Raw genomic sequence first — 54683 nt, forward strand, 5'->3', positions numbered from 1 at the left:
ACGTAAGCGTCTCCTCAGTACCCTCTGTTTTCACTGAAGGCTGATGTGCAGGATCGGTGGCCCATGCACGCTGCGATGGTGTGCATGAAGAACCGCTAATGCACATCAATGAACGATCAATACACCCCGAGCAAGCGCCGTCGGCGCGAGCACAGCCCAATGTTCAAGCGCGAGTTGGTCGCGCGCAGCTTGGTGCCCGGTGCGTCGGTGGCCGCCGTCGCGCTGGAAGCGGGCATCAACTCGAACCTGCTGTTCGCATGGCGCAGGATGCATCTGAGCACGCAAGAGCAGCCCCAGACGCCGGCACCGTCGAAGCCCTCGCCAATGCTGCTGCCCGTCACCATCGAAGCTGCGTCGATCGCGCCATGCTCTTCACCCACGGTGGTGGCGCCTCGCCAACCTGCCGGGACCATCGAGATCGATGTCGGCGGTGTGCGCGTCCGACTGCGTGGCGCGGTCGACGAGGCCAGCGTGCGCCATGTCCTGCAGACGCTGAAGGCGCTTGCGTGATCGGCCTTCCTACAAGCACCCGCGTCTGGATCGTCGCCGGCCATACCGACATGAGGAAGGGATTCAATGGCCTGTCTGCGATGGTGCAGACGGCGTTGGAGACCAACCCGTTCTGCGGCCACGTCTTCGTCTTCCGCGGCCGACGCGGCGACATGCTCAAGGTCCTGTGGTTCGATGGCCAGGGATTGCTGCTGCTGGCCAAGCGCCTGGAGCGCGGCCGATTCGTCTGGCCGCAGGCGCAAGGGGGCAAGATCTCGCTCACGCCGGCGCAGCTGTCGATGCTGCTCGAAGGCATCGACTGGCGCATGCCGACGCGCACCGATCAGCCCGCGCTCGCGGCTTGAACCGCGCTCAAGAATTCGTCTTCTGAACGCACGGGTCCCGGTCAACTCCGGGTAGGTCCGATGGCATAGTAGAGGGCGTGCCGAACACCGCCAACGCGCCCCACACCGTCGACTCGCTGCTGCGTGTCGTGCAGGCGCGTGATGCCGAAGTCGTCATGCTCAAGCTGCTCGTGGACAAGCTCAAGGTGCAGTTGCTGCGCCAGGTTCGCTCCCGCTTCGGCGCCTCCAGCGAACAGCTGGACGACCCGCAGATCGCGTTGATCGCAGACCTGTCGATGCACGAGCTTGCGCCGGTCGCGCAGACACCGAAGGTGCAAGCGGCCAACAGCGAAGGCTTCGACCGCAGCTTGCCCGCACACTTGCCTCGAGAGAACCATGTGTACCGGCCCGAGGCATCGGATGCCCGCCACGACGCCGTCGGCCAGGCCTGCGGCTGCAGTGCGTGCGGCGGCCGACTGCGTCAGATCGGCCAGAACGTCTCTGAACAACTGGAGTACGTGCCCTCGCGCTTCAAGGTGATCCGCCACGTGCGCCCCAAGCTCGCCTGCATGGCGTGCGAATCCATCTTCCAGGCAGCAGCGCCGAGCCGGCCCATCGCACGTGGCATCGCCGGTCCCGGGCTGCTGGCCCACGTGCTGGTGTCCAAGTACTGCGACCACCAACCGCTGTACCGCCAGAGCCGCATCTACGCCCGCGAGGGCGTCGTGATCGAACGCTCCACGATGGCTGGCTGGGTCGGCCAGAGCGAGAAGCTGCTGGACCCGTTGGTTGCAGCGCTCGGGCGCTACGTGCTGGCCGGCTCCAAGCTGCATGCCGACGACACGCCGGTGGCGGTGCTCTCGCCCGGGCGAGGCCGGACCAAGACCGGAAGGCTGTGGGTCTATGTGCGTGACGATCGGGCATCGGCGAGCACCGACGCGCCGGCGGCGTGGTTGCGTTACTCGCCCGACCGCAAGGGCGAACATCCCCAGGCGCACCTGAAGAACTTCAAGGGCGTGTTGCAGGCCGATGCGTATGCCGGCTTCGCCAAGCTCTATGCAAGCGGCAACGTCATCGAGGCTTCGTGCTGGGCGCACGCGCGCAGGCCGTTCTGGGATCTGCACGAGAGTCAGGGGCGTGCGCCAGGCTCGATTGCGGAACAAGCGCTCAGGCGCATTGGTGCGCTGTATGCGATCGAAGCCGGCATCCGTGGTCGCCCGCCGGCTGAGCGATGCAGGGAGCGCCAGGCGCGGGCCGGGCCGCTGCTCGAGGAACTATTCGCCTGGTTGCGAGGGATGCTCGCCCAGGTGTCGACCAAGTCGGAGCTCGCGCGCGCCATCGGCTACACGCTCACGCGGCTCGGGTCGTTGACGCGCTACCGTGACGATGGACGCATCGAGATCGACAACAACGCCGCCGAGCGCGCGTTGCGCGGTGTCGGCCTGGGCCGCAAGAATTACATGTTCATGGGCTCGGACGCCGGGGGCGAGCGCGCTGCGGCCATTTATAGCCTCGTGGAAACAGCCAAGTTGAACGGGATCGATCCACAGGCTTATCTGCGCGATGTGCTCGGGCGCATCGCGGACCATCCCATCAACCGCATCGACGAGTTGCTGCCGTGGAACATCGGTGCGCCGCAACACCTCGAGCAGCGGCTGGTCGCCTGAGGACCTCGTGCCCGGGCGACTACAACCTGACAACGCCAAGAGGACAACGCAGTGAACCCGCAAGGCACCGACCCCAAGCTGATCGATGCGCTTAATCGTGCGACCAGCCTGGAGCTGTTCCAACTGAGCGCCATCATCGAGCGCATGCTGGCCGATCCGCGACGCATCATCGCTGTGCGCACGAACATGAACCTCGGCCAGATGGTGCGCTTCCTCGACTGGCGCGACGGCCAGATGCGCAATGGCAAGGTGGTCGCCATGAAGGACACGCAGGTCACCTTGCACGAGGAAGGCACGCGGCGCGAATGGAAGCTGCCCTATGCGGCCGTCGAGCCGCCAAGTCCTGCCAGTGCAACTGCATCGACCCCTACGCGTCCCGCGCCGCTGAAGAGCATGCCTGCGCGAGGTGACTTCCGCTGCGGCGAGAAGGTCTCGTTCGACGACAAGTACCTCCAGCCTCAGGTGGGCATTGTCGTGCGCATCAACCAGCGCACTGCCACCGTCGACACCGGCAACGGGCACTCATGGCGCGTTCCCTTCCATATGCTGCGACAGGTCTTCGACATCTGATCGAACGGCAGAGGTCAAGGGGGGTGCTGAGCTGACGCTTACGAAAAGACTCAGGCTTTCGCGGGCGAGACATTTCACCTAGCTGCGCGAACAGTACAAATGAAAAAGCCCCGTTGCTATCAAGGCGATAGCAACGGGGCTTTCAATTGGTGCCGGAGAGATGAATCGAACACCCGACCTTCTCATTACGAATGAGCTGCTCTACCGACTGAGCTACACCGGCGAAGCCTCAGATTATAGCCACGAAATCAGGCCTTCTCAGCGTGGTACTGCGTCAAACGCTCAACTTCGTTTCGTGAACCCAACAGTACGCTCACGCGCTCGTGCAGCTTGGTGGGTTGCAGGTCAAGAATTCGCTGCTTGCCGTTGGTGGCGGCGCCGCCGGCTTGCTCCACCAGCCAGCTCATGGGGTTGGCCTCGTACATCAGGCGCAACTTGCCGGCCTTCTCGGGCTCGCGCTTGTCCCACGGGTACATGAAGACGCCGCCGCGCATCAGGATGCGGTGCACGTCGGCCACCATGCTGGCAATCCAGCGCATGTTGAAGTCCTTGCCGCGCGGGCCTTCCTTGCCGGCCAGGCACTCGTCGATGTAGCGCTTCACGGGCTCGTCCCAGTGGCGCATGTTGCTCATGTTGATGGCAAATTCCTTGGTGTCGGCCGGAATCTGGATGTCTTCCTGCGTCAGCACGAAGCTGCCTTGCTCGCGGTCGAGCGTGAACATGGCCACGCCGTTGCCCACGGTCAGCACCAGGGTGGTCTGCGGGCCGTAGATGCAGTAGCCGGCCGCCACCTGCTGGGTGCCGGGCTGCAGAAAGTCGTTTTCCTGCACGCCGGGGTGGTCGTCGGGCTTCTTCAGCACGCTGAAGATGGTGCCGATGCTCACGTTCACGTCGATGTTGCTGCTGCCGTCCAGCGGGTCGAACATGAGCAGGTATTCGCCCTGCGGGTAGCGGTTGGGCACCACGTGGATGGATTCCATCTCCTCGCTGGCCATGGCCGCCAGGTGGCCGCCCCATTCGTTGGCCTCGATGAGCACTTCGTTGGCAATGATGTCCAGCTTCTTCTGGATCTCGCCCTGCACGTTCTCGCTCTCGGCCGTGCCCAGCACGCCGCCCAGCGCGCCCTTGTTCACGGCCTGGCTGATGCTCTTGCAGGCGCGGGCCACCACTTCGAGCAGCAGGCGCAGCTGGCCCGGAATGAGGCCGTCGGCGCGTTGCTGTTCGACGAGGTAGCGGGTGAGGGAAATCTTTTGTTGAGCCATATGCTTTGTGTTCAGTCTCTTGCTTGGTTGCAGGCTTAGTTTCCGGCCAGGGCGCGGGTCACCACCTCATGGGTGTCCTTGCTCAGGTCGGGCTTGGCGGCCACGCGGGCGATGGCTTCGCGCGCGGCGCTGCGGTAGGGCTCGGCCAGCTTGCTCCAGCGGTCGAGCGCGCGCGCAAGGCGGGCGGCCACCTGGGGGTTGATGGCGTCGAGCTCGATCACGCGCTCGCTCCAGAACACGTAGCCGGCCGCGTCGGGGCGGTGGAACGCGCCCGGGTTGGCGCTGCAGTAGCTGAAGATCACGCTGCGCGCGCGGTTGGGGTTCTTCAGCGAGAAGTCGGGGTGCTTCATGAGCTGCTTCACCAGCGGCAGGATGTCGCCGCCGCGGTCGCTGGCGCCAGCCTGCAGCGAGAACCACTTGTCGATGACCAGCGCCTCGTCCTTGAAGATGGCGTGGAAACGCGCCAGCGCCTGCGCCGCCAGGGTGTGGCCCGACGACACGAGCGCGTTGAGCGCGTTGAAGCGGTCGGTCATGTTGCCCGCGTCCTTGAAGCGCTGCAGGGTCTTGCCCGGCCACACGGCGTCGCCGGAGGCGCGCGTCGCCAGGCACAGGAAGTTGAGCGCCATGCCGGCCAGCGCGCGGCGGCCCGACGACGTGGGGTCGGGGCTGTAGGCGCCGGTGTCCTTGTTGGCTTCGTACACCTGCTCCCAGTCGCTGAACAGGGCGGTGGCCAGCTGGGCGCGCATGGCTTCGCGCACCAGGTGCACGCGCTGCGGGTCGACCACGTCGAGCTGCTCGGCAATGTAGGTTTCCGACGGCAGGGTGAGCACCAGCTCCTTGAAGGCGGCGTCGAGCTGCGGGTTGCGCAGCACGCTGCGCATGGCCTCGATGTAGGCGTCGTTCAGCACCGGGGCGGCGTCGGCGGCCAGGGCGGCAATGCCCTGCAGCGCGGCGCGCAGGCCCAGGCGCTGGCCGGCTTCCCAGCGGTTGAACGGGTCGGGGTCGTTGGCCAGCAGGGTGAGCAGCTGGGCGTCGGTGTATTCGAAGTCGAGGATCACCGGCGCGCTGAAGCCGCGCAGGATGGAAGGCACGGGCTCGGCGTCCAGGCCCACGAAGGTGATCTGCTCGCCGGCACGCGACAGCACCAGGGTGCGGGTGCCGCGCGTGACGTCGCTCTCGCCTTCGATCTGCATCGGCAGTTCGCGGCCGCCGGCATCGAGCAGGCCGATGTTCAGCGGAATGACGAAGGGTTCCTTGGCCGGCTGGCCCGGAGTGGGCGGGCAGCTTTGCACCACGCTCAGGGTGTAGCTGCGGTTCTGCGCGTCGTACACGCCGTGCGCGGCCAGGCGGGGCGTGCCGGCCTGGCTGTACCAGCGCTTGAACTGGGGCAGCAGGCGGGCCAGTTCGGAGTCGGGGTTGGCGTCGGCAATGGCCTGGGCGAAGTCGTCGCAGGTCACGGCCTGGCCGTCGTGGCGTTCGAAGTAAAGCGTGATGCCCCTCTCGAAGCCCTTGCGCCCGACCAGCGTCTGCATCATGCGGACCACCTCGGCACCCTTTTCATAGATGGTGACGGTGTAGAAGTTGCTGATCTCGATGTAGCTGTCGGGCCGCACCGGGTGGGCCATGGGGCCGGCGTCTTCGGGGAACTGGGCGGTGCGCAGCACGCGCACGTCCTCGATGCGCTTCACGGCGCGCGCCGACGCGTCGGCGCACAGGTCCTGGCTGAATTCCTGGTCACGGAAGACGGTGAGGCCTTCCTTCAGCGACAGCTGGAACCAGTCGCGGCAGGTGACGCGGTCGCCGCTCCAGTTGTGAAAGTACTCGTGGCCGACCACGCTTTCGATGTTGCTGTAGTCGGCGTCGGTGGCGGTGGCCTGGTTGGCCAGAACGTACTTCGTGTTGAAGATGTTCAGGCCCTTGTTTTCCATGGCGCCCATGTTGAAGTCGCTGGTGGCCACGATCATGAAGCGGTCCAGGTCCAGCGGCAGGCCGAAGCGCGCCTCGTCCCACAGCACGGAGTTGATGAGCGAGTTCATCGCGTGCTCGGTCTTGTCGAGGTCACCGGCGCGCACGTACACCTGCAGCAGGTGGTCTTTGCCGCTGCGCGCCTTGATGCGCTGCTCGCGTGCCACCAGCTTGCCCGCCACCAGGGCGAACAGGTAGCTGGGTTTCTTGAAGGGGTCGACCCACTTGGCGAAGTGGCGGCCTTCGGGCAGCTCGCCCTGGTCGACCAGGTTGCCGTTGGACAGCAGCACCGGGTACGCGGCCTTGGCGGCGCGCAGCGTGACGGTGTACATGGCCATCACGTCCGGACGGTCCAGGAAGTAGGTGATGCGGCGGAAGCCCTCGGCCTCGCACTGCGTGAAGAAGGTGTCCTCGCTCACGAACAGGCCCATCAGCTTGGTGTTCTTGATGGGGCAGCAGGTGGTGAAGATCTCGAGCTCGAAGGCGTCGGGCAGGCTGTCGATGACGAGCTGGTCGCCTTCCATGCGGAAAGACGCGCCCTGGCCGTTGACCAGCACGCGCGCCAGGTTCAGCTCGTCGCCGTGCAGGCGCAGCGGCTGCACCGGCACCTCGGGGTTGCGGCGCATCTGCATGCGGTTGAGCACGCGGGTCTTGGCGGGGTCGAGGTCGAAGGTGAGGTCGACGGTGTCGATCCAGTACGCCGGGGCGGCATAGTCTTCGCGGCGAATGGCAATGGGTTGCCCTTGGGCACCGCGAACATCAGGCAACAGCATCGAGGGTCTCCAGAAAATTCGAATGGGCGAGTTCGTTGTAGTCACGAACCGCGGCAATCACATGGGGGCCGGCCAGCTCGGCGGCGGTATGGGTGCTGCACACGGCCACGGCACGCATGCCGCCGCGGCGCGCGGCTTCGATGCCGAAGGGCGCGTCTTCGAAGACGATGCAGCGCTCCGGCGCAATGCCGATGCGCCGCGCGGCTTCCAGGAAGATGGCGGGCGTGGGCTTGCCGCTGAAGCCCTCGTCCCCGCCCACGATGGCCAGCGGCAGCGGGTCCATCTTCAGGCGCGACATGGCGAACTCGATGTTGCCCTTGTCGCCGGCGGTGCCCACGGCCACCTTGAGCCCGCGCGCCACGGCCGCCTTGGCAAAGGCCGTGAAGCCCGCCACTTCGGTGAAGTTGTCGTGGAAGAGGGCGCGGTAGATCTCTTCCTTCTCGTGGACCATGGCCTGGCATTCCTCGTCGGACAGGTCGCGCTCGAACAGCTCGCGCATGCACTCGGTGCCGGTGCGGCCCGTGGTGCGCGCGAGGATGTCGCTCACGTCGAGCTTCAGTCCGTGGCGCGCCACGAACTCGACCCACGACCGCGCATGCCAGGGCATGGAGTCGATCATGGTGCCGTCCATGTCGAAGATGAGGGCTTCGACCTTGCCGTCGTTCAGGCTCGTCAGGCTCATGGGGGTTACACGCCTTGCTTCAGGGAGGCTTCGATGAACACGTCCAGGTCGCCGTCCAGCACCTTCTGGGTGGCCGAGACTTCGACGTTGGTGCGCAGGTCCTTGATGCGGCTGTTGTCCAGCACGTAGCTGCGGATCTGGTGGCCCCAGCCCACGTCGGTCTTGCTGTCCTCGAGCTTTTGCTGCTCTTCCTGGCGCTTGCGCATCTCGTGGTCGTACAGGCGCGAACGCAGGCGCTTCCACGCCACGTCGCGGTTGCTGTGCTGGCTTCGGCCGTCCTGGCACTGCACCACGATGCCGGTCGGAATGTGCGTGAGGCGCACGGCCGAGTCGGTCTTGTTGATGTGCTGGCCGCCCGCGCCGCTGGCACGGAAGGTGTCGGTGCGCACGTCGGAAGGGTTGATCTCGATCTCGATCGAGTCGTCGATTTCCGGGTACACGAAGATGCTGGCGAAGCTGGTGTGGCGCCCGCCCGACGAGTCGAACGGCGACTTGCGCACCAGGCGGTGCACGCCGGTCTCGGTGCGCAGCAGGCCGAAGGCGTAGTCGCCCTCGACCTTGATGGTCGCGCCCTTGATGCCGGCGGTGTCGCCGGGCGTCTCGTCTTCGATCTGCGTCTTGAAGCCCTTGCGCTCGGCGTACTTCAGGTACTGGCGCAGCAGCATGCTGGCCCAGTCGCAGGCCTCGGTGCCGCCGGCGCCGGCCTGGATGTCGACGAAGGCGTTCAGCGGGTCGGCCGGGTTGTTGAACATCCGGCGGAATTCGAGCTGCTTGATGTCGGCTTCGAGCGTGGCGGCGTCATCGGAAATGGCCTGCAGGCCGTCCATGTCGCCGTCTTCCTTCGACATTTCGAAGAGCTCGGTGTTGTCCGACAGCCCATTGGTGAGCTTGTCGAGCGTGACGACCACGTCGTCGAGCGACTTCTTCTCTTTGCCCAGTTCCTGGGCCTTCTTCGGGTCGTTCCAGACGTTGGGGTCTTCGAGCGATGCGTTGACTGTCCTCAGTCGTTCAGCTTTGGCATCGTAGTCAAAGATACCTCCGTAAATCGACCGTACGGACGCTCAGGTCCGCGAGCATTGCGCCGATTTGGTTGATCTGTTCTGCGTCCATGGGGTGTCCTGACTGTGTTCGGGGAAACCGGGCATTTTCTCACGGTCCGCAAACCCGTCCAGCAGCGCGCCTGTATTGCTCCTTCCCCTTCCGGGGGAAGGCTGGGATGGGGGCAAGCGGCATCTGTTCAGCGCATTGCTTCATCGAACGCCGCGTGCCCCCACCCCAGCCCTCCCCCGGGAGGGGAGGGAGAAGACCGAAATCAGAACGCGGGGACGAGCGAGCCCTTGAACTGGGTCTCGATGTAGCTCTTCACCTCCGCCGACTGGTAGGCCGCCACCAGGCGCTTGGCCCAGGGCTTGTCCTTGTCGGCGCGGCGCACGGCGATCAGGTTGGCGTAGGGGCCCTTGGGCGCTTCCTTGATCACGGCGTCCTTGGCGAGCGACAGGCCGGCCTTCTCGGCGTAGTCGTTGTTGATGGCCGCAATGGCCAGGTCGTCGAGCGAGCGCGGCAGCTGGGCGGCGTCCAGCGCCACCAGCTTCAGCTTCTTGGGGTTGGTCACCACGTCCAGCGGGGTGGCGGTGTTGTTCTTCACGGCCTCGGGTTTCAGCGTGATCAGGCCGGCCTGCTGCAGCAGCAACAGCGCGCGGTTGCCGTTGGACGGGTCGTTCTGGATGCCCACGGCGGCGCCGTCGGGCAGCTGGTCGATCGACTTGAGCTTGCGCGAGTAGAAGCCCAGCGGCGCGGTGATGGTCAGGCCCACGGGCACGATGTCGAAGCCGCGCGCCTTGTTCTGGTTGTCCAGGAAGGGCTGGTGCTGGAAGGCGTTGGCGTCCAGGTCGCCCGAGGCCAGCGCCGCGTTGGGCAACTGGTAGTCGTTGAACACCACGAGCTGGATGTTCAGGCCGTCCTTGGCGGCGACCTTCTTCACCACTTCGAAGATCTGCTCGGCGCTGCCGACGGACACGCCGACCTTGAGGGTGTTCTTGTCCTGTGCAAAGGCGGCATTGCCGCCGAAGAGGGCGGCGGCCAGGGTGGCGAGGATCAGGCTGCGGCGGCGCAAGAGGGTGTGCATGTTGTTGTCGCGAAATCAAAAATGAAGGCGCGAATGTGGCATCGTCCGGCCCCCAAGGGAACGAACCAATCGGCATATCGATATGGCTTGGCCTTGGACTGCAGGGGTTTCTTATCTCGTTTCCAATATAAGCAGCAGCCGATTTGTTCGTTCCCTTTCGGCTCTTTTCTTTTCATACTCGGCACCTTTTTGCGAACCTGCGCGCCCGGCTTCGATGCTGGCCGCGCCTTCTTTCCATGACCCACCCCACGCCTGATGCGGCCCGCGACAACGCGCAGCCGGTCATCCGTCTCCAATCGGTGCAGAAGTCCTTCGCCTTGCCCAGCGGCGAGGTGTTCGACGCCGTGCAGTCGCTGTCGCTCGACATCCAGCAGGGCGACGTGTTCGGCCTGATCGGCAAGAGCGGCGCCGGCAAGTCGACGTTGCTGCGCCTCATCAACCTGCTGGAGCGGCCCGATGCGGGCAAGGTCTTCGTCGGCGGGCGCGACCTCACCACGCTCTCGCGCCGCGAGCTGCGCGACACGCGCCAGAACATCGGCATGATCTTCCAGCAGTTCAACCTGCTGCAGAACGCCACGGTGTTCGGCAACGTGGCCTTCCCGCTGAAGATCCACGGCCACCATTCCAAGGCCGAGATCGACGCGCGGGTGCGCGAGTGCCTGGCCCTGGTGGGCCTGGCCGAGAAGATCGACACCTATCCGGCACAGCTGTCCGGCGGCCAGAAGCAGCGCGTGGCCATTGCGCGCGCGCTGGCGTCGCGCCCGCAGGTGCTGCTGTGCGACGAGCCCACCTCGGCGCTCGACTCCGAAACCACGCGCTCGCTGCTGGAAACGCTGCGCGACATCAACCAGAAGATCGGCGTGACCATCGTCATCGTGACGCACGAGCTGTCGGTGGTCGAGGTGCTGTGCCGCAACGTGGCCATCCTCGAGAAGGGCCGGCTGGTGGAGCAGTTCGCGGTCGAGGACGCGCCCAAGGCCGAGCGCAAGACCGCGCTGGGCCGCGAAATCGACGAACTGGTGCGCCGCCGGGAGCGTGAGTCGCGCGAGTCGCGCGAATTGCGCGAGGCCGGCAACGGCGCCGCCACCCTGCGCGTTGCGCCGGACCTCAACGCCCAGGAGCCCGCTCATGTTTGAAAACATCGCCCCCATCCTTCCCGAGCTGTGGGTGGCCACGGGCCAGACCTTCATGATGCTGGCCATCGGCCTCACGGCCGCGGTGCTCATCGGCGGGCCGCTGGGCATCCTGCTGTTCCTGCTGGGCCCCGGCCAGTCGCTGGAGAACAAGCCGGCGTTCCTGGTGCTCAACTGGATCGTGAACACGGTGCGCTCGTTCCCTTTCATCATCCTGCTGGTGGCGCTGGTGCCGTTCACGCGGGTGATCGCGGGCACGTCGATCGGCCCGCTGGCCGCGGCCGTGCCGCTGTCGTTCGCCGCCATTCCGTACCTGGCGCGCCTGGTCGACCAGTGCCTGCGCGAAGTGCCGCGCGGCGTGATCGAGGCGGCGCACGCCATGGGCGCCTCGGAGCTGCAGATCGTCTGGCGCGTGCTGCTGGTGGAGGCGCGTTCGGGCCTGGTGCTGGCGCTGACCGTGCTGGCCGTGAGCTTTCTCTCGTACTCGGCGGTGGCCGGCGTGGTGGGCGGCGGCGGCATTGGCGACCTGGCCATCCGCTACGGCTACTACCGTTTCCAGACCGACGTGATGGTGCTCACGGTGGCGCTGCTCGTGGTGCTGGTACAGATCCTGCAGTTCGTGGGCAACACCACGGCAAGCAGGCTCGACAAGCGTTGATTTTTTCTTTTTCTCCTAGCTGCTTTCCTATCTCATGAAGACCGTTTTCCTGCGCCGTTCCGTTCTTGCCCTGTCCCTGGCCGCGCTGTCGCTCGGCGGCCTGTCGCTGCAGGCCCATGCGCAAGACCCCGCCAAGAAGAACCTGGTGATCGGCGGCACCGCCGGCTCCAACACCGACCAGCTCAAGCAAGGCATCGTGCCGATCCTCGAGAAGAAGGGCTACAAGGTGAAGCTGGTCGAATTCAACGATTACGTGCAGCCCAACCTCGCGCTGGCCCAGGGCTCGCTCGACGCCAACTTCTTCCAGCACCAGGTCTACCTGAAGAAGTTCGCCGCCGACCAGAAGCTGGACATCACCGAGCTGGTGCAAGGCCCGATCGCGCCCATGGGCGTGTACTCGACCAAGCGCAAGACGCTGGCCGACGTGAAGGAAGGCGACCGCGTAACGCTGCCGAACGACCCGAGCAACCTGGCCCGCGCGCTGGTGCTGCTGGAGCAGAACAAGCTGATCACGCTCAAGCCCGGCATCGATGCGCTGCGCTCCACCGAGCGTGACGTGGCCGAGAACCCGAAGAAGCTGAAGTTCATTCCGCTGGAAGCCGCGCAGCTGCCGCGTTCGCTGGGTGACACCGAATACGCCATCGTCAACGGCAACTTCGCGATCTCGTCGGGCCTGAAGCTCACCGAGGCCGTGGTGCTCGAGAAGACGCCCGAGTACTACCTGAATGTGGTTGCCGTGAAGAACGCCGACAAGAACACGCAGTGGGCCAAGGACATCGCGGAAGCCTACCGCTCCAAGGAGTTCAAGGCCGTGGTCGACAGCAAGTTCCAGGGCTACGCCAAGCCCAGCTTCCTGCAGTAACTCTCTTTCCTGAAAAAGGATTCCCCATGCCCGTTCTGGCCGTATTCGATGCCCAAGGAGGCTGGCGCGACACCCACGTGTGCGACGGCTGGATCACCGAACACCTGGCCGGGCAGGGCGTGAGCTGGGGCCGCGGCAAGAAGAAGGGGCAGCAGGTGCTCGACAGCGCCGGGCTGTTCTATGTGCCGACCGCCGACGGCTACCTGGGCCTGCTTGTGGAGGCCGGCGAGTGGGTGTCGGTGCCGGCCGGCAAGCCGCATTTCTTCGACGCAGGCGAGGTGGCGTCTTTCGAGGCCTTGCCTGCTTCGTTGCCGCTCTTCGAGGCCTTTGTCGAAGAGGTTCTTTCCCTGACTGGGAACGACGCCGACGACGAGTAGGCGATGAGTGGGCTGTGTGCTGTGTGAGTGCTCTTGTTCAGGGCGCATGCACAGGCCGCCGGGTACTCCCCTCCGCGAATGTCCTCCGCCCTTCGGGCTCCCCCTTTATTTCGCTGCGGGGAGCACCCGACGCCCTGTGCATCTGGGCACGCCGCTGGCGCAACGCTGATCAACCCCGGCCCTGAAAACGCTCAGGTCGATGGGGTGCCTTGCGCAGCGAAATAAAGGAGGAGGGCGAAGCCCGGGGGACATTCGCGGAGCCAGGTACCCCGTCGGCATGAGCGCACCCCGAACAGCGCTCCCCAAGCACCAGATCGCAGGCGCCGCCCTTCAGGCAGCCAGCCTCTGCGCAGCCCTTCCGCCAGGCCGCGCCAACCCGAGATGGTCCCGCAGCGTGCGCCCCTCGTATTCCGTGCGGAAGAGCCCGCGCTTCTGCAGGATCGGCACCACGCCGTCGACAAAGTCCTGCAGCCCGTGCGGCAGCGCATCGGGCATCAGGTTGAACCCGTCCGCCGCGCCGGCCTTGAACCAGCGCTCGATGTCGTCCGCAATCTGCTCCGGCGTGCCGACAATCACGCGGTGCCCGCCGCCGCCCGCGAGCTCGCGGATCAGCTGGCGCACCGTGTAGCCGTGCGTGCGGCCCGCGGCCACCACCGCGTTGAAGAAGGTGTGGTTGCCGTTGCCATTGCCGGGCAAAGGCAGGTCTTCAGGCAGACGCTCGTCGAGCTTCAGCCGGTCGGGCGCGATGCCTAGCGTGCCGGCGATGCGCGTGAGGCTGTAGTCCCACGGAATCAGGTCGACCAGCTCGTCGCGCCGGCGGCGCGCTTCGGCCTCGGTGCTGCCGACGATGGTGGTCAGGCCCGCGAGCACCTTCACGGCGTCGGGCCCACGACCCAGCTCCGCGGCGCGGGTCTTCAGCGCGCGCGCATAGGCCAGCGATTCCTCGAAAGACTGCGAGGCCGAAAACACCGCTTCCGCATGGCGCGACGCCAGCTCGCGCCCGTCGGCCGACGCGCCGGCCTGCACCAGCACCGGGTGCCCCTGCGGCGGGCGCGGCAGGTTCAGCGGCCCCTGCACCGCGAAGTGCTCGCCGCGGTGCGCAATGGCGTGCACCTTGGCCGGGTCGATGAAGCGGCCGCCGGCCTTGTCGCCGATGAAGGCATCGTCTTCCCAGCTGTCCCACAGCGCCTTCACGATGTCGGTGAACTCCGAGGCGCGCGCATAGCGCTTCGCATGGTCGGGCGTGGCGTCCAGGCCGAAGTTGCGCGCAGAGGGCAGGTCGGCCGTGGTCACCACGTTCCAGCCCGCGCGGCCGTTGCTCACATGGTCGAGCGTGGCGAAGCGCCGGGCGATGTTGTAGGGCTCGTTGTAGCTGGTCGACGCCGTGGCGATCAGCCCGATGTGCGTGGTGGCCGCGGCCACGCAGGCCAGCACTATGGTGGGCTCCAACGCGGTGATCGGGCGAAAGTGGATCTGGTCGACGATGGCCGCGTTGTCCGCGAGGAACACCGCGTCGAGCTTGCCCGCCTCGGCAATCTGGGCCGTGCGGATGTAGTGCCCGATGTCGGCAAAGGCCCCCGGGTCGCTCTGCGGCAGGCGCCAGGCCGAGGGCACGAAGCCCGAATGCAGGATGTTGACGTTCAGGTGCAGCTGGCGGGGCTTGGTCGTCGTTGTCGGATGGCTCATTGGGAGAAGTGGTCGGGCAGCCGGTAGCCGGCCCAGGTCGGGTTGGCCTTGAAGAAGCGCTGGAACTCGGGCGACTGGTAGGCCGTGGCAATGTCTTTCGCGAACTTCGCGTTCTCGTTGCTGCGCTTGACCGCCACCACGTTCACGTAGGGCAGGGTCATGTCCTCCAGCTTCAGCGCCTCGGTGAGCTTCAGGCCCGAGGCCACCGCGAAGTTGCCCTGCACGGCGGCAATGTCGGCATCGGCCAGCGAACGCGGGGCCTGCGCGGCTTCGAGCGGCACCAGCTTCAGGCGCTTGGGGTTGCTCGCAATGTCGCGCTCCGACACGCTCAGCGGGCTCACGCCCGGCTTCAGCGTGACCCAGCCGATGGCCGCGAGGATGTTCAGCGCGCGCGCCGCGTTCACCGGATCGGCCGGCAGCGTGACGGTGGCGCCGTCGGGCACCGAGTCGAGCGACTTGTGGCGCTGCGAGTACAGGCCCATCGGCGGCGTGGGCACGTGCACCACGGGCACCAGGTCGAAGCCCTGCTGCTTGTTGGTGGCGTCGAGGTACAGCGAGTGCTGGAAGATGTTGGCGTCGATCTGCCCGCGCTCCACCGCGTCGTTGGGCTGCACGCCCTGGCTGAACTCGACGTACTTGACGGTGTAGCCCAGCTTCTTCAGCTGGGGCTCGATGCCGTGGGTGAAGGCGTCGCGGTACGGGCCGGGCATGAAGCCCACGCGCAGGTCGGCGGCGTGGGCGGACACCTGCAGCAGCAGGCCGAGGGCAAGGCCGCCGAGCAAATGCAACGGCGCGCGCAGGAAGGAGCGCGAGGAAAGACGCATGACAGGCAACTCCGGGGAGACAAGGGAGCTGCGCACTCTAGGACGCGGTGCCAGCGGTGCGAACGAAGATTCGTGCGCTTGGATATCCGCTCGGCGAATATCGCGGCGTCCTGGTGGTGGCTCTTTGGGCCTCTTTTGGGCCTCTGTGGGCCTCCCTGTCCGGGCCTAGCCTTCGCGCTTCAGGAAATCGACGAACGCGCGCAGCGGCGCCGGCATGTGCGTGCGGCTCGGGTAGTACAGGAACGGCCCCGAGAAGCTCTGCCACCAGTCTTCCAGCACCGGCACCAGCGCGCCGCTGTCGAGCGCGGGGCGCAGGTACTCCTCGAAGAGGTAGATCAGGCCCAGCCCCGAGACGGCGGCATGCACTTCCACGTCGGGCATCGACGCGATGAGCGGGCCGGTCGGCGTGATCTTGACGGCCTTGCCCTTTCGCACGAAGCCCCAGGGCGCGAGCACGCCGCTGGGGAAGCGGTGGCCGATGCAGGCGTGCTTCAGCAGGTCGGCCGGGTGCCTGGGCACGCCGTGCGCGGCCAGGTACGCGGGCGACGCCGCGGCCACGAAGCGCTGCGTGCGCGGGCCCAGGGGCACGGCGATCATGTCGCGCGCAATGCTCTCGTCGTAGCGGATGCCGGCGTCGAAGCCCGCCGCGAGCACGTCGATGAAGCTGTCGTCGGTCGTCAGCTCCAGCGTGATGCCCGGGTGCGCGTGCAGGAAGCGGCAGGCCAGCGGCGGCAGCACGCGCTGCGCCACCACCATGGGCACGTTCAGCCGCAAGGTGCCGGTGGGGCTGTCGCGAAAGCTGTTGAGCGTGTCGAGCGCGCCGGCAATGTCGTCCAGCGCGGGGGAGATGCGGTCGAGCAGGCGCAGGCCGGCCTCGGTCGGCGTCACGCTGCGCGTGGTGCGGTTCAGCAGGCGCACGCCCAGTTGCGCCTCGAGCCGGCGCATGGCCTCGCTGAGCGAGGAGGGCGACACGCCGCGCAGGGCGGCCGCACCGCGAAAGCCGCGGGCCCGCGTGACCGCCACGAAGGCGCCGAGGTCAGAAAGGTCGGGGTCCGTCATGGAGTGATTGTGCGGTTTTGCGCACAACCTGTGCGGCGCTGGGCGGATTATCGAACGCAGCGCTTCGTTCCAGACTACAGCCATGCCGCTCGCAACCTGCCCGCGGCACCTTCTGAAACCCCTGAAAGGACACGCGCCATGAACACACTTCAACTCGGCACCAAGGGCATGAACGGCCCCAAGGTCTCCGCCATCGGGCTCGGCTGCATGGGCATGTCGGGCGTGTACGGCCCGTCGGACCGCGCGGAGAGCATCGCCACCATCCACGCTGCAATGGACGCGGGCGTCACGCTGCTCGACACCGGCGATTTCTACGGCAACGGCCACAACGAGATGCTGATCGGCGAGGCGCTCAAGGGCCTGAAGGGTTCGCAGCGCGACGCGGCGCTGGTGAGCGTGAAGTTCGGCGCCATGCGCGACCCCGCCGGCGGCTGGATCGGCTACGACGCGCGGCCCGCGGCGGTGAAGAACTTTGCCACCTACTCGCTGCAGCGCCTGGGCGTGGACCACCTCGACATCTACCGCCCGGCGCGGCTCGACCCGAACGTGCCGATCGAGGACACGGTGGGCGCCATCGCCGACCTGGTGAAGGCGGGCTATGTGCGCCATATCGGCCTGTCGGAAGTGGGCTCGCAAACCATTCGCAGGGCGGCGGCGGTGCACCCGATCTGCGATCTGCAGATCGAGTATTCGCTGATCTCGCGCGGCATTGAAGACGACATTCTTGCAACGTGCCGCGAGCTGGGCATCGGCATCACGGCGTACGGCGTGCTTGCGCGCGGGCTCATCAGCGGTCACTGGAAGAAGGACGCCGCGAGCGCCACCGACTACCGCATGCACACGCCGCGCTTCCAGGGCGAGAACGCGGACCGCAACCTCGCGCTGGTGGAGGCGCTGCGTCACATTGCCGATGCCAAGGGCGTGACGGTGGCGCAGATCGCCATTGCATGGGTCGCGGCGCAGGGCGACGACATCGTGCCGCTGGTGGGCGCGCGCCAACGCTCGCGGCTGGCCGAGGCACTGGGCGCGCTGAACGTGACGCTGGGCGCCGACGACCTGGCGGCCATCGAGCGCGCGGTGCCGAAGGGCGCCGCCGCCGGTGAGCGCTATGCCGCGGCGCAGATGGCGAGCCTGGACAGCGAGCCGGGCCGGGCTTGACGCAGGGCCGGCTCAGCCGGCCAGGAACTCTTCGATCATCCGCGCCACGCGCTGCGGCTGGTCGTGGTGCAGCATGTGGCCCGCGTCGGCCAGGCGCTCGATGCGCGCGGCGGGCACGGACTTCAGGCGCTCGTGGAATTCGTCGAGCGTGTAGCGGTTCTTCCACCAGCCGTGCAGGCTGTCGTCGGAGGCCTCGACCATCAGCAGCGGCGCGGTGATGCGCGCGTAGAGCGCCAGCGTCTCGTCGACCCGGAAGATGTGCGCGTTGACGATCTTGTGCGCCGCATCGCCCAGGATCTGCCAGCGCTCGGCGCCGTCGGGCTGTCCATGGTTCACCGACCAGTGGCTGGCGAGCCAGTTGGCCTTGTCGGGCGTGAGGCGCGGGTTGGTCTTCATGAGGCGGCGCGCCACGCCATCCACGGCCGAGTAGCCGGCCAGCGCCATCTCGCCGCGGTGCAGGCGCTTGAGTTCGTCGATCCACTGGCCGTAGCGCGCGGGCGCTTCTTCCGGCTTGCGCGCGGGCATGCCGAAGCCTTCGAGGTTGACCAGGCGGCGAATGCGCTCTGGCCGTACGCCGGCGTAGTGCATGGCGACGTTGCCGCCCATGCTGTGGCCGACCAGGTCGACCTGGCGTGCGTTGTCGCCTTCGCCCGCATAGTGGTCGAGCAGCCATTCGAGGTCGGCCAGGTAGTCGGCCAGCCAGTAGTTGTCGACGCCGCCGCCGTCGGTCAGGCCGAAGCCGCGCCAGTCGGGCGCGACGATGAAGCGGTCTTCTTCCATGGCGTCGACCACGAACTGCCACGACGCCGCCACGTCCATCCAGCCGTGCACCAGCACCAGGGGAGGACGCGCGTCGGAGGGCTGGCCCCACAGGCGCACGTGGTAGCTGAGGTTGCGCACGGGCACGAATTCACTGCGGGAGGGGCGGAGGGCTTGGTACATGGCGCCCGATGATAAAGAGGCCTTTGGGCTGACGCAGTCCGGCACACGACAGCCGGCGCGTGCGGCGTGGACATGGGCGCTCAGGTTTTGCGCCGGCCGCCAGCAGCTTGCCGGGGAGGGCGGTAGCATCCCGCGCATGAAAAAGATCCAACTCGGTCAAAGCGACCTGCACGTCACCCCGATCTGCCTCGGCACCATGACCTTCGGCGAACAGGTCGACGAGCCCACCTCCCATGCCATCCTGAGCCGCTCGCTCGAGCGCGGCGTCGATTTCATCGACACCGCCGAGATGTACTCGGTGCCCACGCGCAAGGAAACCTACAGCGTCACCGAGACCATCATCGGCAACTGGTTCGCCGCCAACCCCGGCGCGCGCGAGAAGCTGGTGGTGGCCACCAAGGTGGCCGGCCCGTCGCGCAACATGCCATGGGTGCGCGAAGGCTCGGGCATGACGGCCGCCGACATCGAGGCCTCGTGCAACGCCAGCCTCAAGCGCCTGAAGACCGACGTGATCGACCTCTACCAGATCCACTGGCCCGAGCGCCACGTGCCGCTGTTCGGCAACATGTACTACGACCCGGCCAAGGAAACGTCGAAGACGCCGATCCACGAGCAACTCGAGGCGCTGGGCAAGCTGGTGAAGGCCGGCAAGGTGCGCGCCATCGGCCTGTCGAACGAAACGCCCTACGGCGTGCACGAGTTCGTGCGCCTGGCCGAACAGCACGGCCTGCCGCGTGTGGCCACGGTGCAGAACGTGTACAGCCTGGTCAGCCGGGCCCACGAAAATGGCCTGGACGAGACCATGCACCGCCTGAACGTGTCGCTGCTGGCCTATTCGCCGCTGGCCTTCGGCCTGTTGACGGGCAAGTACGACCAGAGCGGCATCGACGGCCCCGACGCCCCGAAGGGCGCGCGCATCTCGAGCTACGAGTCGGTGCGCAAGCAGCGCTGGGGCAAGCCCGATTCGCTGCGCGCCGCCAAGCGCTACAACCAGCTCGCGCGCGACAACGGCATGACGCCCACGCAGATGGCGCTGGCCTTCTGCTACACCAAGTGGCAGGTGGCGAGCACCATCATCGGCGTGACTTCGGTGGCGCAGCTGGACGAAGACCTGGACGTGTACGGCACCACCTTGTCGCCGGAAGTGCTGGCGGAAATCGACAAGATCCGCCTGGAAATCCGCGACCCGGCGGCGTGAGCGCAGCGCCGCGCCGCCCCGAGCAAGCGCATACCGGAGTGCGAAGCACGAAGCTACTTCAATGAGCAAGAAGACCCACGTCTCGGAAACGCCCGCAACCCAGCTGTTGCGGGCGAACAAGGTCGCTTTCACCGAGCATCCCTACGAATACATGGAACACGGCGGCGCGCAACGCGGCGCCGAGATGCTGGGGCTCGACCCGTTCACCGTCATCAAGACGCTGGTGATGCAGGACCAGGACGCCAAACCGCTCATCGTGCTGATGCACGGCAACCGCACGGTGTCGACCAAGAACCTGGCGCGGCAGATCGACGCCAAATCGGTCGAGCCGTGCAAGCCCGAGGTCGCGCAGCGCCACAGCGGGTACATGGTGGGCGGCACCTCGCCGTTCGGCACGCGGCGCGAGATGCCGGTGTACGTGGAGGCGACCGTGCTCGAGCTGCCGCGGATCGTGCTCAACGGCGGGCGGCGCGGCTACCTGATCGGCATCGATCCGCAGGTGTGCGTGGCGCTGCTGGGCGCCACGCCCGTTCAATGTGCGCTGGCAGAATAGCCGGCGCCATGACATTCCCGTCTTCCGACTACTTTCCTTCGCGGCTGGCCGGCAACCCGGGCCAGGGCGCGTCGTTCGAAATGTCGTACCGCAACGACGAGCGCAGCTGGAGCGAGACGGTCGACCTGTCGGCCATGCTGCTCGAGACGCTCGCGGCGCGCGGCCATGAAGGCCGGCTGGAGCGCGAGGGCTGGGTCGTGCTGTCCGACGGGCTGTGGCTGCTGCCGCAGATACTGAGCCTGTCGGTCGAGTCCGGCGACAAGGCGACCAGCTCGACCACCATCGAGGTGGCGCACGAGCAACTGCTGCCAGGCGGCACCTTCGAGTTCCAGCATTCCGCGGGCGGCAACGCCACCGATACCTTGGCCAGCGGCTTCGACCTGTGGGCCCAGGTGGACCTGGTCGTGTACCAGGACGCGCTGCGCAAGGAGCTCGGCCATTGCACGTCGATGGAGATGAACTGGCAGGAAGGCCGCGCGCGGCGCGTGCTGTTCGGCCCCGTGGCGCACCGCATGGCCCACCCCGAGATCGAGGCGAACGAAGAGCATCCGTTTTGCCCCTGCTGCCTCTTCACCAACACCTGGGACGCCTTCAGGCCGCAGATCGAATCGGACGCGGTGTACGGCGTGCGCCTGTACGCCGCGCGCGATTCACAGGGCCAGGTGCAGGCCGACTGCCGCGTCAACGGCGAAGACTGGCCGGCCGGCGCCGATGCGCTGCGCGCCTATGTGACACAGTGGCCCGACCGCGGTTTCGAGTTTCGCAAGCAGTATGTTGTGATCCAATCGCCGCCCCAGGCGGTCGTCGCCGAATAAGAACAACTTTCCCCCCCGCGGAGTGCCGTCTTGAGTTTCACCTTGCCTTCCCTCATCGCCATCGTGGTGTCGTACCTGATCGGCTCGCTGTCCTTCGCGGTCATCGTGAGCAAGACGCTCGGCATGGCCGACCCGCGCAGCTACGGCAGCAAGAACCCCGGCGCCACCAACGTGCTGCGCTCGGGCAACAAGGGCGCGGCGCTGGCCACGCTGCTGCTCGACGCGCTCAAGGGCTGGGTGCCGGTGTTCCTGATTCACCAGTTCGGCGCGCAGTGGGGCCTGGGGGCGGGCGTGGCCGCGCTCGCGGGCCTGGCGGCGTTTCTCGGCCACCTGTACCCGGTGTTCTTCGGTTTCCAGGGCGGCAAGGGCGTGGCCACGGCGGCCGGCGTGCTGGTGGGCATTGCGCCGCTGCTGGGGCTGGCGACCGGCGTGACCTGGCTGATCATCGCGGTCTTCTTCCGCTATTCGTCGCTGTCGTCGCTGGTGGCCGCCTTCTTTGCACCGGCCTACTATCTGATCGGCGGCGGCATCGCCTGGCCGCTCGACCGCACGGTGCTCATCGCCCTCATCGTCATGAGCCTGCTGCTGTTCTGGCGGCACCGCGAAAACATCCGCCGGCTCGCGGCCGGCACCGAGTCGAAGCTCGGCGCCAAGAAGAAACAAGACTGAAAGAAAGAAACACCATGGCTTCCATCACCCGCTACCACGTCGGCCCGCGCCTCTCGGAAACGGCCGTGCACAACGGCACCGTCTACCTTGCCGGCCAGGTGCCCGACGACACCACGGAAGACATCCGCGGCCAGACCGCGCAGGTGCTCGCCATGGTCGACCGCCTGCTGGCCGAGGCCGGCAGCGACAAGTCGCGCATTCTCATGACGCAGATCTTCCTGGCCGACATCGGCGACATCACGGCCATGAACGAGGTGTGGGACGCGTGGATTCCGGCCGGCAGCACGCCGCCGCGCGCGACCGTGCAGGCCAAGATGGCCAACGCGGCCTACAAGATCGAGATCGTGGTGACGGCCGCGCAGGCCTGATTCACCGGACGGCCGCTGGAAGAAGGCCGCCAGAAGAAGGCGGCCGGAAAGCTCAGTACCGCTTTTCCAGGACCATCTGGTCCGCGTCGCGGCGCATGGAGAAGCGGTTGATGAAGCTGTTGCCCAGCAGCACGAAGGGCATGGCCTGCGGCGAGACGATGGCGTCGACGTCGTAGACCTCCACATCGCCCACGCGCACCGACTGCAGGCGCAGCCGGTAGCCCGGCGCCTGCCCGTTGGCGGTGTTCATGACGACGCGCTGGCCCTTGCTGTAGTCGAGGCCGATGCGCTGGGCGTCGTCGGCCGACAGCGCAATCGCGGTTGCACCCGTGTCGAGCATGAAGGTGACCGGGCGGCCGTTGATGGCGCCTTGCGTCATGAAGTGCCCGCGGCTGTCCGCCGAAAGCACCACGCGGCTGCCGCCACCGCCCAGGCTGACGCCGCCGCTGATGCTGACCGGCGTGTCCATGCGCAGGTTGACGCGCTTGCCCTCGAGTTCGACCACGGCCTGCTCGGCCTGCAGCGACACGAGCTTCACGCCCTGGTAGGTCTCGCCGACAGCCACCGTCTTGGGCGGGTTGTCGTTCACGATCAGGATCGCGCGGCTGCCGATGCTGCCGGTCAGGGTGACCGAGCTGGCGGCATGCACCGCGGCTGCGGCGGCCAGCAGTTGCACTGCGACAGCAGCAATCCGCAGATGCTTCGCCGCGGCGAACGCTTTCATGCGCCGGGGCTCAGTCGCGGAAGTTGTTGAACGTGAGCGGCATGTCCGGCACGTCCTTCTTGATCAGGGCCATGGCGGCCTGCAGGTCGTCGCGCTTGGCGCCGGTGATGCGCACCGCGTCGCCCTGGATCGCGGCCTGCACCTTGAGCTTGCTGTCCTTGACGATGCGGGTGATCTTCTTGGCCTGCTCGCTCTCGATGCCGCTCTTGACCTTGATGACCTGCTTGACCTTGTCGCCGCCCATCTTCTGGACGTCGCCCTTGTCGAGGAAGCGCACGTCGACGCTGCGCTTGGTGAGCTTGCTGCGCAGGATGTCTTCGACCTGCACGAGCTGGAACTCGGCGTCACCGATCATGGTGATCTCCTTGTCCTTGAGCTCGACGGCGGCGGCCGTGCCCTTGAAATCGAAGCGCGTGCCGATTTCCTTGGCGGTGTTCTCGACCGCATTCTTCACTTCGGGCAGATTGGGCTCGCAGACGGTATCGAAGGACGGCATGGACTCTCTCCTGAATTCACTGGTGCTGGATGCGACAATTCTCCCATGATCGTGGAGTCCAACGTCCCGCTGCAGCCCTACAACAGCTTCGGCATCGTCGCGCGTGCGCAGCATCTGGCGCGCATCGCCAGCGAGGCCGACCTTGTCGCGCTGCACGCCGACGCAACCTGGCACGACGCGCCGCGTTTCGTGCTGGGCGGCGGCAGCAACATCGTGATCACGGGCGACGTCAAGCAACTGGTGCTGAAGATCGAGATCAAGGGCCTGCGGCTGGTGGAAGAAACCCCGCGCGCCTGGATCGTCGAGGCCGGCGCCGGCGAGATCTGGCACGACGCCGTCGAATGGATGGTGCGCAACGGCTGTCCGGGCCTCGAGAACCTGGCCCTGATCCCGGGCACCGTGGGTGGCGCGCCGGTGCAGAACATCGGTGCCTACGGGGTCGAATTGCAGGACCGCTTCGAGTCGCTCGACGCCTACGACCTGGAAACCGGCCGCAGCTTCACGCTCGACGCCGCGCAATGCGCCTTCGGCTACCGCGATTCGGTGTTCAAGCACGTGCGCAGCGGCCCGAACGATTTCGGCCTTGCGGGCCGGGCGGTGATCACCCGCGTGCGGTTCCGCCTGCCCAAGCCGTGGAAGGCCGTGGTCGGCTACCTCGACCTGGAACGCAAGATGGAAGAAACCGGCAACTTCACGCCGGACGCGCAGGACATCTTCGACTGGATCTGCGCCATCCGCCGTGCCAAGCTGCCCGACTGGCGCGTGCTGGGCAATGCCGGCAGCTTCTTCAAGAACCCGACGGTCACGCCCGAGCAGTGCGCCGACATCATCGCGCGCGACCCCAAGATCGTTCACTACCCGATGGACGACGGCACCATCAAGCTGGCGGCCGGCTGGCTCATCGACGCCTGCGGCTGGAAGGGCAAGTCGGTGGGCAACGCCGGCGTGTACGAGCGCCAGGCGCTGGTGCTGGTGAACCGCGGCGGCCGCGAGAACCCGGTCACGGGCGGCGAGGTGATGACCCTGGCCAAGGCGATCCAGACCAGCGTGTACGAGCGCTTCGGCATCCGGCTGGAGCCGGAACCGGTGGTCGTCTGACGGCATGGATCTCGACTTCCTGCCGCTGAATTTCCGCCGCCGCATCGGCTCGCTGGTGTGGGCCCGCCGGGCGGTGCCGCTGGTGGCGCTGCTCGCGCTGTTCCTGGGATCGCGCCGCTGGGGCTCGGTGGTGGCCGTGATCGTGGTGGCGCTGCTGTTCTCGGCGGTGCTCAAGTTTCTCGAGACCAGCCTGCGGCGCCAGTTCATCCGCGAGGCGCGGCTGCCGCCCTTCCTCATCGGCAAGCTGCGCGAGGCGCACCCGCAACTGAGCCGGCGCGACGCCGAACTGGTGCTGCGCGGCCTGCGCCAGTTCTTCATGGCGCACCTGCGCAGCGACCGCAAGTTCGTGGCCATGCCCTCGAAGGTGGTCGACACGGCGTGGCACGAGTTCATCCTGCACACGCAGGGCTACCAGAACTGGTGCAACGCGGCCTTCGGCCGCATGCTCCACCACAGCCCGGCCGAGGTGCTGGGGCGCGACCCGAAGCGCAACGACGGCCTGCGCCGCACGTGGTACTGGGCCTGCAAGGAAGAGAGCATCGATCCGCGCAAGCCGGCGCGGCTGCCGCTGCTGTTTGCGCTGGACATCAAGTTCGCCGTGGCGGGCGGTTTCCAGTACGTGCCCGACTGCCACGCGGTCGAGCGCCACATCGGCTCCGACGCGCATTGCGGCACCAGCTTCGGTGATTCGTCTTCGTCGGACGGCGGCAGCGCGGGCGATGCGGGCGGGTTCGGCGGCAGCGAATCGAGCAGCTCCAGCGGCGGCGGTGACGGCGGCTCCAGCGACGGTGGCGGTTCGTCGGACGGCGGCGGTGGGTGCGGCGGCGGCTGCGGCGGAGGCGGCGGGGACTGACGCCGCGCCGCATTCACAGCACGCGCAGCAGCATCCACAAAGAAAACGGGCCCCGAAGGGCCCGTTGTCATTCGCATCTGCCCGGAAGGGCAGGGTGCGCGATCAGCTCGCGTCGCCGTCGTTCGTGAGCTTCGGCAGCGAAGCGCCTTCGTTCGACGACAGCAGGCCGACCTGCGTGTAGATCGCCAGCTTCTCGCGCGTGTCGACGATGTCCAGGTTGCGCATCGTGAGCTGGCCGATGCGGTCCAGCGGCGTGAACGCGCCCTCGACCTTTTCCATGCTCAGGCGCTCGGGCTTGTAGGTCAGGTTGGCCGACTCGGTGTTCATGATCGAGTAGTCGTTGCCGCGGCGCAGCTCGACGGTCACTTCGCCGGTGATGGCGCGCGCCACCCAGCGTTGCGCCGTCTCGCGCAGCATGATGGCCTGCGGGTCGAACCAGCGGCCCTGGTACAGCAGGCGGCCCAGGCGGCGGCCGTTGTCGCGGTACTGCTCGATGGTGTCTTCGTTGTGGATGCCGGTGACCAGGCGCTCGTAGGCGATGAACAGCAGCGCGAGGCCGGGGGCTTCGTAGATGCCGCGGCTCTTGGCTTCGATGATGCGGTTCTCGATCTGGTCGCTCATGCCCAGGCCGTGGCGCCCGCCGATGCGGTTGGCTTCCAGGATCAACTCGACCAGGTTCGTGTAGCGCACGCCGTTCAGCGCCACCGGCACGCCTTCTTCGAAGCGCACCGACACGGTTTCGCGCTTCACTTCGACTTCGTCCTTCCAGAACGCCACGCCCATGATGGGCTGCACGATCTGGATGCCGCTGTTCAGGTGCTCGAGATCCTTGGCCTCGTGCGTGGCGCCGAGCATGTTCGAGTCGGTCGAGTAGGCCTTCTCGGACGACATCTTGTAGGCGAAGCCGGCCTGCTGCATGAACGCCGACATTTCGGCGCGCCCGCCCAGCTCGTCGATGAAGACCTGGTCGAGCCAGGGCTTGTAGATCTTCAGGTTGGGGTTGGTCAGCAGGCCGTAGCGGTAGAAGCGCTCGATGTCGTTGCCCTTGTAGGTGCTGCCGTCGCCCCAGATGTGGACGTCGTCTTCCTTCATGGCCGACACCAGCATCGTGCCGGTCACGGCGCGGCCCAGCGGCGTGGTGTTGAAGTAGGTGACGCCGGCGGTGGTCACGTGGAAGGCGCCGGCCTGCAGGGCGGCGATGCCTTCGTTGGCCAACTGCACGCGACAGTCGATCAGGCGGGCGTTCTCGGCGCCGTAGAGCATCGCCTTGCGCGGGATCTCGTCGTAGTCGGGCTCGTCGGGCTGGCCGAGGTTGGCGGTGTAGGCGTAGGGAATCGCGCCCTTGTTGCGCATCCAGTGGAGCGCCGCGCTGGTGTCCAGGCCGCCCGAGAAGGCGATGCCGACCTTCTGGCCGGCGGGAACGTTTTGGAGAATGGTCGACATGGTGAGAGTTCCGTTGGTGGTGGCGCGATTCAATGGTTCATGACATTCGTGGCACGACTCTGTGCCGTGGATACCGTGGATGCCGTGAAATTGGCTTCGCCGGGCCACCGGTATCGCCCCCTGCAAGGGGTTTGGAGAAGCGACACGAAGTGCGCGAAGCCTGGGGCTTTACCCAAAATGGCAGATGTAGCTGTAGGGCTCGCCGCTCACGCGGATCTGGAAACTCGAGTTGCCGGGAATGCTGAACTTCTGGCCGGGGCCCGAGGCGATCCACTCGGTGGTGCCCGCGAGCTGGTATTCGCAGCTGCCGCCGGCGCCTTCCATGATTTCAGGAGCGCCGGTGTTGAAGGTGAGGGTGGACGGCATGATCACGCCGACCGATTTCTTGGTGCCGTCCGCGAGCGTGAGGCCGTGGCTCACGCACTTGCCGTCGAAGTACACATTGGCCTTGGTGGCCACTGCGGCGCTGTTGATTGTGTCGGTAGTCGTCGTCATTGGGTGGCGCCGGCGCGCTGGCGGTCGGCGAATCGAGGACGCACCGCACCAGCGGCGCACCCGTCAAGGGTTGGAAAAGTCCTCGATTTTAGGGGCTTGGCCGGCGCGCGCCGCCGGCCGGTGCTCAGCGGTGCCAGCCGCGGTAGCCGCCACCCCAGCCGCCACGGCCGTAGTAGCCGCCGCCGCCCCAGCCCCGCGAGTAGCCGAGGTTCAGCGAAATGCCCACCGGCGGGTAGGCGTACGGATAGGCATACGGGTAGCTGTAGGCGGGTTGCACGTACACCGGGGCGGCGTACACAGGCGCCTGCTGGTAGACCGGCGCGGGTGCGTTGGAGACCACCACGCCCGGCTCGGGTACCACGTTGTCCCACGGCGAGCCGCTTGGTTGCTGGGGATAGCCGCCGCTGGCCTCGACCGGGTAGGTCTGCACCCGCGACTGCGGCGCCACGGGCAAGGTGGTCGCGCCGGCGGTGACGCCGTAGGTGCTGGCCTGGATCGGAATGGTCGCGCCGGGCCGGCTGTTCATGCGGGTGGTGTACTGGCGCCCGTTGAATTCGTAGGTGACGTTGTAGTTGACGTCGCTGCCGGTCGTTTCGCGGATCGGAGTGGCGGAAATCACGCGGGCCTGAACCACCTGGTTCTGTTGGGCATGCACGAGCCCGGTGCCCGCCGCCAGCGCGCCGGTCACGCAAAGGCCGGCCAGGGTGCGAAAAACGTGTTTGTTCATGGTGTGTCTCTCCTGCAGATGGCGGTTTGACGCCCGCCGACAGGGCGGGTTCCAGGGTTTACACGGCGTTGACAGCCCAGGCGTCGGCGTCGAATCCGGTGGTCACCGGTGTTTTCGGGCCCCAGTCGACCACCGGGCGCTTGATGAGGCTGGGGTTCGCCAGCAGCACCGGGCGGGCGGAGGCGGCGTCGACCACGCCCTCGCGGATGGCCTCTTCGAGCTTGCGCCAGGTCGTGCCCTTGCGGTTGACCAGGGCCTCCCAGCCGGGCTTCTTCAGCCACTGGTCGAGCTCGGCCTCGGGCACGCCCTGTTTCTTGAAATCGTGGAAGGTGTAAGCGACGCCATGCTCGTCGAGCCAGGTGCGGGCGCGCTTGACGGTGTCGCAGTTCGGAATGCCGTATAGGGTTGTCATGGCCGCGATGATGCCCCGGCCGGCAGGTCGGCGACAATGCCCGCCTCCATGGAAACCCTTAACGACTGGCTCGCGCGCGCCGAGCAACTCCATCCCAAGAACATCGAGCTGGGACTCGAGCGTGCCAAAGAGATGGCGCAGCGCCTCGGCCTGCGCTTCGACTGCCCCGTCATCACGGTGGCGGGCACCAACGGCAAGGGCTCGACCTGCGCCATGCTCGAATCGATCCTGACGCATGCCGGCTACCGCACGGCGGTGTTCACCTCGCCCCACCTGGTGCGCTTCGAAGAGCGGCTGCGGCTGCAGGGCGAAGCGGTCGATGCTGCCAAATTGATAGCAAGCTTCGAGGTGGTGGAGGAGGTGCGCGGTGACCTGAGCCTCACGTACTTCGAGTTCACGACGCTCGGCATCCTGCATTGCATGATCGAGCAGAAGCCCGACGTGGCGATCCTCGAAGTCGGCCTGGGCGGCCGCCTCGACGCGGTGAACATCATCGACGCCGACTGCGCGGTCATCACCAGCATCGACCTCGACCACATGGAATACCTCGGCCCCGACCGCGAGAGCATCGGCTTCGAGAAGGCCGGCATCATGCGCGCCGGCAAGCCCGCCATCGTGAGCGACCCGATGCCGCCGCAGAGCGTCATCGACCATGCCAACGCCATCGGCGCCGATCTCTGGCGCTTCGGACACGATTTCAATGTCTCCGGCGACAAGCAGCAGTGGGGCTGGTCGGGCCGCGGCCGGCGCTACAGCGGGCTGGCATACCCGGCGCTGCGCGGTGCCAACCAGCTCATCAACGCGGCGGGCGTGCTCGCGGCGCTCGAAGCGGTGCGCCCGCAACTGCCGATCACGGCGCAGGCCGTGCGCAACGGGCTGGCCATGGTCGAGCTGCCGGGCCGCTTCCAGATCGTGCCGGGCGAACCCTCGCTGGTGCTCGACGTGGCGCACAACGCGCACGCCGTCGCCGCGCTGGCCGAGAACCTCGACGCGATGGGCTTCTTCCCCACCACGCACGGCGTGTTCGGCGTCATGGCGGACAAGGACCTGGCACCCATTCTGGCGCGCATCGGGCCGCTGATCGACCGCTGGTACTTCACCGACCTGCCCACGCCGCGCGCCGCCAAGGGGGCCGATCTGCTGGCCGCCTGGCAGGCGCAGAACACGCGCGCGGACGCCTCGGGCAGCGTGCATGCGAACCCCATGGACGCGTTGCGCGCAGCCATCGAGCACGCGGACCCCACTGATAGAATCGTCGTCTTCGGATCGTTCTTCACCGTGGGTGGCGTGCTCGAAAACGGCACCCCCCGGCTGCAAGCCAAACACCTGCTGCCAGGCGGCTGATCGTCGGGCTGTCCACACACCCATCCGGCACATCGGGCACCACCTCGCTGCACTCCTTCAGGGATCGAACTTCATGGCGTTTTTCAAGTTCCGCACGCGCGGCCCACAAGGCAACGAAGGACGCAGCGCCCCGGCTGCAGTGCCGGCGGAAAGTGTCGAATCCATGCGTCGGCGTGCGCGCCATCGGCTGCTCGGCGCCGCGGTGCTGGTGCTGCTCGGCGTGATCGGGTTTCCGTTGCTCTTCGATACACAACCGCGCCCCGTGGCGGTCGACATCCCGATCGAGATTCCCGACCGCAACAAGGTCAAGCCGCTGCCCGTGCCCGCCACGCCGGCCCCCGCGACCAGCAGCGCGCCCGCTGCGCCCGACACCGGCTCGCGCGTGGCCTCGGCCTCGTCGAGCGGCGGCATGATCACCGAGAGCGCCGACGGCACCGAGATCGAGTCCGGCAAGCCGGCCGCCACCACGCCGCCGCCCGCCGAGCGCAAGCCGGAGCCGAAGCCCGAACCCAAGCCGCAGGCCAAGCCCGAGCCCAAGCCCGAAGCGAAGGTCGAGCACAAGCCTGAGCCGAAGCCCGAGGCCAAGCCGAAGCCTGAACCCAAGGAACCCAAGGAAACCAAGCCCGAACCGAAGCCCAAGACGGCTTCCGCGGACGACGGCGCGCGTGCCCGCGCACTGCTCGAAGGCAAGCCCATCAACGCAGCCGCCGCGGCCCCCAAGGCTTCCGACGACGCTGCCGGCCGCTTCGTGGTGCAGGTCGGCGCCTTCGCCGATGCCGACAAGGCGCGCGAAGTGCGCCAGAAGCTCGAGCGCGCCGGTCTCAAGACCTATGTGCACGTGGCCAAGACGGCCGACGGCGAACGCACGCGTGTGCGTGTCGGCCCGTTCAGCTCGCGTGCCGAGGCCGACCGCGCGGCGGAAAAGGTCAAGGGCTTGTCTTTGTCGGCCGCGATCCTCACGTTGTAAGCACCGCTGCCTGTCGCCGTGGCCTTGCTCGACTGGATCGCCGTCGCGCTCATCGGGGTGTCGATGCTGTTCGGCCTGATGCGCGGACTGGTGTTCGAGGTGATCTCGCTGATCGGCTGGGTGGCCGCATTCGTCGCCGCCCAGTGGCTGGCTTCCGGCGTGGCGGCATGGCTGCCGTTCGGCGATCCGCAGGCGGCGTGGCGTTACCCGCTGGCCTTCGTGCTGGTGTTCGTGGCGGTGGTGTTCGGCGTGGGCCTGGTGGCCGCGCTGACGCGCAAGTTGATCACGGTCGTGGGTCTGCGGCCGGTGGACCGGATTTTGGGAGCAGCGTTCGGAGCGGCGCGGGGTGCGGTGGCCCTGCTCGTGCTGGCCGTCGTTGTTCATTTGCTGGTGTTGAGCGACAGTGCCTGGTGGCACGAATCGCGCAGCGCCGTTGTTCTCGATGCGGCACTGCAGGGCTTGAAACCCGCGCTGCCTGAAAAGTTGGCAAGCTACCTGCCCTGAGAGGAATCGTTCATGTGTGGAATCGTCGGCGTTGTCAGCAACGCACCCGTCAACCAGTTGCTCTATGACGCACTGCTGCTGTTGCAGCATCGCGGCCAGGATGCGGCCGGCATCGTGACCTTGCTGGAACGCAAGTTCTTCATGCACAAGGCCAAGGGCATGGTGCGCGACGTGTTCCGCACGCGCAACATGCGCGCGCTGCCGGGCAACGTGGGCCTGGGCCAGGTGCGCTACCCGACCGCCGGCAATGCCTACAGCGAAGAAGAGGCGCAGCCCTTCTACGTGAACGCGCCGTTCGGCATCGTGCTCGTGCACAACGGCAACCTCACCAACGCGCACGCGCTGCGCGACGAGCTGTCGTCCACCGACCACCGCCACACCAACACCGAGAGCGACTCCGAAGTGCTGCTCAACGTGCTGGCGCACGAACTCGAGCGCTCGTCGCGCGGCGTGCCGCTGCATCCGGCGGAGATCTTCGAGTCGGTGAAGAGCATGCACAAGCGCCTGCGCGGCTCGTACGCCGTGGTGTCGCTCATCGCGGGCCACGGCCTGCTGGCCTTTCGCGACCCGTACGGCATCCGCCCGCTGTGCATGGGCCGCAACCCGGCCGACGGCACCGTGATGATCGCCAGCGAATCGGTGGCGCTCGAAGGCTCGGGCCATGTGTTCGAGCGCAACATCGAACCCGGCGAAGCCGTGTTCGTCGACCTGCAAGGCAAGGTGCATTCGATGCAGTGCGCCGAGTCGCCCAGCCTCAACCCCTGCATCTTCGAGTTCGTGTACCTCGCGCGCCCGGACTCGGTGCTCGACGGCATCTCGGTCTACCAGGCGCGCCTGAACCTGGGCGAAACGCTGGCCAAGCGCGTGGTCTCGACCGTGCCGCCGAACCAGATCGACGTGATCATCCCGATTCCCGAGTCCAGCCGCCCGAGCGCCACGCAGCTCGCGCACCTGCTGGGTGTGCCGTACCGCGAAGGCTTCGTGAAGAACCGCTACGTGGGCCGCACCTTCATCATGCCGGGGCAGGGCGTGCGCAAGAAGTCGGTGCGCCAGAAGCTCAACGCCATCGCGAGCGAGTTCAAGGGCCGCAACGTGCTGCTGGTCGACGACTCGATCGTGCGCGGCACCACCAGCCAGGAAATCGTGCAGATGGCGCGTGACGCCGGTGCCCGCAAGGTCTACCTGGCCAGCGCCGCGCCGCCGGTGCGCTACCCCAACGTCTACGGCATCGACATGCCGACCAAGGGCGAGCTGGTCGCGCACGACCGTACGGTGGAACAGATCCGCGAACTCATCGGCTGCGACGCGCTGATCTACCAGGACGTCGACGCCATGAAGCGCGCCATCGGCTCGCTCAACCCCAAGCTCGCCGGCTTCGACGCCTCGTGCTTCGACGGCGTGTACGTGACGGGCGACATCGACACCGAGGCCATCTCGCGCATGAACGGCAACCGCCCCCGCATCGAAGAGACCGAGGAAGATTCTTCGCGTCTCGCGCTGCCCAACCCCAGCGAATGAACTCCGGGAGAGAACACCTGTGAGCGACGAACGCACCCTGCCGCCCGGCCTGCATCCCGACACGCTCGCGTTGCGCACCGGCCTCGCGCCCAGCCAGTACGGCGAGCATTCCGACGCGCTGTTCCTGACCAGCGGTTTCGTGCAGCCCGATGCCGAGACCTCGATGCGCCGCTTTGCGGGCACCGAACCGGGCTTCACCTATTCGCGCACCTCGAACCCGACGGTGACCAGCTTCGAGCAGCGCATTGCGGCGCTCGAAGGCACCGAGGCGGCAATTGCCGCGTCGACCGGCATGGGCGCGATCCTCATGATGTGCATGGGCCTGCTGAAGGCCGGTGACCACGTGATCTGCTCGCGCTCGGTGTTCGGCTCCACGCTGAACCTGTTCGGCAAGGAGTTCGCCAAGTTCGGCGTCGAGACCACCTTCGTGTCGCAGACCGACGTGGCCGAATGGCGCGCGGCCGTCAAGCCCAGCACCAAGCTGTTGTTCGCCGAGACGCCGACCAACCCGCTGACCGAGGTCTGCGACATCCGCGCGCTGGCCGACGTGGCGCACGCCGCGGGCGCGCTGCTGGCGGTCGACAACTGCTTCTGCACGCCGATCCTGCAACGCCCGGCGTCGCTGGGCGCCGACCTCGTCATCCACTCGGGCACCAAGCACCTCGACGGCCAGGGCCGCGTGATGGCGGGCGCGATCTGCGGGCCTTCGAAACTCATCGTCGACGTGTTCGGCCCCGTGGTGCGCACCGCCGGCATGGCGCTGGCGCCGTTCAATGCGTGGGTCGTGCTCAAGGGCATCGAGACGCTCGGCGTGCGCATGAAGGCGCATTGCGCCAATGCGCTCGACGTGGCGCAGTGGCTCGAAAAGCAGCCCGGCATCGCCCGTGTGTACTACCCGGGCCTTGCATCGCATGCGCAGCATGAGCTGGCCATGCAGCAGCAGTCGGGGCAGGGCGGGGCGGTGGTGTCGTTCGACGTGGTCGGCGACACGCCCGAAACCGCGCGCGCCAACGCGTTCCACGTGATCAACAGCACGCGCGTGGTGAGCGTTGCCACCAACCTCGGCGACGTGAAGACCATCATCACGCACCCCGGCACCACCTCGCACGGCCGCCTGACCGAGGCGCAGCGCCAGGCCGCCGGCATCGGCCAGGGACTGATCCGCCTCGCCGTCGGCCTCGAGCATGCAGAAGACATCAAGGCCGACCTCGCGCGCGGCCTGGGCACCCTGAATTCCATATAAAAAATGACCGGCAAAGTACGCACCCGCATCGCACCGTCCCCCACGGGTTTCCTTCACCTCGGCACGGCGCGCACCGCGCTGTATTCGTGGGCTTACGCACGCCACTACGGCGGTGAGTTCGTTTTGCGTATCGAGGACACCGACGTAGCCCGCTCCACGCAGGACTCGACCGACCAGATCCTCGCGTCGATGCACTGGCTCGGCCTCGACTACAACGAAGGCCCGATCTACCAGATGCAGCGCCTGGAGCGCTACCGCGAAGTCATCGCGCAAATGTTGAAAGCCGGCACGGCGTACCACTGCTATTGCACGCCGGCCGAGCTCGACGAAATGCGCGAGGCACAACGCGCGCGCGGCGAGAAGACGCTGTACGACCGCCGCTGGCGTCCCGAGCCGGGCAAGGCGTTGCCGCCCGTACCCGAAGGCGTGCCGCCGGTGGTGCGCTTCTGCAATCCGCCCGAAGGCGACGTGACGTGGAACGACCTCGTGAAGGGTGAGATCACCATCAACAACCGCGAGATCGACGACCTGATCATCCTGCGACCCGACGGTGTGCCCACGTACAACTTCGCGGTGGTGGTCGACGACTGGGACATGAACATCACGCACGTGTTCCGCGGCGACGAGCACATCAACAACACGCCGTGGCAGATCAACATCTTCCGCGCGCTCGGTGCATCGCTGCCCGAGTTCGGCCACGTGCCGGTGATTCTTGGCGACGACGGTCAGAAGCTCTCGAAGCGCCGCGGCGCCGTGAGCGTCACTGCCTACGAAGACAACGGCTACCTGCCGGAGGCCATGCTGAACTACCTCGCGCGCCTGGGCTGGAGCCACGGCGACGACGAGCTGTTCACGCGCGAACAGATGGTGAGCTGGTTCGACGGCTCGCATCTCTCGAAGAGCCCCGCGCAGTGGGACGCTGCGAAGCTTGCGTGGGTGAATGCGCAGTACATCAAGGCGAAGAGCGGTGACGAGCTCGCGCCGCTTGTTGCAGCACAGTTGCAAAAGCGCGGCATCGTTGCCGACGAGCGTTTGCCTGCTATCTGCGCGTTGTTCAAGGACCGCTGCGACACCACGGTGGCACTCGCCGACTGGGCCACCGCGTTCTATGCGGACATCCAAGTGAGCGATGCGGATCGCGCACAACACATCACCGATGCAGTGAAGCCCGCAATTGCAACGCTTGCAGAAAAATTGATGACTGCGACATGGGATAAGCCCTCAATCGCAGGTATCATCAAGGAAGTGCTTGCGACACACGCATTAAAAATGCCAGTGTTAGCGATGCCAGTACGAGTGCTTGTGATGGGAACATCGCAGACACCGTCCCTCGATTCAGTCCTCGAGATTTTTTCAAAAGAAAAAGTTCTCGAAAGATTGAAAAAGGCCTGATAAACGGGCTATAATTCGAGGCTCGACACCCACAGGGGGTATAGCTCAGCTGGGAGAGCGCTTGCATGGCATGCAAGAGGTCATCGGTTCGATCCCGTTTACCTCCACCATTAAGTGTCGAGAGAAGAAGATAAGTGCTGATCGCAGCACGGTTCCTAAGGTTTTGACCCTATCGTCTAGAGGCCTAGGACACCACCCTTTCACGGTGGCTACCGGGGTTCGAATCCCCGTAGGGTCGCCAGTTTCACGCAAGTGAAGCAGGCACGAGTTGTCAACACTCGGCTTCGCAAGAAGCGAACGTTGTCTACCAGGAGTGGTAGTTCAGTTGGTTAGAATACCGGCCTGTCACGCCGGGGGTCGCGGGTTCGAGTCCCGTCCACTCCGCCAGTCAGAAGCCCTTGCAGCTCTAGAGTTGCAAGGGCTTTTCACTTTCTGACTCGGCTTCTTTCTCTTCCCTCCACACGACGTCTTTAGATGCGATCGCTCGCGCGTGTCACGCCTGCGAGTTGCTGTGCCTGTTCGTCCGCGAGCAAGTGCTCGATGAAGACGCGAACGCATCGCGACATCGCGCGAGCGGCGGGGTACACGAGCGATGCAAGCTTCGGCGCAGCTCGCATGCGCGCAACAAACGTTCGAGTCGTCCATCAGCCAGATGCGCTGCGATCACGAACATCGGAAGTTGCGCGACGCCCAATCCGGCGATGGCCATCGCGGCGATGTGATGCATGTCATCCGAACGCAGAGACGCGTGCGGCTCGATCTGCACGGGCCCTTTCTGCGTTTCGAAATTCCACGGTTCTTCTCTGCCGTCGGGTCGCGTGTACGTCACGCATCGGTGGCCGTGAAGTTCATCGGGTCGACAAGGTCTTGGCATTTCGCCGAAGCAGGCCGGCGCGGCCACGGTCACGAACTGTCCGCGGCCCAGCGGACGCGCGACGAGGCTCGAGTCGGGCAACGCACCGGCGGCTATCGCGACGTCGAGGCCGCGGTCGAACACGCCGGACAGCTGCATCGTCGACACGATCTCGACGCGCAGCTTCGGATGCCGCGCAAGCAATGCGGGCAATCGCGGTGCGAGCAGGCAAGTGCCGAAGAGCGACGGCAATCCGACGCGCACCGTGCCGGCCACCGCATGCGTGTCCGCACCCGCTTCCTCCGCGGCCTCGGCCAGCATCTCGAACGCGCGCGCATCGTTCGTGAAACGCCGCGCCTTCTTCCGTGAGATGCAACGCCCGCGTCGTGCGCACCAGCAACCGCACGCCGAGATCGCTCTCGAGCCGGCCGATCGCCTTGCTCACCGCCGAGGGCGTCATCGCATGCAGCGCCGCGGCCGCGGTGAAGCTGCCGGCGTCGGCCACGGTCACGAACACGCGTGCATCCGCCTCCGAGATCGGCAACTCGTGAGTGCGGTTCATCGGTCTTGTGCCGCCAACCTGCTTTTTCATGAAGCTCCTCGCATCCACCATGCATCACGTGCACAACGTCTCGCAACGCAACGTGATCCATCGACAGGAGCCGATCATGAAACTCTTCTACAGCCCCGGCGCTTCTTCATTGCCTGCCCACATCGTCCTGCGCGAAGCGGGCCTGCGGGCCGAGCTGGTTCGCGTCGATCTCGAGAACAAGACGCCGCCTGCCACAGGTCGCAGCTACCTCCAGGTCACTGCGATGGGCAAGGTGCCCGCGCTCGAACTCGACGACGGCGAAGTGCTCACGGAGGGCCTCGCCGTGCTGCAGTACCTCGCCGACCTGGCACCGTCGTCGCAACTCGCACCGCTCGCGGGCAGCATGGCGCGCCATCGTCTCGCCGAGGCATCGAGTGTCATCGCAAGCGAACTGCACAAAGGCTTCGCACCCATGTTCGATCTCGACGTGCCCGCCAGCTACAAGCGCAAGCTGATCACCGGCGCGCGTGTCTTCGAACGCATCGCATCGATGGTGCGGCCGGGCCCGTACATCCTCGGCGAAGGCTTCACGGTCGCGGATGCGTACCTCTATCCCATCCTTTGCCTTCGCCGGTTGGCAGGACTCGATTTCTCGGCGTGGCCGTCCATTGGCGCGTACATGGAAGTGGTCACTGAAAGGCCCGCTGTGCGTGCCGCGATGGAGGCCGAAGGGCTCGCTGCAGACTGATGGCGAGCAACTTCAATGAAGGCCCGAAGCGACCGCGTTACATCCGGGCTCTCGCAGTCGAATAAACTCCGGACCGCTTGCAGCTTGTATCGTGCTGCGCCGCCATAGGCAACATGGCGAAATCAAACCTATCAGGAAACTCAGTTGAACCGCATCGAACTCGTCGAAAAAATCGTCACCGCCCACAACGTCAGCAAGGCAGAAGCCGCGCGCATCCTCGAGACTGTCACCAGCTCGATCGTCGCCGCAGTGAAGAAGGGTGACCCCGTGCAGATCGTCGGCTTCGGCACGTTCAAGCAAGTCGCGCGCGCCGCACGCTCGGGTTTCAACCCCAGCGCCGGCACCAAGATCAAGATCGCCGCACAGAAGGTGCCGAAGTTCGTGCCGGGCGCTGCCTTCAAGGCCGCCGTGGACCCGAAGGCTGCAAAGCGCAAGGCCGACGGCAAGGCTGTCGCAGCCAAGCCCGCCGCCAAGCCGACCGCCAAGGCTGCAGCAAAGAAGGCTGCACCCGCCAAGAAGGCCGCTCCCGCCAAGAAGGCAGCAGCAGCCAAGAAGAAGTAAGCAGACAGTGACGTGACGCGGCTCCTGCAGCCGCGCATGCACCAAAGCAAAACGGCCCCTCGGGGCCGTTTTTTTATGGGCGCTGCGCAAGCGGCAGCGTCTAGCCAGATCTCAATCGGGCTCGATCACGCCTTCGCCCAGATAACGCTGGTACTCGGCGATCGGGATCGCGGTCGTCTGCGCGCTGCCGCCATCGCCCCAGCTGAGCACGGCGCTGTCGGGCGCCAGCTCGATTTCGATCGGGCCTCTGGGAATGAGGATCAGGGGGCCGTCGCCGGCTCGGTATTCGACATCTCCGGTCACTTTCGCATTCGCTGGCATGGGTGCGTTCCTCGGGTTGAGTGGTCGGGGGGATCAGGTTCTCGATGCCAGCTTACACGGCCTGCGGCGGCGCGGGGTCATCGCGCTGCGGCGATGTGTGTAGGTCTGTTCAACGTCGTGCTCGGCAGCGGTCACATCGGCGTCACGCGCCGCGTGGCACGCTCGCAGTCCTTCCTGTTTCTCCTCCCGCCGATCGAAAAGATGCTCCGCGCGATGAAGCGATCCACGACCCTCGCAATCACGGCCATCTGCCTGCTGGTCATGTCCGTTGCCGCGGCAACCGCCTGGCGGTCGCTGTCCGTGCAAAATGCGCAGGTCGCGCAGGCCGCACCCGTTGCACAGGCCACGCAAGCCGCCGCGGCGCCCGCGCTCGAAATCCGCTGGCACGGCGGCGGGATCATCCTGCAAGGCGCCGTGCGCGACGCCGCCACGCAGCGCGCGCTCGCCGAGGGTGCCGCCGCACGCCTCGGCGGCGAGACCGAGCAGGTCGTCGACTGGCTCGACATCACACCCGACGCGCTGGCCGTCGCCGACCCCGCGGCGCTCGCGCAACTCATCCGTCTGGGCCAGGAAGGCTGGCAGCTGCAGCGCCGGCCCGCCGAGGGCTGGCTGGCCGTACCGCATGTGCCGAAACTGGGCGAAGCAGAAGGCGCGCAAGCCAGGGCCCTGCTGCAGGCGGCCTTCGGCCCCGGTGTGGCGACGCGCCTCGTGCTTCTTCCCTGACCGCCTGGCAGATCACCCCCAGAGGGCTTGAGGGGGTCACGGCATCGTCATCTGCCGTGGCCAGCATCCGCTGGATTCCAAAGCAGAGGAGAGGTTCATGCATCCATCGTCGAAACACGCCGCCCTGGCCGGCGCGGTCCTGGCCATGCTCACCGCCTGTGGCGGCAGCAACAACACGAACGGCTTCCTGCCGATCGCCGCGCCGCCTCCCGCGTCGAACCCGCCGGCCCCGGCGCCCGCCACCGTGGACGTGAAGCTCATCGCCTTCAACGACCTGCATGGCAACCTCGAGCCGCCCAAGCTGTCGATCACCGCACCCGCCAAGGCCGGCGGTACGGTGGCGGTGCCCGCCGGCGGCGCCGCTTACCTGGCCTCGGCCATCGCCGACCTCAAGGCGAAGAACCCGAACAACGCCGTGGTGTCGGCCGGCGACATGATCGGCGCCTCGCCGCTGGTGTCGGCGCTGTTCCTCGACGAGTCGACCATCGAAGCGGTGAACGCGATGAAGATCGACTTCAACGCGGTCGGCAACCACGAGTTCGACAAGGGCCAGACCGAACTGCTGCGCATGAAGAACGGCGGCTGCGCGAAGAACACCGCGCTCGAGCCCTGCCGCGTCAACAAGAGCTTCCCGGGCGCCAACTTCGGCTTCCTGGCGGCCAACACGGTGAAGGGCGACGGCAACACGCTGTTCCCGGCCACCGGCATGAAGACCTTCACCAAGGACGGCGCCACGGTGAAGGTGGCCTTCATCGGCATGACGCTGAAGGGCACGCCCAACATCGTCACGCCCGCCGGCGTTGCGGGCCTGAGCTTCAAGGACGAGGCGGACACGGCCAACGCGCTGATCCCGCAGCTGAAGGCGCAGGGCGCCGATGCCGTCGTGGTCGTGATCCACGAAGGCGGCACCACCACCGTGGGCTACAACGACAAGAGCTGCGCGGGCCTGAGCGGCGACATTTTGCCGATCCTCGACAAGCTCGACGCCTCGGTCGACATCGTGATCTCGGGCCACACGCACCGCTCGTACGTGTGCGACTACGGCAAGACCAACCCGGCCAAGCCTTTCCTGCTGACCAGCGCCGGCCAGTACGGCACGCTGCTGACCGACATCAACCTGACCATCGACACGCGCACGCGCAAGGTCACGGCCAAGGCGGCCGACAACGTGATCGTGCAGGGCGAGGCCTACACCAGCGGCGCCACCACCGTCGCGCTGACCGACCAGTACCCCACCTTCGGCAAGAACCAGGAGGTGGCCGCGCTCATCAGCCAGTACCTCACCATCGCGGGGCCGCTGGTGCAGCGCGTGGTGGGCTCGCTGACCGCCACGGCCACGCGCACGCAGACCGCGTCGAAGGAAAGCGTGCTGGGCAACCTGATCGCCGACGCGCAGCTCGCCGCCACCAGCCCGGTGGGCAAGGGCGCGGCGCAGATCGCCTTCATGAACCCGGGCGGCGTGCGCGCCGACCTCGCGCCCGCCGGCGACGGCAGCGTGACCTACGGCCAGATCTTCGCGGTGCAGCCCTTCGGCAACAGCCTGGTGGTGAAGACGATGACGGGGGCGCAGATCAAGGCCGTGCTGGAGCAGCAGTTCAACAGCGGCGCCAACACCGTGGCCGCGCCGAAGGTGCTGTTGCCGTCCAAGGGCCTCACCTACAGCTACAGCCTCTCGGCGCCCGCCGGCTCGCGCATCAGCGGCCTGTCGCTCAACGGCACCGCGATGGTCGACGCCACGACCTACCGCGTGACGATGAACAGCTTCCTGGCGACGGGCGGCGACAACTTCACCGTCTTCAACCAGGGGACCGATTCGCTCGGCGGCGACCAGGACGTGGACGCCCTGGAGGCCTACATCAAGGCCGGCAGCCCCTTGGCGCCGCCGGCCACCGACCGCCTCACGGTCCTGCCCTGAAGGGCTGCGCCGGTGCGCCTCAGGCCGTGGCCTGCAGGCGCATCGGCTGGGCCTTGCCGTAGGCCAGGCTGCGCCACAGCCATTCGGCCGGCCCGAAGCGAAAGCGCGCCAGCCACCAGCAACTGAACAGCGCCTGCAGCGCGAAGATCGCGGCGCCGCAGATCACCACGCCCACGATCCCGAACTGCGGCCCGAGGCCCAGGCCGATGCCGTAGAACAGGCCGAGGCCGAAGAGCGTCTGCGCGAGGTAGTTGGTCAGCGCCATGCGGCCCATCGGCGCGAGCTTGCGCAGCCAGTGCCGCCACGCCGCATGCTGGAACAGCAGCACGAAGGCGGCCATGTAGAACACGCCTTGCGCCAGCGGTGCAAGCTCCCGCAGCAGGCGCGTCGCGTGGAGGCCCGCGCCTTCACCCAGCCAACTGGCCACCACGGCGGTGCTGCCTGTGCCGCCTGTGCCGCCATGGTCCCGCAGCATCAGCAATGCGGAAGCGGCAAGCGCAACGGCGAAGCTCGCGCGCAGCAGCCGTACCCAGAAACGCCGGTGCGCGACCGATTCCTGCAGCACGCCCGCGCGGCCGATGGCCATGCCGAGCAGCAACCGGCCGAACACGAACAGCGGCAGCGACCACACGGCGATGCGCATGCGCATGTCGCGCGCCAGGTTGCCCTGGAGCATCGTGGCCCAGTCGCCGCTGACGAAGGCGCTCCATGCGGCGGCCGAGGCCTGGGCCTTGCCGGCCTGCGCCGGCAGCAGGCCGGGCACCAGCGGTTGCAGCAGCACCGGCAGCACCACGGCCACGCACACGCCGAGCACGGCCAGCGTGCGCGCCGACAGCCGGGTGAACGCCAGCAGCAGCAGGCCGAACACCGCGTAGTAGCGCAGGATGTCGCCCCACCAGAAGAGGTACGCGTGCACCAGGCCGATGGCCAGCAGCACCAGCATGCGCCGCACGTGCAGGCGCATGCCATCGGTGTTGGCGTTGCCGGCGAGGCGGTTCGACCGCATCGCGAAGCCCACGCCGAAGAGCAGGGTGAAGAGGGTGATCGACTTCGCGTCGACCAGCAACTCCATCGCCAGTGAAAGCGCGCGATCCCAGGCGGCGGTGGGCAGCGCGTCGCGCTGCGACCTCGCGATGAACTCGTACAGCGAGAAGCTGCGAAGGTTGACCAGCAGCACGCCGAGCAGCGCGAAGCCGCGCAGGGCGTCGAGCAGCTCGAGTCGCCGCGCGGCCGGCGCTGGCGAGGTGCGCGGATGGGTGGCGGCGTTGACGGTGGGGTTCGAGGGTTTCAGCGAGCCGCCCGCGGTCGAGTAGCGAGGCAGCCTTGCAGGGTCGAATGTCATCGGGGTGCGCAGGGTCGGTTCGGTTGCCGGATGGCGGGCCGCTGGGAGCGCGCGCCCGCAAGAGACCTGCGATGCTATGAATCAGCATTGCGCGAACATTGCGCCGCCCGTGGCCGTGGGTGGCCTCACGTGACCGCCGGTGGCGCCTGGCCCGCCACCGGCCTGCCGGCGTCAGACCGTCATGTTCTGTTCGACGTCCAGCGCCTTGCGGCGTGCCAGCGCGAGGTTCGACTTGGCCTTGTCCAGCACCAGGTAGACGAACAGGCCTTCCTTCTTCTGCATCGGGCGGATGATGTGGTACTGCTTGCCGAGCGTGATGAGGATGTCCTCGATGACATCGTTCAAGCCCAGGTCGCGCATGGTGCGCAGCTTGGCGCGCACGACCTCGGTGTTGCCCGCGGCCGCGACTTCCAGGTCGACGCCCGATCCGATCTGGCCCAGGATCATGCCGCTGCTCGAGTCCACCAGCGCCGCGCACAGCGCGCCGTCGCAGGTCATCAGGTCGTCCATGGATTGCTTGATATTTGCCATCGAAATCCTTCGTAGTCCCTCGCCCCTTGGAGTCGGCGGCCACCCGGGCGAAGAGGTGGGCGGCTGCCGGTGTTGTCGAACGGGTGTGCCGGATCGGCGCCGGTGCGCGGCCGCCCTCAGGCGTGCTGCAGCGCGAGCGTCGCCTGCTTCGCGAAGTACAGGACCTGGCCGATGATCGCGTCCTTGCCGGTGACCACGCTCACGATCAGCGTGAGCTCGGGGTGGCGCGCCTGCAGCATCAGGATGTGGCCGTGCGTTGCCTCGATGGTCACGTTGTCGCAGTCGCCGAGGTCGCTCTCCTCGCCCGCGACGGCGCCCAGCGCGGCCAGCGAACTGGCAATGGCCGACAGGCGGGCCACCTGCGCGGTGTTCTCCACGCGCGCGGCCAGCTCCAGGCCGTCCTCGGTCGAGATGACCACGGCCTTCACCCCCTTGATCTGGCTCATCAGCGTGTCGATGGCGGATTCGGCGGCGAGCTTGATCTGGGGGGTGATGTTCATGGCTGCCCGGAAATGAAGAAAAGAGAGGCTCAGGCCTCGAGTTGAAGCAGCAGCAGCTCCAGCAACTGAACGACCTGCTGCGGGTCGGTCACGTTGGCCGGCAGCACCGGGCACAGCACGCCCTTGGCCTCGGCGCGGCGCGCGTAGGCGTCGATGTCGGGCTGCGGATGCGACTCCATGCGTCCCACCGCCACCACGCACGCGGTGGTGGCGATCAGTTCGGCGAAACCGTCGAGGTACACGTCGAGGTCGGCCAGCGGATCGGGCCGGCTGTTGTCGACCAGGATCACCAGGCCGAGCGCGCCGCGCGCCAGGATGCGCCACATGAAGTCGAAGCGCATCTGCCCCGGTGTGCCGTACAGGCGCAGCTTCTCGCCGTTGTCGAGCGTGAGTTCGCCGTAGTCGAGCCCGACGGTGGTGGTGGCCTTGGCAACCGAGGTGTCGGTGTTGCGCACGTCGGTGCTCACGGGCGGGACCTCGCTCACGGCACCGATGGCGGTGGTCTTGCCGGCGCCCATCGTGCCGGTGAAGAGGATCTTGTGTTCGACGGTCATCGGGGCCCTGTGGTCAGCAGGCTGAGCCGGCTGCGGATGCGGGCCAGCAAGCCGGGCTGCACGGCGTCGCGCACCGGCGGATACGGGAGGGCGGGGCGGCTGTCGGGGGCGACGCTGTCGAAGAAAGCAGAATTGGCGGTGGCTGCCGCAGCCTGCGTGTCTTGCGCGGCTCGCACCGCCTGTGCCGCCTGTGCTGTCTCCTGTGCGCTTTCGAGCAGCCCGCTGCGGCGCAGGTCGGCAATGAAGTCCAGGCACTCCTGCACGCCGAGGCCCGAGCGCTGGCGCAGCACGCCGAGCGAGGTGGGGCGCCCTGTCATCAGCGTGGCGAGCCGGATGCGGTGGGGTGCTTCGAGCAGCGCGGCGGGCGGCCAGCGCAGCAGGCGGAACTCGTCGTCTTCGGCCAGGTCGGCCTCGGCCGCCGCCAGGCCCAGCCCGCGGGCGTGGACGACCATGGCGCCCAGGCGGTTGAGCGTCTGCTCGAGCGCGTCGGCATGCAGCGGCAGTGCGAGGAAGTGACCGCCGCGTTGCGGGTCGGTCTGGCCCACGGCCAGCACCGGCACCGCCGGTGCGTCGCCCACGGGTGGCAGCTTTTCGCCGACGACCCGCAGATCGGCCGGGCCGGCTCTCCAGGCCCAGTGCTGGTGGGTGCGGTGGTCGAGCAGGCGGACCAGCGACTTGAACAGCAGCTCTTCGCGCGGCGGCAGGCCTTCGACGCTGAAGCTCAGCAAGGCGCGCTGGCTTTTGAGGGCGGGATGGGCGGCTGTTGTCATGCCGGCACCGACAGCACCAACTTTGGGCGTGAACGCCGTTCTGATTGCAAAGCAGGCTCCCCGGCTGGACTTCGGCGGCCGGTTTGAAGGGCCATCGAAAGTAGTACTACAGGACTATCTCGACCAATGACGATAAAAATATAACACTTGTTGCAAATAAAAACACAAGATTACGGAGCGAAGTTTCAGGCCATTCATGGACACCGTGTCTTCGCGTAGGCGGATTTCTCAAGGTGGGCGGGGGCCGGTTTTCGCGTCTTAGCATGAGCGCACCTGCCGCTGTTGGCAGACAAAAGCGGGGTTTTCCTCGCCGATCCACCTTCTTTGCAAAGGATTTCGTCATGAAAGCCATGAACTTCAGAACGCTTGCGCTCTCGTCCGCTTTCGCCGCGTGCAGCCTGGCCTTTGTCGGCTGCACCACGACGCGACCGCAGGATCAGGCCAGCAGCGCGTCGTCGCGCACGTCCATCGACGCCCAGGCCGACGCCGCGCTGTCCAAGCTCTACGACTCGGTGAAGGGCTCGCGCGAACTGGTGGCGCGCTCCAGCGGTGTGCTGGTGTTCCCCGCCGTGGTGGGGGGCAGCCTGGGGGTCGGTGCCGAATACGGCCGCGGCGCCTTGCGCGTGAACGGGCGCACGCAGTCGTACTACAGCACCACCGCCGGCTCGGTCGGCTTCCAGGCCGGCGCGCAGTCGAAGGCGGTGATCTACCTGTTCACCACGCAGGCGGCGCTGGACAAGTTCCGCAACAGCAAGGGCTGGACGGCCGGTGCCGACGCCACGGTGGCGCTCGCGACCATCGGCGCCAACGGCAGCATCGACACCAACACGCTGCGCCAGCCGGTGGTGGGCTTCGTGATGACCAACATCGGGCTGGAAGCCGGCGTCTCGCTCTCTGGCGCGAAGATCAGCGAGATCCAGCTGTAGGCACCAGGGCCTGAGAGGCCTGAGAGGCCTGAGAGGCCTGAGGGGCCTGAAAGCCCGCCGGCGTCATTGGCCGAGTTGCGCCCGCAGCTCGGCCACTTGCTTGCGCAAGGCCTCGTTCTCGGCCGTGAGCTCGGCCACGCGCTGCTCCAGCGCCTGAACCGCATCGGGCTTGTCCTGCTGCGCTTCGTCCGAAGCCGGCTCGGCCGACTCTTCGCGCGGCTTCTTCTTCGAATCGCGCACGCGCTTGGCGGCCTGCTTGAGCTCGTCCTTGCCGGCGATCGCGGCGGAGACCTGCTCCTCGGCCGGCAGCGTGGCCACGGCGGCCGCGGTGTTGATCGAGATCACGCCCGACTTCACGGCCGCCACCAGTTCCGGCGCGGCCTGCTTCTGGATCTTCTCGATCATCCCCACCTGGCTGCTGCTCAGCCGCGCGGCGCGCGCGATGGCTTCGCGGCTGTTCAGCGGGGCGGGCGGCGGCACGGCGGGGGCGTCGCCGTCGGCGGGCGGATCGACATCGAACGGCGGGTCGGACGGGTCGGACGGGTCGTGTGCGGCAGCATCTGAAGACGCAGCCGGCGGCGCCACCGTGCGGGCGCGTTGCAGGTCGACGATGTCCTTCTTGCGCAGCGCGAGCACGCCGCGCAGGAAGTCGGAGATGCTGCGCCGGCCCAGGTGCTGGTCGATCATCCAGAGGTGCACGTCGTCGATCGACTTGAAGCGCGTGTTCTGCACCGTCTGGAACGGCAGGCCGTGCTTCTGGCAGATGCCGTAGCGGTTGTGGCCGTCCACCAGCACGTCGCCCCACAGCACGAGCGCGTCGCGGCAGCCCTCGGCCAGGATGCTGCGTTCGAGGGCTTCGTATTCCTCCGGCGTCAGGGGGTCGATATAGGCTTTGAGGTCTTCGTTGACGACGATGTTCATTGGGGGGAGAAGGGGGACGGGGACGCGGGACGCGGCGTGACAGCGGGAAAACCGGAAACGCCGGGAAAAACAGGCAAGGGGCGGGATTTTAGTGGCCCGCGCCGAGCCTCCCCTGGATACGTCTTGCAACCACGCCGACGTGTTCGACGTGTCTCTGTTTGGTGCGCTCGAACGTCTTTATGGGTAAGGACACCTCACGAATTCGGGAGGTTGTCCGCCATTAGATAGTAATGATTCTTATTTAATATGCGGCCCATGCACCGGATCCGGATGGGTTGCATTCACGCCAATGCGCATCGCGCGCGCCGTTTCGAATTTCGACGCCTGGCCCCCATCTGGAGTTGTTCAAAGATGCTGTCACCTACGTTCGAGCCATCGCTGGGAGACGTTTTCGTCGCCAACCGGGCCCAGCTCTGGCATGTTGCCCGCAGGATCGTGCGCACCACCGAACTCGCGGACGACGTGGTGCAGGACGCCTACCTGCGCATTGCCGACGGCGCCGGCGGCCGCAAGATCGACAAGCCCATGGGCTACTGCTGCCAGGTGGTGCGCAACCTCGCGCTCGACCATTGCCGCCGCCAGTCGCTCGAGGCCACCTACCGCACCTTCGACGTCGACGTGGAGACGCTCGACGTGCCCGGCCCGCCGTCGCCGGACTGCGTGATGCGTGACCGCCAGGTCGTCGGCCTGATCGAGCAGGCGCTGTCGCAGCTGCCCGCGCGAACCCGCGTCGCATTCCAGCTCTACCGGCTCGAGGGCCTCACGCAGCGCGACATCGCGGTGCAACTGGGCTGTGCGCTCGGCCTCGTGAACCGGCTGATCGCCGAGGCCGACGAAGCCATCGGCGGCATGCGCCACCTCATCAACGACTGACGCACGGGGCAGCGCGCGCGTCCACCAAAGCCAGCCCCGAAAGGGGGGTGTGCTCGCTTTCCTTCTCGTGCGCGATCGGTGTAAGGTAAAAACCATACGCGCATGACACAAGAGCAAGACGACCTCATCTGGCGCACCGCATGGGCCTGGGTGCGGCGCGAGCACGACCGCGAGGGTTTCGGCGAAGCCGCGCGTGTCGAAATGGTGACATGGCTGCTTGCCGAACCGGCCCATCGCAAGGCCTACGACAAGGCCGCGCGCCTCTGGCTGCTCGCGGGCCTCGTGCCGCCCGCCGTCGACGTCGAGGCATGGAAGAAGACGCAGGGCCAGGCACAGGACCGCCCCGCGCGCGGCGACGACACCTGAGCGCCGTGTGCCCCCTGATCACCCCGCATCGAGGGTGAACAGATTCGCGCCTGAACCGTCATGTTGATCAGAAGCGCAGCAATCGGCCGCCCGCCGGCCCGGTTGCCCGCCCGCTTCCCCGATCAACCGCACAAGGACGCACCATGTCTACCAGCTGCTTCGACCGCGAAGACGAAACCTTCATCGTTCTGGTCAACCACGAAGACCAATACTCCATCTGGCCCCACTGGAAGGCCGTGCCCGGCGGATGGAAGGCCGTCGACGGCGTCAAGGGCGACAAGAAGACCGCGCTCGACTATGTCGAGAAGAACTGGACCGACATGCGCCCGAAGTCGCTGCGCGACTGGATGGCCGCGCAGGAAGGAACGCCCGCCGCTGAAGCCGCAGCGCTTCGATGAGCGTGCCGGCGAGGGTGTCGCTGCTGTGCCTGCCGTGCGCGGGTGCCAGCGCAACCATGTACCTGCGCTGGCGGCCCCTGCTGCCGCGCTGGATCGAGATCGTGCCCGTCGAGTTGCCGGGCCGCGGCATGCGCATGGGCGAGCGCTTCGTCGAAAGCTTCGATGCGCAGGTCGCGCGCATCTGCACCGAACAGGCCGATGCGATGCAGGGCAGCTTCATGCTCTTCGGCCACAGCATGGGCGCGCTGCTGGCCTACGGTGTCGCGCAGCGGCTGCGCGCGCTGGGCCGGCCGCTGCCACGCGCGCTGCTCGCGTCGGGCAGCTCGGCCCCGTCGCAGCGCGACCCCGATCGCCTGCCCGACACGCGTGACGACGCCGCGTTGACGGCCGACCTGCGCAAGCAGGGCGGCACCCCCGAGGAAGTGTTCGCCAGCGCCGAGCTGATGCGCATCACCCTCGACACGCTCGGCGCCGACTATCGCGTCTGCGAGAGCTTCGCCTACACGCCAGACACACCGGATGCGCTGCTGCCCATGCCCCTGCATGTCTTCGCGGGCCGGCAGGACGACATCGACGCGCCGCGCATGCAAGCCTGGTCGGCGCATGCCGGCGACGCGTTCACGCTCGACTGGTTCGACGGCGGCCACTTCTTCATCCGCCAGCGCGAGGCTGCGTTCCTCGATGCGCTGGCGCGGCGCGTGAGCCAGGCGCTGGCCCTGGCCGGAGGACGGCATGCACCTCATGCAGTTGCATGACGCCTTGCCCGCGGGCATGGAGGTCTATCGCCTGGATTTCGACCTGACGCGCGACGACCGCGACGCGTGGTCCGTGCTGTCGCGTGTCGAACACGAGCGCGCATGCCGCTTCGCCAGGCGCGCCGACCGCGTGCGCTTCGCGGCCGCGCGCGCCGCAACGCGCCGGCTGCTCGCGCGGCGCATGGGTTGCGGCCCCTGCGACGTGCCGCTGTCGCCCGGCGTGCACGGCAAGCCCTTCGTCGACGCGGCCGGCGACATGCCGCTGTTCAACGTGTCCCATTCGGGCGGCCACGCGCTGATCGTCCTGGCCGACGGCCGCGAGGTCAGCGAGGTGGGCATCGACATCGAGCAGTGCCGCGACGACGTCGACGCCGAGGCCCTCTTCGAGCTGGCCTTCACCGCGCAGGAGGCGCGCGAGGTGCGCGATGCCGGTGAGGCGGGCGGCACCGGCGATCGCATGCAGGCCCTCTACCTGCGCTGGGTCGGCAAGGAGGCGCTGCTCAAGGCCGTGGGCGTCGGCGTGCCCGAGCACCTGCTGTGCGTCGGCATCCATCCGCTGGCGGGCGGCGGGCTGTCCATCGCGTCCACCGTGCCCGGGTGGTCGGCCTTCACCGCCATCGCGCTGCCTGCGCCTTGCGGCTATGCGGCGGCATTGGCGTGGCGCGCCAGGACACCCGCATGAGCCAGCGCCGCCGGCCCGGTGCCAGCGGCGCCCTTTCTAACTATCTGGAGTGAGCGAGATGGCAGGCACAACGACAACGACAGCGGCGCTGAACGCGGGACACCCCGCGTCCGCGAACTTCGTGGAGCACCTGCGCGCATTGGCGCAGTCGCGGCCCGACGACATCTGGCTCACCGTGGCCGGCGAAGCGAACGGCGCGCATGCCGAGAAGACCTTCAGCTATGCCGTCTTCGAGACGCGCGTGCGCGCGCTCGCGGCCTGCCTGCAGCAGCAGTTCGACAAGGGCGACCGCGCCCTGGTGATGCTGGACAACGACGACCACTACGCCGTGAGCATGCTGGCGTGTTTCTATGCCGGCGTGATCGCGGTGCCCGTGTTCCCGCCCGAATCGATGCGGCCCCAGCACCTCGCGCGCCTGACCGGCATCGCCGGCGATTCGCAGGCCCGCTGCGTGCTGACCTCTTCGGCGATGCAGTCCGCAGTGCAGGCCGCGACCGAAGGCGCCGCCGCGTCGTTCGCGCAGGCCACGATGGTCGCCGTCGATGCGGTCGACATCGCGCTCGCCGGCGCGTGGACCCCGTTCTCGCCCGCGCAGGACGACCCCGCTTTCCTGCAATACACCTCGGGCTCGACCTCCGCGCCCAAGGGCGTGATCGTGACGCACGGCAACCTCATGGCCAACGAGCGCGCCATCCGCGACGGCATGGGCATCGGGCCGGACGACAAGTTCGTGTCATGGGCGCCGCTCTATCACGACATGGGCCTGATCGGCGGCCTCATGCAGCCGCTGTACAGCGGCATTCCTCTGGTGCTGGCCTCGCCGCGCTACTTTCTCGAAAGCCCGGTGCGCTGGCTCGAGCTCATCTCGCGCCACCGCGCCACGCTCAGCGGCGGCCCCGACTTCGCCTACCGCCTCTGCCTCGACCGCGTGAAAGGCGCGCGGCTCGCGGGGCTCGATCTCTCGACATGGCGCGTGGCCTACACCGGCGCCGAGCCCGTGCGTGCCGACACCGAAACCGAGTTCATCGAACGCTTCGCACCCGTGGGCTTCGACCCCGGTGCCGCGTACCCCTGCTACGGCCTTGCCGAAGCAACGCTGTTCGTCACCGGCGGACAGCGCGGCGGCGGGCTGGTCGCGCGCAGCTTCTCGAGCGTGGCGCTCGCAAGAGGCGAGGGCGTCGAGTGCGTGGACAGCGCTAACGGTGTTGACGGTGTGGATGGCACCCTGCTGGTCGGCTGCGGCGCCGTGCCCGAAGGCCACGAGGTGCGCATCACCGACCCGGCATCGCTGGCCGCGCTCGGCGCAGGCCGCGTCGGCGAGATCTGGGCCAGCGGCCCGAGCATCTGCGCGGGCTACTGGGGCAAGCCCGAGGCGACCCGCGAGACCTTCGCCGAGCTCGAGGGCAAGCGCTGGCTGCGCACCGGCGACCTGGGCTTCCAGCACGACGGGCAGCTCTACGTCACGGGCCGCATCAAGGACCTGATCATCGTGCGCGGCCACAACATCTACCCGCAGGACATCGAGCGCACCGTCGAAGCCGAAGTGGAGGCCGTGCGCAAGGGGCGCGTCGCCGCGTTCGCGGTGACCGGGCCGCAAGGCGAGGGCATCGGCGTGGCGGCCGAGGTGTCGCGCAGCATGCAGAAACTGGTGCCGCCGCACGTGCTCGTCGAAGCGCTCGGCGCCGCCGTGAGCGAGGTGTTCGGCGAAGCGCCGGCCGCCGTCGTGCTGCTGAACCCCGGCGCATTGCCCAAGACCTCGAGCGGCAAGCTGCAGCGCCAGGCCTGCCGCGCGGGGCTAGCGGCGCGCAGCCTCGATGCCTACGCCATCCACGAACACGGCGCCTTCACGCTCGGCGGCAGCGGTGCATCGGTGCCAGCCGAGGCGGCGCTGCCCGACGATGTCGCGCAGGCGGTGGCCGGCATCTGGCGCGAAGTGCTCAAGTGGCCTGAGGGCCGCGCACTGGCGCACGACGCCCACTTCTTCACCTCGGGCGGCAACTCGCTCGCCGCGGTGCAGGTGGCCGCGCGCATCGCGCGCCGCTGGAATATCGGGTTCGGAATTCGCGACCTGTTCGAGCAGCCGAAGCTGAACGTCTGCGCGGACGTCGTGCGCAGCCGCAGCGCCAACCCGGCCCGCGAGAACGACGCGGCCATCGAGCCCTTGTCGGCCGAGCGCCGGCTGCAGCCCTTGCCGCTCTCGCATGCACAGGAGCGGCAGTGGTTCCTGTGGAAGCTCTCGCCGCAAAGCACGGCGTACCACATGAGCGGCGCGCTGCGCCTGTCGGGCGCGCTCGACGCGGCCGCCATGCACGCCGCGTTCGAAGACCTGGCCGCGCGCCACGAGTCGCTGCGCACGGTGTTCCTGGCCAGCGCGGCCGGTGCGGACGGCACGGCCGAGCAGCTGGTCAGTTCGTCGTGGGCGCCGCTGCTGGCTCTCGTCGACCTGCGCCATCTCGCACCGGCCGAGCGGGAGGCGCGCGCCGCCGAGGAAGCGCGGCGCCTGCACGCGACGCCCTTCGACCTCACACAGGGCCCGCTGCTGCGCGTGGCGCTGGTGCGCCTGTCGGACACCTCGCACCTGCTCGTGCTGGTGATGCACCACATCATCTCGGACAGCGCCTCGATGCAGGTGCTGCTCGACGAACTCGCCGCCGGTTACGCCGCGCGGCTGCGGGGCGACACCCGACGCCGCGCCGCCGCGCGCGTGCAGTACGTTGACCATGCCATGTGGCAGCGCGACTGGCTGGCCGCCGGCGAGGCCGGGCGGCAACTGGCCTGGTGGCGCGCGCAGCTCGGCAGCGCGCACCCCGTGCTGGCCCTGCCGACCGACCGTCCGCGCACCGCGCAGATCGGCCACAGCGCGGCACGCCACAGCCTCGAGGTGCCCACCGCACTTCTGCAGGGCCTGCGCCAGTCCGCCGCCTCAGAAGGCGCGACGCTGTTCATGCTGCTGCTGGCCGGCTTCCAGGCGCTGCTGCACCGCTATACGGGGCTCGAAGACATCCGCGTCGGCGCGCCGGTGGCCAACCGCAGCCGCGTCGAGGCCGAAAGCATCGTCGGCTTCTTTGTCAATACGCTGGTGCTGCGCAACCCGATCGGCGCGCGCATGCGCCTGTCGCAGGTCGTCGCGCAGGCGCGCGAGGCGATGCTGGGCGCGCAGACGCACCAGGACCTGCCGTTCGAGCAGCTGGTCGAGGCGCTGCAGCCGCAGCGCAGCCTGAGCCAGAGCCCGTTGTTCCAGGTGATGTTCAACCACCTCGTCGAAGACCACCGGGCACTGGCGCAACTGCCGGGGCTCGAGGTGGCGCATTACGCGCTGCCCGACGGGGAGGCGCAATTCGAGCTGGTGCTGGAGGCGCGCGAGACGCCCGAGGGTCGGCTGACGCTGGGCTTTGTCCATGCGGCGGAGCTGTTCGACCGTGAGACGGTCGAGCGGATGGCGGGGCACTACGTGGCGGTACTGGAGGCGCTGGCTGGGCAGCCTGAACTGGCGGTGGGCGATGTGGCGCTGGTGGGTGCTGCTGAACGCGCGAACCTGGTGGCGTGGACAGAGAACACGCGTCGGCACGAAGGCTCGCAGCCCGTGCATCGGCAGATCGAGGCGCATGCGAAGTCGAAGCCCCTGGCGCCCGCGCTGGTCTTCGGTGACGAGGCGCTGAGCTACTCGGAACTCAACGCGCGTGCGAACAAGCTGGCGCATCGCTTGACGGCCTTGGGCGTCAGGCAGGACACGCTGGTCGGCATCTGTGTGGAACGCTCCACCGAGATGATGGTGGGCATCCTCGCGGTGCTGAAGGCGGGCGGTGCCTACGTGCCGCTCGATCCCGAATACCCCGCAGACCGTCTCTCGTACATGGTCGAGGACAGCGGCATCTCGTTGCTGCTCACGCAAAGCCATCTGCGGTCGCTGATCCCTGGCGCCGATTCGCTTCAGGTGCTGGAGCTCGACACGGTCGATACCTCTTCGGAGTCCGAGTCCGATCCGCAAATTGCTCTTCACGGCGAGCACCTCGCCTACGTCATCTACACCTCCGGCTCCACCGGCCGTCCCAAGGGCGCAGCCATCCGTCATGCGGCGCTCTTCAGCTGCATGGCCTGGATGCAGGATTTCTACACGCTCGCAGGTGCCGATACGGTCCTGCACAAGGCCCCGTTCGGCTTCGACGTGTCGGTATGGGAAATGTTCTGGCCGTTGACCTCGGGCGCCCGGCTGGTCATTGCCAACCCCGGCGATCACCGCGACCCGGTCCGTCTGGTCGAACTGATCCAGAAGCACCAGATCACGACGCTGAACTTCGTGCCCTCGATGCTGCAGGCCTTCCTGGCGTATGAGGGCATCGAGGCGACGACCAAGCTCAAGCACATCATCTGCGGCGGCGAGGCGATGCCTGCGGCCACGCAGAAGGAAGCGTTGCAACGCCTGAGCGGCGCCACGCTGCAGAACCTGTACGGCCCGACCGAGACGACCATCCACGTCACCCAATGGACGTGCCGGGATGACGGCAGCACGCAGGTGCCGATCGGAAGGCCGATCAGCGACACCCAGGCCTATGTGCTGGACGAGAGCCTGAACGAAGTCCCTGTCGGCGTTGCCGGAGAGTTGTACCTGGGCGGCATCAACCTCGCACGCGGCTATTTGAAGCGCGCTGGCCTTACGGCAGAGCGCTTCATTGCAACGAACGACGGCCAGCGCCTGTACCGCACAGGCGACCTCGTGCGCTGGAGCAACCAAGGCCAGCTCGAGTACCTGGGCCGCATTGACCACCAAGTGAAGGTGCGCGGCTTCCGCATCGAGCTGGGCGAGATCGAGGCGCAGTTGCAGGCGCAACCCGAAGTGCGCGAAGCCGTCGTCGTCGCGAACGAAGGCCCCGCAGGCGCTCGGCTCGTGGGCTACGTGTCCGGCCAGGGCATCGACACCGCGGTGCTGCGCGAGCGCCTCGGCGAAGCATTGCCCGACTACATGGTCCCCAGCGTGCTGATGGCGCTCGATGCATTGCCGCTGAACGCCAACGGCAAG

55 protein-coding genes, 4 tRNA genes and 2 pseudogenes (1 of these 61 running past the window's edge) are annotated in these 54683 nt (G+C 67.3%); 36 read left to right on the plus strand and 25 right to left on the minus strand.

The window, feature by feature from the left end; all coding sequences use genetic code 11:
* Positions 1 to 108 precede the first annotated feature (108 nt).
* From BM013_RS38650 to BM013_RS38665, 4 genes are all read left to right on the plus strand, one after another.
* Positions 109 to 510 carry an IS66-like element accessory protein TnpA gene (locus BM013_RS38650; protein WP_093129130.1) on the plus strand — a complete coding sequence of 134 codons (402 nt, stop codon included), beginning with the start codon at positions 109 to 111 and terminating at the stop codon, positions 508 to 510.
* Positions 507 to 854: an IS66 family insertion sequence element accessory protein TnpB gene (tnpB, locus tag BM013_RS38655; RefSeq protein ID WP_093129131.1), complete on the plus strand. Its 348-nt coding sequence runs from the start codon at positions 507 to 509 to the stop codon at positions 852 to 854. Before BM013_RS38650 ends, tnpB begins: the two co-directional genes overlap by 4 nt.
* 77 nt (positions 855 to 931) lie before the next feature.
* Complete coding sequence (locus BM013_RS38660) at positions 932 to 2500, plus strand: IS66 family transposase (protein ID WP_093129132.1); 1569 nt, start codon at positions 932 to 934, stop codon at positions 2498 to 2500.
* 51 nt (positions 2501 to 2551) lie between these two features.
* Positions 2552 to 3070 carry a hypothetical protein gene (locus BM013_RS38665; protein WP_093129133.1) on the plus strand — a complete coding sequence of 173 codons (519 nt, stop codon included), beginning with the start codon at positions 2552 to 2554 and terminating at the stop codon, positions 3068 to 3070.
* Between the two features lie 147 nt (positions 3071 to 3217).
* On the opposite strand, the gene BM013_RS38670 is transcribed toward BM013_RS38665, so the two are convergent.
* From BM013_RS38670 to BM013_RS38695, 6 genes are all read right to left on the minus strand, one after another.
* A tRNA-Thr gene (locus tag BM013_RS38670) sits at positions 3218 to 3293 on the minus strand.
* A gap of 25 nt (positions 3294 to 3318) precedes the next feature.
* Positions 3319 to 4332, minus strand: a complete 1014-nt coding sequence (locus BM013_RS38675; RefSeq protein ID WP_093135710.1) for a class 1 fructose-bisphosphatase — start codon at positions 4330 to 4332, stop codon at positions 3319 to 3321.
* A 35-nt stretch (positions 4333 to 4367) separates the two neighbouring features.
* Positions 4368 to 7070, minus strand: coding sequence for an aminopeptidase N (gene pepN, locus BM013_RS38680; protein ID WP_093135712.1), 2703 nt, complete (start codon positions 7068 to 7070; stop codon positions 4368 to 4370).
* Positions 7057 to 7752 (minus strand): HAD family hydrolase, encoded by a 696-nt coding sequence (locus BM013_RS38685; RefSeq protein ID WP_093135715.1) that lies wholly within the window; start codon positions 7750 to 7752, stop codon positions 7057 to 7059. The genes pepN and BM013_RS38685 overlap by 14 nt, the downstream gene beginning before the upstream one ends.
* Before the next feature lie 5 nt (positions 7753 to 7757).
* Positions 7758 to 8862 (minus strand): peptide chain release factor 2 gene (gene prfB, locus BM013_RS38690; RefSeq protein ID WP_143072417.1). Its coding sequence is split into 2 segments (ribosomal slippage): positions 7758 to 8780 and positions 8782 to 8862, totalling 1104 coding nucleotides; the frame shifts between segments, so codons are not numbered across the junction.
* A 202-nt stretch (positions 8863 to 9064) separates the two neighbouring features.
* Positions 9065 to 9877, minus strand: coding sequence for a MetQ/NlpA family ABC transporter substrate-binding protein (locus BM013_RS38695; RefSeq protein WP_093135717.1), 813 nt, complete (start codon positions 9875 to 9877; stop codon positions 9065 to 9067).
* Between the two features lie 236 nt (positions 9878 to 10113).
* On the opposite strand from BM013_RS38695, the gene BM013_RS38700 reads away from it, so the two are divergent.
* From BM013_RS38700 to BM013_RS38715, 4 genes are read left to right on the plus strand one after another with little or no spacing between them, the layout of a single operon-like run.
* A complete protein-coding gene (locus BM013_RS38700; protein ID WP_093135720.1) occupies positions 10114 to 11013 on the plus strand; it encodes a methionine ABC transporter ATP-binding protein in 900 nt (299 codons plus the stop codon).
* Complete coding sequence (locus BM013_RS38705) at positions 11006 to 11668, plus strand: methionine ABC transporter permease (RefSeq protein WP_093135722.1); 663 nt, start codon at positions 11006 to 11008, stop codon at positions 11666 to 11668. The genes BM013_RS38700 and BM013_RS38705 overlap by 8 nt, the downstream gene beginning before the upstream one ends.
* Positions 11669 to 11702: 34 nt before the next feature.
* Entirely contained in the window at positions 11703 to 12530 is an 828-nt protein-coding gene (locus BM013_RS38710) for a MetQ/NlpA family ABC transporter substrate-binding protein (protein ID WP_093135725.1), read from the plus strand.
* Between the two features lie 26 nt (positions 12531 to 12556).
* The gene (locus tag BM013_RS38715; protein ID WP_093135727.1) at positions 12557 to 12907 is read left to right on the plus strand and encodes a cupin domain-containing protein; all 351 of its coding nucleotides are present in this window, start codon (positions 12557 to 12559) and stop codon (positions 12905 to 12907) included.
* A gap of 330 nt (positions 12908 to 13237) precedes the next feature.
* Here BM013_RS38715 and BM013_RS38720 read toward each other — a convergent pair whose 3' ends face one another.
* From BM013_RS38720 to BM013_RS38730, 3 genes are all read right to left on the minus strand, one after another.
* On the minus strand, positions 13238 to 14593 hold the full coding sequence (locus BM013_RS38720) for an LLM class flavin-dependent oxidoreductase (protein ID WP_093135730.1): 1356 nt from the start codon (positions 14591 to 14593) through the stop codon (positions 13238 to 13240).
* The gene (locus BM013_RS38725) at positions 14590 to 15417 is read right to left on the minus strand and encodes a MetQ/NlpA family ABC transporter substrate-binding protein (RefSeq protein ID WP_093135732.1); all 828 of its coding nucleotides are present in this window, start codon (positions 15415 to 15417) and stop codon (positions 14590 to 14592) included. Before BM013_RS38725 ends, BM013_RS38720 begins: the two co-directional genes overlap by 4 nt.
* 165 nt (positions 15418 to 15582) lie before the next feature.
* Positions 15583 to 16476, minus strand: coding sequence for a LysR family transcriptional regulator (locus BM013_RS38730; protein ID WP_093135735.1), 894 nt, complete (start codon positions 16474 to 16476; stop codon positions 15583 to 15585).
* 138 nt (positions 16477 to 16614) lie between these two features.
* Between BM013_RS38730 and BM013_RS38735 the strand changes: the two genes are divergently transcribed.
* Positions 16615 to 17634, plus strand: a complete 1020-nt coding sequence (locus BM013_RS38735; protein WP_093135737.1) for an aldo/keto reductase — start codon at positions 16615 to 16617, stop codon at positions 17632 to 17634.
* Between the two features lie 12 nt (positions 17635 to 17646).
* On the opposite strand, the gene BM013_RS38740 is transcribed toward BM013_RS38735, so the two are convergent.
* Positions 17647 to 18576: an alpha/beta fold hydrolase gene (locus BM013_RS38740; RefSeq protein WP_093135740.1), complete on the minus strand. Its 930-nt coding sequence runs from the start codon at positions 18574 to 18576 to the stop codon at positions 17647 to 17649.
* A 136-nt stretch (positions 18577 to 18712) separates the two neighbouring features.
* Here BM013_RS38740 and BM013_RS38745 point away from each other — a divergent pair, with 136 nt between their 5' ends.
* The 5 genes from BM013_RS38745 (at position 18713) to BM013_RS38765 (ending at position 22179) form a co-directional block, all read left to right on the plus strand.
* Positions 18713 to 19774, plus strand: a complete 1062-nt coding sequence (locus tag BM013_RS38745; RefSeq protein ID WP_093135742.1) for an aldo/keto reductase — start codon at positions 18713 to 18715, stop codon at positions 19772 to 19774.
* A 61-nt stretch (positions 19775 to 19835) separates the two neighbouring features.
* Positions 19836 to 20327 carry an aminoacyl-tRNA deacylase gene (locus BM013_RS38750; RefSeq protein WP_093135745.1) on the plus strand — a complete coding sequence of 164 codons (492 nt, stop codon included), beginning with the start codon at positions 19836 to 19838 and terminating at the stop codon, positions 20325 to 20327.
* 8 nt (positions 20328 to 20335) lie between these two features.
* The gene (locus tag BM013_RS38755; protein WP_093135747.1) at positions 20336 to 21142 is read left to right on the plus strand and encodes a DUF6348 family protein; all 807 of its coding nucleotides are present in this window, start codon (positions 20336 to 20338) and stop codon (positions 21140 to 21142) included.
* A 30-nt stretch (positions 21143 to 21172) separates the two neighbouring features.
* Complete coding sequence (plsY, locus tag BM013_RS38760) at positions 21173 to 21811, plus strand: glycerol-3-phosphate 1-O-acyltransferase PlsY (RefSeq protein WP_093135750.1); 639 nt, start codon at positions 21173 to 21175, stop codon at positions 21809 to 21811.
* Between the two features lie 14 nt (positions 21812 to 21825).
* On the plus strand, positions 21826 to 22179 hold the full coding sequence (locus BM013_RS38765; protein WP_093135752.1) for a RidA family protein: 354 nt from the start codon (positions 21826 to 21828) through the stop codon (positions 22177 to 22179).
* Positions 22180 to 22231: 52 nt separating this feature from the next.
* Here BM013_RS38765 and BM013_RS38770 read toward each other — a convergent pair whose 3' ends face one another.
* Together BM013_RS38770 and BM013_RS38775 are read right to left on the minus strand one after the other, a co-directional pair.
* Positions 22232 to 22903, minus strand: coding sequence for a retropepsin-like aspartic protease family protein (locus tag BM013_RS38770; RefSeq protein ID WP_371281815.1), 672 nt, complete (start codon positions 22901 to 22903; stop codon positions 22232 to 22234).
* A gap of 10 nt (positions 22904 to 22913) precedes the next feature.
* The gene (locus tag BM013_RS38775; protein WP_093051716.1) at positions 22914 to 23399 is read right to left on the minus strand and encodes a YajQ family cyclic di-GMP-binding protein; all 486 of its coding nucleotides are present in this window, start codon (positions 23397 to 23399) and stop codon (positions 22914 to 22916) included.
* 45 nt (positions 23400 to 23444) lie between these two features.
* Here BM013_RS38775 and murB point away from each other — a divergent pair, with 45 nt between their 5' ends.
* Both murB and BM013_RS38785 read left to right on the plus strand, forming a co-directional pair.
* Positions 23445 to 24497 (plus strand): UDP-N-acetylmuramate dehydrogenase, encoded by a 1053-nt coding sequence (gene murB, locus BM013_RS38780; protein ID WP_093135755.1) that lies wholly within the window; start codon positions 23445 to 23447, stop codon positions 24495 to 24497.
* A 4-nt stretch (positions 24498 to 24501) separates the two neighbouring features.
* Positions 24502 to 25350, plus strand: a complete 849-nt coding sequence (locus BM013_RS38785) for a glycine-rich domain-containing protein (RefSeq protein WP_093135757.1) — start codon at positions 24502 to 24504, stop codon at positions 25348 to 25350.
* A 102-nt stretch (positions 25351 to 25452) separates the two neighbouring features.
* On the opposite strand, the gene argG is transcribed toward BM013_RS38785, so the two are convergent.
* The 4 genes from argG to BM013_RS38805 form a co-directional block, all read right to left on the minus strand.
* Positions 25453 to 26793 carry an argininosuccinate synthase gene (argG, locus tag BM013_RS38790; protein WP_093135759.1) on the minus strand — a complete coding sequence of 447 codons (1341 nt, stop codon included), beginning with the start codon at positions 26791 to 26793 and terminating at the stop codon, positions 25453 to 25455.
* A 168-nt stretch (positions 26794 to 26961) separates the two neighbouring features.
* Positions 26962 to 27288 carry a pyrimidine/purine nucleoside phosphorylase gene (locus BM013_RS38795; protein WP_093135761.1) on the minus strand — a complete coding sequence of 109 codons (327 nt, stop codon included), beginning with the start codon at positions 27286 to 27288 and terminating at the stop codon, positions 26962 to 26964.
* 124 nt (positions 27289 to 27412) lie between these two features.
* Complete coding sequence (locus BM013_RS38800) at positions 27413 to 28015, minus strand: glycine zipper 2TM domain-containing protein (RefSeq protein ID WP_093135763.1); 603 nt, start codon at positions 28013 to 28015, stop codon at positions 27413 to 27415.
* 58 nt (positions 28016 to 28073) lie between these two features.
* Positions 28074 to 28427, minus strand: a complete 354-nt coding sequence (locus BM013_RS38805; RefSeq protein WP_093135765.1) for an ArsC family reductase — start codon at positions 28425 to 28427, stop codon at positions 28074 to 28076.
* Positions 28428 to 28463: 36 nt separating this feature from the next.
* Here BM013_RS38805 and folC point away from each other — a divergent pair, with 36 nt between their 5' ends.
* The 9 genes from folC (at position 28464) to BM013_RS38850 (ending at position 35782) form a co-directional block, all read left to right on the plus strand.
* A complete protein-coding gene (gene folC / locus BM013_RS38810) occupies positions 28464 to 29771 on the plus strand; it encodes a bifunctional tetrahydrofolate synthase/dihydrofolate synthase (RefSeq protein ID WP_093135768.1) in 1308 nt (435 codons plus the stop codon).
* A gap of 73 nt (positions 29772 to 29844) precedes the next feature.
* Positions 29845 to 30738 carry an SPOR domain-containing protein gene (locus BM013_RS38815; RefSeq protein WP_093135771.1) on the plus strand — a complete coding sequence of 298 codons (894 nt, stop codon included), beginning with the start codon at positions 29845 to 29847 and terminating at the stop codon, positions 30736 to 30738.
* An 18-nt stretch (positions 30739 to 30756) separates the two neighbouring features.
* The gene (locus BM013_RS38820) at positions 30757 to 31242 is read left to right on the plus strand and encodes a CvpA family protein (RefSeq protein ID WP_093135773.1); all 486 of its coding nucleotides are present in this window, start codon (positions 30757 to 30759) and stop codon (positions 31240 to 31242) included.
* 12 nt (positions 31243 to 31254) lie between these two features.
* Positions 31255 to 32760, plus strand: coding sequence for an amidophosphoribosyltransferase (gene purF / locus BM013_RS38825; RefSeq protein ID WP_093135776.1), 1506 nt, complete (start codon positions 31255 to 31257; stop codon positions 32758 to 32760).
* 19 nt (positions 32761 to 32779) lie between these two features.
* Entirely contained in the window at positions 32780 to 34003 is a 1224-nt protein-coding gene (locus BM013_RS38830; protein WP_093135779.1) for an O-succinylhomoserine sulfhydrylase, read from the plus strand.
* 3 nt (positions 34004 to 34006) lie between these two features.
* Positions 34007 to 35395: a glutamate--tRNA ligase gene (gltX, locus tag BM013_RS38835; protein ID WP_093135782.1), complete on the plus strand. Its 1389-nt coding sequence runs from the start codon at positions 34007 to 34009 to the stop codon at positions 35393 to 35395.
* 34 nt (positions 35396 to 35429) lie between these two features.
* Positions 35430 to 35505: transfer RNA gene (locus tag BM013_RS38840), tRNA-Ala, on the plus strand.
* Positions 35506 to 35560: 55 nt separating this feature from the next.
* A tRNA-Glu gene (locus BM013_RS38845) sits at positions 35561 to 35636 on the plus strand.
* Positions 35637 to 35705: 69 nt separating this feature from the next.
* Positions 35706 to 35782: transfer RNA gene (locus BM013_RS38850), tRNA-Asp, on the plus strand.
* 106 nt (positions 35783 to 35888) lie between these two features.
* On the opposite strand, the gene BM013_RS38855 is transcribed toward BM013_RS38850, so the two are convergent.
* Together BM013_RS38855 and BM013_RS42295 are read right to left on the minus strand one after the other, a co-directional pair.
* Complete coding sequence (locus tag BM013_RS38855) at positions 35889 to 36569, minus strand: substrate binding domain-containing protein (protein ID WP_093135784.1); 681 nt, start codon at positions 36567 to 36569, stop codon at positions 35889 to 35891.
* 94 nt (positions 36570 to 36663) lie between these two features.
* Positions 36664 to 36861 (minus strand): annotated as a pseudogene (locus tag BM013_RS42295) (LysR family transcriptional regulator); the annotation flags it as partial.
* Between BM013_RS42295 and BM013_RS38865 the strand changes: the two are divergent.
* On the plus strand, positions 36839 to 37528 hold the full coding sequence (locus BM013_RS38865) for a glutathione S-transferase N-terminal domain-containing protein (RefSeq protein WP_256221886.1): 690 nt from the start codon (positions 36839 to 36841) through the stop codon (positions 37526 to 37528). The pseudogene BM013_RS42295 and the gene BM013_RS38865 overlap by 23 nt on opposite strands.
* Positions 37529 to 37666: 138 nt before the next feature.
* Positions 37667 to 38089: pseudogene (locus BM013_RS38870) on the plus strand (HU family DNA-binding protein); the annotation flags it as partial.
* 111 nt (positions 38090 to 38200) lie between these two features.
* Here the strand turns inward: BM013_RS38870 and BM013_RS38875 are convergent.
* On the minus strand, positions 38201 to 38410 hold the full coding sequence (locus BM013_RS38875) for a hypothetical protein (protein ID WP_093135790.1): 210 nt from the start codon (positions 38408 to 38410) through the stop codon (positions 38201 to 38203).
* Positions 38411 to 38503: 93 nt separating this feature from the next.
* On the opposite strand from BM013_RS38875, the gene BM013_RS38880 reads away from it, so the two are divergent.
* The gene (locus BM013_RS38880) at positions 38504 to 39133 is read left to right on the plus strand and encodes a hypothetical protein (RefSeq protein ID WP_256221887.1); all 630 of its coding nucleotides are present in this window, start codon (positions 38504 to 38506) and stop codon (positions 39131 to 39133) included.
* 97 nt (positions 39134 to 39230) lie between these two features.
* The gene (locus BM013_RS38885) at positions 39231 to 41048 is read left to right on the plus strand and encodes a bifunctional metallophosphatase/5'-nucleotidase (RefSeq protein ID WP_093135792.1); all 1818 of its coding nucleotides are present in this window, start codon (positions 39231 to 39233) and stop codon (positions 41046 to 41048) included.
* A 19-nt stretch (positions 41049 to 41067) separates the two neighbouring features.
* On the opposite strand, the gene BM013_RS38890 is transcribed toward BM013_RS38885, so the two are convergent.
* From BM013_RS38890 to BM013_RS38910, 5 genes are all read right to left on the minus strand, one after another.
* A complete protein-coding gene (locus BM013_RS38890; protein WP_093135795.1) occupies positions 41068 to 42390 on the minus strand; it encodes a DUF418 domain-containing protein in 1323 nt (440 codons plus the stop codon).
* A 171-nt stretch (positions 42391 to 42561) separates the two neighbouring features.
* A complete protein-coding gene (locus BM013_RS38895; protein WP_093135798.1) occupies positions 42562 to 42921 on the minus strand; it encodes a hypothetical protein in 360 nt (119 codons plus the stop codon).
* A gap of 116 nt (positions 42922 to 43037) precedes the next feature.
* Positions 43038 to 43421 (minus strand): roadblock/LC7 domain-containing protein, encoded by a 384-nt coding sequence (locus BM013_RS38900; protein ID WP_093135800.1) that lies wholly within the window; start codon positions 43419 to 43421, stop codon positions 43038 to 43040.
* A 29-nt stretch (positions 43422 to 43450) separates the two neighbouring features.
* The gene (locus BM013_RS38905) at positions 43451 to 43975 is read right to left on the minus strand and encodes a GTP-binding protein (RefSeq protein ID WP_093135803.1); all 525 of its coding nucleotides are present in this window, start codon (positions 43973 to 43975) and stop codon (positions 43451 to 43453) included.
* Positions 43972 to 44745 carry a hypothetical protein gene (locus tag BM013_RS38910; RefSeq protein WP_177225697.1) on the minus strand — a complete coding sequence of 258 codons (774 nt, stop codon included), beginning with the start codon at positions 44743 to 44745 and terminating at the stop codon, positions 43972 to 43974. The genes BM013_RS38905 and BM013_RS38910 overlap by 4 nt, the downstream gene beginning before the upstream one ends.
* A 341-nt stretch (positions 44746 to 45086) precedes the next feature.
* On the opposite strand from BM013_RS38910, the gene BM013_RS38915 reads away from it, so the two are divergent.
* Positions 45087 to 45671 (plus strand): BPSL1445 family SYLF domain-containing lipoprotein, encoded by a 585-nt coding sequence (locus BM013_RS38915; RefSeq protein ID WP_093135808.1) that lies wholly within the window; start codon positions 45087 to 45089, stop codon positions 45669 to 45671.
* A gap of 63 nt (positions 45672 to 45734) precedes the next feature.
* Here the strand turns inward: BM013_RS38915 and BM013_RS38920 are convergent, their stop codons facing one another.
* Positions 45735 to 46592 carry a plasmid replication/partition related protein gene (locus tag BM013_RS38920; protein ID WP_093135810.1) on the minus strand — a complete coding sequence of 286 codons (858 nt, stop codon included), beginning with the start codon at positions 46590 to 46592 and terminating at the stop codon, positions 45735 to 45737.
* A 351-nt stretch (positions 46593 to 46943) separates the two neighbouring features.
* On the opposite strand from BM013_RS38920, the gene BM013_RS38925 reads away from it, so the two are divergent.
* The 6 genes from BM013_RS38925 to BM013_RS38950 all read left to right on the plus strand — a co-directional run.
* Positions 46944 to 47465, plus strand: a complete 522-nt coding sequence (locus BM013_RS38925; protein ID WP_093135813.1) for a sigma-70 family RNA polymerase sigma factor — start codon at positions 46944 to 46946, stop codon at positions 47463 to 47465.
* A 102-nt stretch (positions 47466 to 47567) separates the two neighbouring features.
* A complete protein-coding gene (locus tag BM013_RS38930; RefSeq protein ID WP_093135816.1) occupies positions 47568 to 47831 on the plus strand; it encodes a DUF4880 domain-containing protein in 264 nt (87 codons plus the stop codon).
* Between the two features lie 143 nt (positions 47832 to 47974).
* Positions 47975 to 48229, plus strand: coding sequence for an MbtH family protein (locus BM013_RS38935; RefSeq protein ID WP_093135819.1), 255 nt, complete (start codon positions 47975 to 47977; stop codon positions 48227 to 48229).
* The gene (locus tag BM013_RS38940) at positions 48226 to 48984 is read left to right on the plus strand and encodes a thioesterase II family protein (RefSeq protein ID WP_177225698.1); all 759 of its coding nucleotides are present in this window, start codon (positions 48226 to 48228) and stop codon (positions 48982 to 48984) included. The genes BM013_RS38935 and BM013_RS38940 overlap by 4 nt, the downstream gene beginning before the upstream one ends.
* Positions 48962 to 49666: a 4'-phosphopantetheinyl transferase family protein gene (locus BM013_RS38945; protein WP_093135821.1), complete on the plus strand. Its 705-nt coding sequence runs from the start codon at positions 48962 to 48964 to the stop codon at positions 49664 to 49666. Before BM013_RS38940 ends, BM013_RS38945 begins: the two co-directional genes overlap by 23 nt.
* Before the next feature lie 58 nt (positions 49667 to 49724).
* A protein-coding gene (locus BM013_RS38950) for a non-ribosomal peptide synthetase (RefSeq protein WP_093135823.1) crosses the window boundary here: on the plus strand, positions 49725 to 54683 show its 5' portion. It continues 381 nt past the right edge of the window; 4959 of the gene's 5340 nt are visible here — the first part of the coding sequence; it begins with the start codon at positions 49725 to 49727; its stop codon lies beyond the right edge, outside the window.

The sequence above is a fragment of the Variovorax sp. OK605 genome (genome assembly GCF_900115445.1).
GTDB lineage: Bacteria > Pseudomonadota > Gammaproteobacteria > Burkholderiales > Burkholderiaceae_C > Variovorax.

Bases quoted from the DNA above. Each gene is read 5' to 3' on its own strand.
- BM013_RS38855 (WP_093135784.1), bottom strand. From the start codon at position 36,569: ATGCTGGCCGAGGCCGCGGAGGAAGCGGGTGCGGACACGCATGCGGTG.
- BM013_RS38940 (WP_177225698.1), top strand. From the start codon at position 48,226: ATGAGCGTGCCGGCGAGGGTGTCGCTGCTGTGCCTGCCGTGCGCGGGT.
- BM013_RS38935 (WP_093135819.1), top strand. From the start codon at position 47,975: ATGTCTACCAGCTGCTTCGACCGCGAAGACGAAACCTTCATCGTTCTG.
- BM013_RS38945 (WP_093135821.1), top strand. From the start codon at position 48,962: ATGCACCTCATGCAGTTGCATGACGCCTTGCCCGCGGGCATGGAGGTC.
- BM013_RS38875 (WP_093135790.1), bottom strand. From the start codon at position 38,410: ATGCCAGCGAATGCGAAAGTGACCGGAGATGTCGAATACCGAGCCGGC.
- purF (WP_093135776.1), top strand. From the start codon at position 31,255: ATGTGTGGAATCGTCGGCGTTGTCAGCAACGCACCCGTCAACCAGTTG.
- BM013_RS38905 (WP_093135803.1), bottom strand. From the start codon at position 43,975: ATGACCGTCGAACACAAGATCCTCTTCACCGGCACGATGGGCGCCGGC.
- BM013_RS38720 (WP_093135730.1), bottom strand. From the start codon at position 14,593: ATGAGCCATCCGACAACGACGACCAAGCCCCGCCAGCTGCACCTGAAC.
- BM013_RS38675 (WP_093135710.1), bottom strand. From the start codon at position 4,332: ATGGCTCAACAAAAGATTTCCCTCACCCGCTACCTCGTCGAACAGCAA.
- BM013_RS38920 (WP_093135810.1), bottom strand. From the start codon at position 46,592: ATGAACATCGTCGTCAACGAAGACCTCAAAGCCTATATCGACCCCCTG.
- pepN (WP_093135712.1), bottom strand. From the start codon at position 7,070: ATGCTGTTGCCTGATGTTCGCGGTGCCCAAGGGCAACCCATTGCCATT.
- BM013_RS38865 (WP_256221886.1), top strand. From the start codon at position 36,839: ATGAAGCTCCTCGCATCCACCATGCATCACGTGCACAACGTCTCGCAA.
- BM013_RS38900 (WP_093135800.1), bottom strand. From the start codon at position 43,421: ATGAACATCACCCCCCAGATCAAGCTCGCCGCCGAATCCGCCATCGAC.
- BM013_RS38930 (WP_093135816.1), top strand. From the start codon at position 47,568: ATGACACAAGAGCAAGACGACCTCATCTGGCGCACCGCATGGGCCTGG.
- BM013_RS38795 (WP_093135761.1), bottom strand. From the start codon at position 27,288: ATGACGACGACTACCGACACAATCAACAGCGCCGCAGTGGCCACCAAG.
- BM013_RS38770 (WP_371281815.1), bottom strand. From the start codon at position 22,903: ATGAAAGCGTTCGCCGCGGCGAAGCATCTGCGGATTGCTGCTGTCGCA.
- BM013_RS38725 (WP_093135732.1), bottom strand. From the start codon at position 15,417: ATGCGTCTTTCCTCGCGCTCCTTCCTGCGCGCGCCGTTGCATTTGCTC.
- BM013_RS38710 (WP_093135725.1), top strand. From the start codon at position 11,703: ATGAAGACCGTTTTCCTGCGCCGTTCCGTTCTTGCCCTGTCCCTGGCC.
- folC (WP_093135768.1), top strand. From the start codon at position 28,464: ATGCCCGCCTCCATGGAAACCCTTAACGACTGGCTCGCGCGCGCCGAG.
- BM013_RS38685 (WP_093135715.1), bottom strand. From the start codon at position 7,752: ATGAGCCTGACGAGCCTGAACGACGGCAAGGTCGAAGCCCTCATCTTC.
- BM013_RS38705 (WP_093135722.1), top strand. From the start codon at position 11,006: ATGTTTGAAAACATCGCCCCCATCCTTCCCGAGCTGTGGGTGGCCACG.
- BM013_RS38755 (WP_093135747.1), top strand. From the start codon at position 20,336: ATGACATTCCCGTCTTCCGACTACTTTCCTTCGCGGCTGGCCGGCAAC.
- BM013_RS38915 (WP_093135808.1), top strand. From the start codon at position 45,087: ATGAAAGCCATGAACTTCAGAACGCTTGCGCTCTCGTCCGCTTTCGCC.
- gltX (WP_093135782.1), top strand. From the start codon at position 34,007: ATGACCGGCAAAGTACGCACCCGCATCGCACCGTCCCCCACGGGTTTC.
- BM013_RS38800 (WP_093135763.1), bottom strand. From the start codon at position 28,015: ATGAACAAACACGTTTTTCGCACCCTGGCCGGCCTTTGCGTGACCGGC.
- BM013_RS38750 (WP_093135745.1), top strand. From the start codon at position 19,836: ATGAGCAAGAAGACCCACGTCTCGGAAACGCCCGCAACCCAGCTGTTG.
- BM013_RS38735 (WP_093135737.1), top strand. From the start codon at position 16,615: ATGAACACACTTCAACTCGGCACCAAGGGCATGAACGGCCCCAAGGTC.
- BM013_RS38890 (WP_093135795.1), bottom strand. From the start codon at position 42,390: ATGACATTCGACCCTGCAAGGCTGCCTCGCTACTCGACCGCGGGCGGC.
- BM013_RS38715 (WP_093135727.1), top strand. From the start codon at position 12,557: ATGCCCGTTCTGGCCGTATTCGATGCCCAAGGAGGCTGGCGCGACACC.
- murB (WP_093135755.1), top strand. From the start codon at position 23,445: ATGATCGTGGAGTCCAACGTCCCGCTGCAGCCCTACAACAGCTTCGGC.
- BM013_RS38805 (WP_093135765.1), bottom strand. From the start codon at position 28,427: ATGACAACCCTATACGGCATTCCGAACTGCGACACCGTCAAGCGCGCC.
- BM013_RS38885 (WP_093135792.1), top strand. From the start codon at position 39,231: ATGCATCCATCGTCGAAACACGCCGCCCTGGCCGGCGCGGTCCTGGCC.
- BM013_RS38775 (WP_093051716.1), bottom strand. From the start codon at position 23,399: ATGCCGTCCTTCGATACCGTCTGCGAGCCCAATCTGCCCGAAGTGAAG.
- BM013_RS38650 (WP_093129130.1), top strand. From the start codon at position 109: ATGAACGATCAATACACCCCGAGCAAGCGCCGTCGGCGCGAGCACAGC.
- BM013_RS38785 (WP_093135757.1), top strand. From the start codon at position 24,502: ATGGATCTCGACTTCCTGCCGCTGAATTTCCGCCGCCGCATCGGCTCG.
- BM013_RS38695 (WP_093135717.1), bottom strand. From the start codon at position 9,877: ATGCACACCCTCTTGCGCCGCCGCAGCCTGATCCTCGCCACCCTGGCC.
- BM013_RS38925 (WP_093135813.1), top strand. From the start codon at position 46,944: ATGCTGTCACCTACGTTCGAGCCATCGCTGGGAGACGTTTTCGTCGCC.
- argG (WP_093135759.1), bottom strand. From the start codon at position 26,793: ATGTCGACCATTCTCCAAAACGTTCCCGCCGGCCAGAAGGTCGGCATC.
- BM013_RS38700 (WP_093135720.1), top strand. From the start codon at position 10,114: ATGACCCACCCCACGCCTGATGCGGCCCGCGACAACGCGCAGCCGGTC.
- BM013_RS38895 (WP_093135798.1), bottom strand. From the start codon at position 42,921: ATGGCAAATATCAAGCAATCCATGGACGACCTGATGACCTGCGACGGC.
- BM013_RS38765 (WP_093135752.1), top strand. From the start codon at position 21,826: ATGGCTTCCATCACCCGCTACCACGTCGGCCCGCGCCTCTCGGAAACG.
- BM013_RS38745 (WP_093135742.1), top strand. From the start codon at position 18,713: ATGAAAAAGATCCAACTCGGTCAAAGCGACCTGCACGTCACCCCGATC.
- BM013_RS38910 (WP_177225697.1), bottom strand. From the start codon at position 44,745: ATGACAACAGCCGCCCATCCCGCCCTCAAAAGCCAGCGCGCCTTGCTG.
- BM013_RS38740 (WP_093135740.1), bottom strand. From the start codon at position 18,576: ATGTACCAAGCCCTCCGCCCCTCCCGCAGTGAATTCGTGCCCGTGCGC.
- BM013_RS38880 (WP_256221887.1), top strand. From the start codon at position 38,504: ATGTGTGTAGGTCTGTTCAACGTCGTGCTCGGCAGCGGTCACATCGGC.
- BM013_RS38730 (WP_093135735.1), bottom strand. From the start codon at position 16,476: ATGACGGACCCCGACCTTTCTGACCTCGGCGCCTTCGTGGCGGTCACG.
- BM013_RS38815 (WP_093135771.1), top strand. From the start codon at position 29,845: ATGGCGTTTTTCAAGTTCCGCACGCGCGGCCCACAAGGCAACGAAGGA.